The following is a 57,289-nucleotide window of genomic DNA, read 5'->3' as shown; positions in this document are numbered from 1 at the left end:
AAAGCTTGTGCCCGTGAATGCGCCTTACTTTGATAATGCAGACCTGCTTATCGCCGCCGACTGCACAGCTTATGCCTACGGAAATTTTCACAATGAATTTATCCGTGACCGTATTACCCTTATCGGCTGTCCCAAGCTTGACGAGGGAGACTATGGGGACAAGCTTGCCGCAATTCTTTCAATGAATAATATAAAAAGCGTGACCGTTGCCCGTATGGAGGTGCCCTGCTGCGGCGGGATAGAGAATGCCGCAAAGAGGGCTTTGCAGGCAAGCGGAAGGGTCATTCCCCTTGAGGTGGCGGTCATATCCGCCGACGGAAAAATTATAAAGAGAGGTAATGCGTAAATGAATAAAATGTTTTGTTATCAGTGCGAACAGACGGCAGTCGGCAACGGGTGCAGGGGCTGCACAGGTATGTCGGGAGTATGCGGCAAGAAAGCCGATACTGCCCTGCTCCAGGACGAGCTTACGGGTGCCCTTATCGGTCTTGCAAGAGCTGTGAACGGCAATGAGGACATGGTCACCGAACATACCTATGAGCTTATCATCAAGGGACTTTTTACGGCTGTCACCAATGTTAATTTCAATAACGATACCATAAAAAAGCTGACAAGTGAGATAAGGCTTGAGAAAAATCGTTTTGCTCCCATGTGCGGCGGCTGCGGTTCTCCCTGCGGAAAAAATGATGACTATGATATGTCAGAGCTGTGGACATCCGATGAGGATATCCGTTCCCTCAAGTCCCTGATACTGTTCGGTATCCGCGGAATGGCAGCATATGCATATCATGCAAATGTGCTTGGGTACCGGGATGAAGAGGTGAACAGATTTTTCTGCAAGGCACTTTTTGCAGTCGGCATGGACAGCTTCGGAATGGACGAGCTGCTGCCCATAGTTATGGAAACGGGCGAGAAAAACCTCAGATGCATGGAGCTTCTTGACAAGGCAAATACCCATACCTACGGACACCCCGTTCCCACCGAGGTGACGCTTACCGTTGAAAAGGGACCCTTTATCGTGATCTCGGGTCATGACCTGTATGACCTTAAACAGCTTCTTGAGCAGACAAAGGACATGGGCATAAACATCTGCACCCACGGCGAAATGCTCCCTGCCCACGCATATCCCGAGCTGAAAAAATATCCTCATTTAAAGGGGAATTTCGGTACGGCATGGCAGAACCAGCAGAAGGAATTCGGGGATATCCCCGCACCCGTGCTCTTTACCACAAACTGTCTTATGCCGCCGAAGGAAAGCTACTCCGACCGTGTGTTCACCACCGAGGTGGTGTCCTATCCCGAGATAGTGCATATCGGGGAGGAGAAGGATTTTTCACCCGTGATAAGAAAGGCGCTGGAGCTTGGGGGCTACTCAGAGGACAGGCACTTTACGGGCATAAACGGGGGCGGAAGGGTCATTACGGGCTTCGGGCACAATGCTGTTCTGTCTGAGGCGGACAGGATAATTTCCGCCGTCAGATCGGGCGACATCAGGCATTTCTTCCTTGTAGGCGGCTGTGACGGCGCGAAAACGGGACGAAATTACTACACCGAATTTGTAAAGCAGACCCCTGCGGACACCGTTGTGCTCACCCTTGCCTGCGGAAAATACCGCTTCAACGACCTTGACACAGGCACCATCTGCGGTCTGCCCCGAATCATGGATATGGGACAGTGCAGCGACGCATACAGCGCCATAAAGGTTGCTTCTGCCCTTGCGGAGGTCTTTGGCTGCACAGTAAACGAGCTGCCCCTTTCCATTGTGCTTTCCTGGTACGAGCAGAAGGCAGTCTGCATCCTGCTGACCCTCCTTCATCTGGGCATAAAAAATATCCTTCTGGGGCCTTCGCTGCCTGCGTTTATCTCCCCCAATGTTCTGAGATCCCTCACAGAAAAATATAACATCGCTCCCATCACCACCCCCGAGGAGGATATGAAGAAATTATTGGCATAATGCGCCTTATCCATACAAAAAAGCCGCTCCCGGCGAGCGGCTTTTTTAATGCAGTTTTTTACACATTAAAATTTAAATAAAAACGTTGAAATCCGTTGTAAAATGTGATATAATAATCTAAATTATGCGCCTGCGGAGAACGCGGGCAAAGAGGTGAGAAAATACGGAGACAGCGGTATTTGCCGTTACAGGCAGCAAAAGCTTTCATAAGCTGGAGCTTTCTAAAGCCCTGCTCAGATTTGTGGAGTTCGATTTTACATATTTCTGGGAGCAGTGCATAGAGGCAGGCAGGAACGCAAGGAAAACAGGCAGGATATCACAGAATATGGAAAATATGGCGATGAACGCTCTTGTGAAGTGTCACCCCTATGTGGAGGCGTGCGCTTCTACGGAGTTTTCTTCCGTTGTTCTCGACTGCATTATCGCTTATATATGCCACTCGGAGGGGATCGGTCTCGAGGAGCTTTGGGCGAGGTGCATATCTCCCAAGAGCCTGTACGAAAAGGCTATCTTCAACCGCGTCAGCGAGTACAAAACGGGCAGAGGCATAAACCAGTGGATAAATATCGTCCGTATGCAGGAATACGCCCGTTCAAAGATAAAATTCATCTACGAATGCGACTCGAACGTTATGCTCCGCCCCGAGGATTACCGCACGCGAATGGAATACTTTGACCTTGCCTTCAGCGTTGCGGCAAATGAAACGGGCTGCCCTATGGACAAGCTGCCCTCGGTGAAAATGTACACCCCTTCGACCCTTCCCGACTCGGTATTTATGCTGGGGCGAATGTCCAAAAACATTTTCCGCCGCCTGTCGGACGTTCTCCGCGACGCGGAGCTGTGGGACGAGAAAGCGCTTAATGACCACAACCGCGACCAGACCGCTCTTGACGCATTCAGCTATGTGAAGGATATGCCCCGACCGGCTGAAAACGATATGCGCTTTGCTCTTGAAGCGGTCTCCGAGCTGCCCGAGACGGTATATGTTCCCGACAGCTTCAAGGCGATGATAGACCTTGAGTTTACGCTGATGTCCCAAAAGGGGATATATATGTCCAAATGCCCCCGCTGCGGAAGATTTTTCGTCCGTGACCTTGAGGAAAGGTCCCCCTACTGCCACAGGGTAAATTCCAGCGGAATGACCTGCACAGAGCAGATAAACGAGGAGCTGGGCATTGCGGCAATGAAGCGGGGAGAGGTGCCTGTTACTGAGGAAATTCCCGTTTCGGAGGATATCGCTTCGGAAAATGAGACGGTGGAAAACGTTAATACGGAAGAAGCGGCAGAGCCTGCTCCCGAGGTAAAGAGCGAGCCCGAGAAAAAGCCTGTTGTATTTGATGAAAAGCCGCCTGAGCCTATGGAGATACCCAAGGAGCTTGAAAAGCGCTGTCAGCGTGTTTACAATATGCTCTACAAGCGCATAGGGACCCTTATGACCGAGAAGGAATTCAGGGAATGGTCGGGCTATCTTTCCGACACCAAGCGTGACCTGCGGGAGGGCAATGCGGAAATTTCCCAGATGGAGGAATTTCTGGATTACTGGGAGACTGCGGTAAGAAAGCAGTCGAGAAGGAGCCGCAGGCATAAGGAGGATATATACGAGACCCCGTCCTATCCCGGGACAATGCCCGCCGGGGCTGAGGATAAGCCCGGAAATGAGCTCAGCAGTATGTTTGACGAGGCTGTGAAGGCAGCGGAGGAGAAGGAGGACTCGGGCATATCCCCCGCAGGAACGGAGGCTGCTCCCGAGGAAAGGAGCTTCAAGCCCTTTGAGCCGCCGAAATACAGCACTGTTCTCGAGGCGATGATGGACGGAAAATACAAGTCCGAGGAGCTTCTGAGCGACAGCTCGGGAGACAGGGCAGCAGACGGTGACATTACCGTCAACGGCAAAAAGATAACTCTCCCCAACTGGGAAAGGATAACAAGGGAATGACCCTTTAGGAGATGATGAAGTGGATTTTATCAATGAAGCCGCCGCTGTGAACGGGCTTGCCGACGAGATAGTCAAGGGCGGCGTGTGCCTTTTCAATGCGGTGAAATACATCTACTCCATTGCCGAGGAGAGCTTTTACACCGTAAGCATAAAGGACGCATTCAAGATAGTGCTCAATAACATTACCGACACCGACTCCCTTACCGCCCTGGGACTTCGCATTGACGAGGAAAGCTGCGGCGAGATGCTGGGGGAGGAATATGAAAAGGTGCTGCCCCTGATGGTGTACAGCCTTGCGGTGCGTATCCCCGTGCTCAAAAATCTCAGAGGGGCAAGCGGTCCTATGACGGATGACCAGCTTTACAAGGTCTACAACGCCGTTATGGCAAAGGGAGCGGAAAATTACAAGGACGCCGTTACCGAGAGCTTTATGGAGATAAAGTATCTTGTGCGGAAGGGCAAAAGGCTCCCGCCCTACAACGCCGACTGGTTCAAGACCTACATATACACAAGCGTTCCCGCTCTTTCGGAGATAACCAACAAGAATATGTTCCTCTTAGGCTTTGCGGACGTGCTGTTTGCGATGTTCTACTCCTGCCTTGAGGAGGCTTTATTTGAGAAAATAAAGGAATATTCCGCCGACGATTTCGGCGAGAGCATTGAGATATGATACAAAAGGAGAGTTCTGATATGACAATTTATTTATGCGGATTTATGGGCTGCGGAAAGACTACCGTGGGCAGAGTGCTGGCGGATATGATGAGCCTTGAATATACGGATATGGACGCATACATAGAGAAAAGATCGGGTATGAGCATACCTCAGATCTTCGCCGAAAAGGGCGAGGACGCTTTCAGGAGAATGGAGACGCAGGCTGTGGCAGAGCTTGGAAAGGCGGGGGGAATAATCGCCTGCGGAGGCGGAGCGATGCTCAAGGAGATAAACGCAGAGACCGCCGCCGAGTACGGAACGGTGGTCTACATAGACGTTCCCTACGACACCTGCTACGACCGCATTTCGGGGGACACCAACCGTCCTATTGTTATGGCGAACACAAAGGAGTCTCTGGAGGAGATATATAACGAGAGAGTTCCTCTGTACATTGCCCATTCACAGATACGGGCAGACGGAAAAAAATCTCCCGAGGAGATAGCTTCCGAGATAAAAGCGGCTGTTGAAATGAAATAAATCGGATTCGGGGTTTATATAATATTATAATTATAGCTTTACAGAAAGGAAAGATCTAATGTCAAAAATATATTCGCTGGGTCTGGACATCGGTTCGACAACAGTTAAAACTGTCATTTTAGAGGACGGAAAGATAATTCACGCAAAATATCAGCGTCACTTTTCAAAGGTCCGTGAGACTGCCGCTGAGCAGGTGGCTGAAATAGGCAGGGAGTTCCCCGACGCGGAGTTTCACCTTGCCATTACAGGCTCCGCAGGTCTGGGACTTGCAAACGCCGCAGGACTGCCCTTCGTTCAGGAGGTGCACAGTGCATTCATATCCGTTAAAAAGGACTACCCCGACGCTGACTGCGTTATCGAGCTGGGCGGCGAGGACGCTAAGATAATCTTCCTCACAGGGGGCACCGAGCAGCGTATGAACGGCTCCTGCGCAGGCGGTACAGGCGCGTTTATCGACCAGATGGCGACACTTCTGGGCATTACCGTTGACGAGATGGACGAGCTTTCTTCAAAGGCTGAGAAGCTCTATCCCATTGCTTCGCGCTGCGGAGTTTTCGCAAAATCCGACATTCAGCCCCTTTTAAATCAGGGCGCAAGACGTGAGGACATTGCCGCTTCCATCTTCCAGTCGGTAGTCGATCAGACAGTTTCGGGTCTGGCACAGGGCAGGGAGATAAAGGGCAAGGTGCTTTTCCTGGGCGGCCCTCTCACATTCATCAAGGGACTTCGCAAGGCGTTTGTGAACACCCTTGAGCTTTCCGACGAGAACGCTGTATTCCCCGAGAATGCTCAGTGCTTTATGGCATACGGCAGCGCACTTTATGCCGCTGAGTCGGAGGAGGTATTCACCGCCGCCGAGATAGTGGAGAAAATGAGAGCCGCAAAGGTGAACGACGACATCATCACAGGCAGACGGCTTTTTGAAAACCAGGCGCAGTATGACGAATTCGTTGCCCGTCACGGCAGGCACGACCTCCCCACCGAGGACATAAACACCTACGAGGGCGAGGCATACCTGGGCATTGACGCAGGCTCCACCACCACAAAGCTTGTGCTTATCACTCCCGACGGAAAGCTTCTCTATCATCATTATGTTTCAAACAAGGGTCAGCCCCTTAATGTAATAACCGCTCAGCTGGGCGAAATTTACCGCACTATCGGTGACAGGATAGCTATCCGCGCTTCGGCGGTAACGGGCTACGGCGAGGACCTTATCAAGGCGGGCGTTGGCGTGGATTACGGTCTTGTCGAGACTGTTGCCCATTACAAGGCGGCTTCATATTTCTGCCCCGATGTTGATTTCATCATCGATATCGGCGGTCAGGACATCAAGTGCTTCAAGATAAAAAATCATGCTATTGACAGCATTATGCTAAACGAAGCCTGCTCCTCGGGCTGCGGCTCCTTTATCCAGACCTTTGCTCAGGCTATGGGCTATGACATTGCCGAGTTTGCACGGCTGGGTCTTTTTGCGGAGCGCCCCGTTGACCTGGGCTCGCGCTGCACCGTGTTTATGAACAGCTCCGTTAAGCAGGCGCAGAAGGACGGCGCTTCGGTGGAGGATATTTCCGCAGGTCTGTCCTCGTCTATCATCAAGAACGCTATCTACAAGGTCATACGTGCAAATTCTGCCGATGAGCTTGGAAAGAATATCGTTGTACAGGGCGGCACCTTCCTTAACGACGCCGTTCTCAGAGCCTTTGAGCAGGAAATTGGCAGAGATGTGGTAAGACCTGCCATTGCGGGACTTATGGGCGCATTCGGCGCGGCTCTTTACGCAAAGGAGACTGCCGCTGCCGAAAACAAGCTGGGCTCCGACCTTATCTCTCCCGAAAAGCTTGCGGAATTTTCCTTCAAGTCCCGTCAGCTGAACTGCGGCGGCTGTACCGCAAAATGCTCCCTCACCATGATAACCTTCTCCGACGGTCACAAGTTCATCAGCGGAAACCGCTGCGAAAAGGGTGCGGGAATTACCAAAAAGGAAGAGGCGCCCTGCCTTTATCAGTATAAATATCAGCTTATCCGGAGCCTTGCTGACAAGGGCGCTCCCGAAAAGCCCATTGCAACCATCGGTATTCCCCTTGTTCTGGGCTTTTACGACCAGCTTGCCTTCTGGACTGCGTTTTTCCACAGGCTGGGCTTCAAGACGGAGCTTTCCGCAGAGAGCACCAGAGACCTGTATTTCAAGGGTCAGCACACCATTCCCTCGGACACCGTCTGCTATCCCGCAAAGCTTGCTCACGGTCATATCGTTGACCTGCTTGAGAAAAAGGTGGACGTTATCTTCTACCCCTGCGAGACCTACAACATTGACGAGGGTCATTCGGACAACAACTACAACTGCCCCGTTGTGGCGTATTATCCCGAGCTTTTAAAGGCGAATATCCCCGAGCTTAACGAGGATAATTTCCTCTATCCCTATATGGACGTTAACCTTGAAAAGCACATCGTTCAGACGGTATGCAAGATATTCGGAAAGTATAACTTAAACAAGAAGGACGTTAAGGAAGCATGGAAGACAGGTATGCAGTCCCTTAACGAATACCACGAGGCTGTTATTGCAAAGGGTGCAGAGATAATTGCTGAGGCGAGAAAGAAGAATATGCCCATAATCGTTCTCAGCGGCAGACCCTACCACGTTGACCCCGAGATAAACCACGGCATACATAAGCTCATCACATCTCTCGGAATGGCTGTTGTCACCGAGGACGCGGTTTGTCATCTTGCGGAGACTCCCGTACTCCATGTTCTGAACCAGTGGACATACCACTCAAGGCTCTACCGTGCGGCGGAATATGTTACCACTCAGCCCGATATGCAGCTTGTACAGCTGGTTTCCTTCGGCTGCGGCATTGACGCTGTTACCACCGACGAGGTGCGCTCCATTCTCGAGCCAAAGGGCAAGTTCTATACTCAGCTCAAGATCGACGAGATAAGCAATCTGGGCGCTGTGAAGATACGTCTCAGAAGTCTTGAGGCGGCTATTAAGGCTTCAAGGAATTAAGGACATATAGAATTTGAGCCGCTCCCGATGTGTGATGCATCGGGAGCGGCTCTTCGGTTTATACGGTTGTGTGGGCAAGTCTTTGTTTAACTAATTCCAATTTAGAATTTCCTTTCTATCTCGTACCCTCGGAAAACTCTTTCCTTGGGCTTTTTTCTTGCCCTGCGCTGGGCGGCTATCTCCAGCATACGCTGTCTGAATTCCTTGCGCCTTATTTCTCTGCGCTTCTGCTTTTCGGAGCAGAAGATTATCCGCTGGGCTACTCTTTCCGCATAGAAAAAGCTGTCGGGGAAGGACGCTTTTGTGACTTCCTCGCCGCCGTATTCGTCATACCAGTGATAGTCAAATTCCGCACGTCCGTTTTCGGTGCAGGAGTAGTCAAGCCAGTTTGCAGGGGCTTCGAAATATCTTGCCTTGCCCTTTATTATGACCCTGCTGCGGGTGCAGGTCACCTCCTCCACATCTCCCAGGTCCATTACCCACAGCCTGCGGTATACGGTCAGCCCCTTTTCTCCTGCGGAGCTGCGGACGTATCGGGATATGACCATCTGCTCGCCGAGAATTTCGATATAGGTGTATTTCTTATGCCCTGCAAGCCGCAGATTGGCTATCACCGCCACTATGACCGATACGGTGAAGCTGTAGGCGCAGGTCACAAAAAAACAGGTTATGTACAGCCTGAAAAAATCATCGGGAACCCCGGTGCGGCGCAGTATCAGCAGGTATATTATGGAAAGCGCCGCCGCTGCCGTAAGTGAGGGGATATTCACCGCAAGCATCAGCTTGTCAAAGCCGCGTGAAAGTTTTTGCTTGTCGCTGTGTATCATTTTGTGCAATGAAGTACCCTCCTTCGGGAGATCATCCGACTATCCTCAAAAATGCTTCATTAAGCCGCTCCCAGCCTATTGCTTCGCTGTCGGGGAGAGCGCTGACGGTCGCTTCGATATCTGCAAGACGGCTTTCTATAAAATCATTCAGCACATCAATGCGCCTGCCTGTTCCAAGCTCGGGAGTTTTCATTTTCTTTCTGAGCAGGTCGTTTACCGCAGCTTTCAGCTCCTCGGGAAGCATTGCTTCGGTAAGCTCCGAAAAGAGCATTGGGGGCGGTGTGCCCTTTGCGATTATCCATTCACAGGCAAGGATAGGTCGGAGGACATAAAAATATTTCTTGAGCCTCACTTCCTCGCCCTGAAGAAATTCTCTGTTATTTCTCTTTGCCATACTGAGATAATGCCACGCTCCGGGGCGTGAGCAGAAGCAGTCGTTTATAAGTCCTTTAAGTGACTGCCATTCCTCGGTGGTGCGGTAGACTATGGGTGAGCTGTTCCACTCGAACATTGTGGGATTTGACTTGTGAAGCAGCTGCAGAGCCTTGCTCAGATCCCAGCCGTTTATATCCCAGACATCGTCCAGCTGCCACTCGATAACGTCCCGTGTTTTGTCGAGCCGCAGATAAAAGTCTTTGGGGCGCACGTATATGAACCGCACATCATAGTCACTGTCGGGTGACTCAAAGCCCCAGGCTCTGCTCCCCGACTCGATACAATGGAGTATGCGGATATTTTCGGCTTTTTCAAGCTCCGAAAGCTTCTTGTCAAGCTCTTCTTTAAATCCCATTTTACTTCTTCATCTCCTGCTTTACGGGCAGCACTATTACCACAGTCGTGCCCATTCCCTGCTCGCTGAATACCTCGAGGGTGCCGCTGTGCATGGTGATTATCTCGTCGGCTACCGCAAGACCTATGCCCGAGCCGCGCTTGTTGTGGTTTGCACGGAAGAATTTTGTCTTTATCTTTGGCAGGTCCTCGGGGGAGATGCCGCAGCCTGTGTCGCTTACCTCTATCTCGATCTTATTCTCGTCCGCAAGGATAGCCTGCACCGTTACAAGACCGCCCTTTTCCGAATATTTGATGGCGTTGTCTATCACGTTTATGAAAACCTGTCTCAGCCTGTTTCTGTCGCCGTAGACCGCGGGCAGATCCTCGGGCTCGGCATAGACAAGCTCGATGCCCTCTTTTTTCGCCTTCTCGGTGTAGATAAGCACCGCGTCTCCAAGCTCTGCAAGGATATCCACGTTGCCCTTGTTAAGGGTGAATTTGCCGTTTTGCATACGGGAGAAGTCAAGAAGCTCCTCCACCATTTGTGACAGACGCTCCGTTTCCGAGGTTATGACCCTCATTCCCTTGACGATAGTTTCGCTGTCATCGGGCATTGAGCCTATGGTCTCCGCCCAGCCCTTTATGGCTGTCAGGGGCGTTCTCAGCTCGTGGGATACGCCCGAGATGAACTCGTTTCGCATTGCCTCCGACTGGGAAAGCTCGTCCGCCATTTTGTTGACGATATCGCAGAGCTCGCCTATCTCGTCGTCGGACTGCACGGGTATTCTTACCGAGAAATCGCCCCGTGCATATCGTCTTGCGGTGGCGCCCAGCTGTCTTACGGGGATTACGATGGACTTTACAAAATACATTCCCGAGAACATCATCAGGGCAAGTATGGCTCCGCATATTACGGCGGCTATGATTATCAGCGCGGCGATGTGCCTGTCCACTCTTTCGGTGGAGGCTACAAGGCGGATAACACTGAATTCTCCTGCGGTATCGGGGGTCACTATGCTTATGGCTATGACCTTTTCGCCCGAGGGGAGCCTGCCCGTAAATGTGCCCGAGCTGCCGCTGTCAAGCGCGTCGTAATAATCCTGGGTGAGCACGTCAAAGGTGGGCGCGAATCCCGAGGAGGTCATTGACACCTGCCCGCCGCCGCTTACGGTCATCAGCTCCATTTTATTCTTCTCCGACCAGTTTTCCACGATGGAGCGCACCTCGGAGGTGAAGCTGGCGGGATTGTCCGCATAATACTGGGATAACATTCCCGAGATCATATTGAGCCTTGAGCTGATATACTGCTTTGCCGAATTGTAGTAGTAGAAATTTATGAACACCGAAAACGCCAGCAGCACGCTCATAAGCACGAGAAAGATCGCTCCTAAGCTGTTGACAAGCCATCTTCGGGTTATGGTGGCTCTTGACCTTTTTATTGCCGCCGCCTCCCTGCTTATTTCTTCTCGTCAGCTTTTCCGTCGCCGCACCACTTATAGCCGAAGCCCCATATTGTGGCAATATATTTGGGATTGGAGGGAACGTCCTCCAGCTTCATTCTGAGACGTCTGATATTTACGTCAACTATCTTGTCATCGCCGAAATAGCCGTCGCCCCAGATGTGATTTAAAATGCTTGTGCGGTCCAGGGCGGTGTTCTGATTGTTCATGAAGTATTCGAGGATCTGATACTCCACCTGTGTGAGCTCGATGTTTTCGCCGTTTTTCGCCACCGTTCTGCTCTTTGTGTTGAGGGAGAAGGGCCCCGAGGTGATGATGGGGGACTTTTCCTCCTTCACAAAGGACATACTTACCCTGCGGTAAACGGCGTCGATACGCGCTGTAAGCTCAGAGGGGGAGAAGGGCTTGGTTATGTAATCATCTGCGCCAAGCATAAGTCCGCTGACCTTGTCCATTTCCTGGGTCTTGGCGGAGAGCATGATTATGCCGATGGTGCTGCTCTTTTTTCTCAGCTCCTTGCAGACCTGGAAGCCGTCTATGCCCGGCATCATTATATCCAGAAGGGCAATGTCGAAATTGCCGTTTTCCTCGTTGAATACCTCCAGCGCCTTTTCGCCGCAGTTTACGTCAACCACGTCATAGCCTGCTCTTTTAAGGTTTATGACCACAAAGTCTCTGATAACGTCTTCGTCCTCGCAGACAAGTATTCTTTTCATTTTGAATTTCCGTCCTTTCTTTTTTATTCCTGTTCGCTGTGTTCGCTGTACGGTCTGCCCAGCACCATTACGGAATAGGGAGCTATATTATAATCGTTATTTACGGTGTAGAGAGGAGTATTGCCTGCTCTCCCGCCGTCAATGTACACGTTCAGCTCTCCGAAGGCGTGAAGGGTTATGGTGTCGGGCGAGGGATTGAGGAATACCACGATCTCCTCAAGCTCGCAGTCGCCGTAAAGTCCGAAGCCTACCACTCTTTTGGGGAGACGGTCAAAGAATTTCATATTCCTGCCGATATCCTCCACTGTGGACATTCTCAGGGCGGTGTGGGCTTTTCTGAACTCGATAAGTCCCTTGTAATACTCGAAAACGTCCTTGAACTCCGTCTTTCTGTCCCACTTGAGGCTGTTGACGATATCGGGGGAATGGTAGCTGTTATGGTCGTATGCGCCGCCGGGAAGGGGCTTTGAACGCAGGAACTCCTGTCCTGCCTGTATGAAGGGTATGCCCTGGGACAGGAAAACCATTGCCGCTGCCATTTTATCCATCTGCTTTCTTACCTCGATGGAGTCGGTGGGGTTTGTGTAGGCAAGCTTATCCCAGAGGGTCAGATTGTCGTGGGCTTCAACATAGTTTACGGTCTGGCAGGGGGATACTGCCCAGGAGTATTTGTCAAGATTTGGTATCTGGGGATGGGGGATCCTGCCGCACATTATTTCCTTGACGTATTCCTCTACGCCCTGTGCTCCGTTTACATAGCCCTTGCTGCGGTTTTCAAAGTTGTTGCCCTTGACTGTGTCGCGGAAATCGTCGCTGAAATAGGCGACATTGGGAGTGTGGCGGGCGTTGAGCTTCATACATCTCGCTCCGTCGGGAAGGGGTGAGCCGCCTCCTGTCCAGCCTTCGCCGTACATGATGATATCGGGGTTTATGGCGTGGAGCCGCTCGTATGCTTCGTTGATGGTCTCTATATCGTAAAGTCCCATAAGGTCAAAGCGGAAGCCGTCTATTTTATACTCCGTCGCCCAGTAGACAAGGCTGTCGATGATGAATTTTCTCACCATAAAGCGCTCGGTGGCTACCTCGTTGCCGCAGCCTGAGCCGTTGGAGAAATATTCGCCGTTTGCGCCGCAGAGACGGTAGTAATACTTGGGGAAGGTCTTATTGAAGGGGGAGTCGGCAGTGGCATAGGTATGATTATACACCACGTCCATTACCACCTTTATGCCCTGGCAATGGAGGGCGTGGACAAGCCTTTTGAACTCTGCCACTCTTGCACGTCCGTCATAAGGATCGGTGGAGTAGGAGCCCTCGGGAAGGTTGAAGTTTAGCGGGTCATATCCCCAGTTGAACTGGGGCTTATGGAGCTCGGATTCGTCTACGGTCTGGTAGTCAAAGCTGGGCATAAGGTGGACGTGGGTCACTCCCAGCTCCTTTAAGTGGTCGATGCCGATGCTGTCGCCTGCGGCATTTATCAGTCCTTTTTCCACAAAGGCGAGAAATCTTCCCTTATAGCAGAAGCTGCCGCTTTTGTCGATGGAAAAATCACGGACGTGCATTTCGTATATCACTGCGTCTGCATAGGAATCCATAGGCTGTGGGTGATAGTTATGCCAGCCTGCGGGATTGGTTTCCTCCAGATCTATGACCATTCCCATGGCGCCGTTTACTCCTGCGCTGCGGGCGTAGATGTCGATGGTCTCCTCCACTATGTCGTCGTGGCGTATCTCATAGGTGTAGTATACCCCGTTAAGGTCTCCGTGCGCCACCTTTTCCCACACGCCCTTTTTGCTCTTTTCCATTGGCATACGGCGGTAGGGCTTTTCATCGGTGCAGGTCCTGTACAGAAGTACCGCTGCGTCATTGGCAAGGGGTGACCACACCTTGAACACCGTTTTGTCCTTTGAGTAATTTGCCCCGAGATCGTCCCCTGTGTAGGCGTATTTTTTATCTACATCGCTGAACATTTGCATAACCCTTTCCTTTTTGTATTATAACAATATTACTTTTATTATATAACATTTTTCGGGTTTTGTAAAGTCCCAATTTAAGGCGGTACGGGCTGTTTGCCCTTTTTGTTCCGAAAATTATATCGGGATTTTTTGTGCAGTTATACGAAATTTTCTACTTAACGGTTTACTATAGAAATATCCGCCCTGCGGGTCCGCAGGACGGATATGTTGATTTTTATTATACGTTTATTTCTGCTGATTCGTGGGTCAGGTCCTTATACTTTTCAAGCACGGGCTTTACGCATTCCTCAAGGAACTCAGATACCTGCTCGGAGCTTCTTCCCGTATAGTTTTCGGGAACAAGCACTGCTTCGATATCCTCACGCTTGAGTCCGAAGGAGGGGTCGGCAAGGATACGCTCGATAAGGTCGTTTTCAAGACCCTCTTCCTTGACCTGCTTGCCTGCTTCCATTGCATAGGTGCGTATCTTCTCGTGAAGCTCCTGACGGTTGCCGCCCTTCTTTACGGCATCCATCATGATGTTCTCGGATGCCATAAAGGGAAGCTCTCTCATTATTCTCTGGCGTATTACCTTGGGATATACCACGGGATTTGCGGTGACGTTTATCATTATATTGAGGATAGCGTCGCAGGCGAGGAAGCCCTCGGCTACGGATATTCTCTTGTTTGCGGAGTCATCGAGAGTTCTCTCGAACCACTGGGTGCCCGAGGTGAAGGCGGGGTTCAGGGTGTCGATGATAAGGTATCTTGCAAGGGCGGTTATTCTCTCGCAGCGCATGGGATTTCTCTTATAGGGCATTGCGGAGGAGCCTATCTGGTTTTTCTCAAAGGGCTCTTCCATTTCCTTGAAGTTCTGGAGTATTCTCATATCGTTGGCGAACTTCATTGCGGACTGGGCGATATTTCCGAGAGTATTTACTATCTGGGAATCTATCTTTCTGGAATAGGTCTGTCCGGAAACGGGTACTACAGCGTCAAAGCCCATTTCCTCGGCTATCATTCTCTCAAGCTCCTTGACCTTGGAGGAATCTCCCTCGAAAAGCTCCTTGAAGGACGCCTGGGTGCCTGTGGTGCCCTTGGAGCCTAAAAGCTTCAGGTTCTTTATCCTGTACTCAAGCTCGTCAAGGTCCATGAGCAGCTCGTTTATCCAGAGGGTGGCTCTCTTGCCAACGGTGGTGAGCTGGGCGGGCTGGAGGTGGGTATAGGCAAGGGCGGGCATATCCTTATACTTCTCGGCAAAGTCGGACAGCTGGGCGATAACGGTGACGAGCTTCTTGAGTATTACCTGCATTGCGTCTCTCATGACGATGATGTCGGTATTGTCGCCCACATAGCAGGAGGTGGCACCCAGGTGGATTATTCCCGCTGCCTTGGGGCACGCCTGTCCGTAGGTATAGACGTGTGCCATTACGTCGTGGCGCACCAGCTTCTCTCGCTCGGCGGCGCACTCATAGTCGATATTGTCGATATTTGCTTCAAGCTCGTCTACCTGCTCCTGTGTTACGGGGAGCCCGAGCTTCATTTCCGCTCTTGCAAGCGCCACCCAGAGACGGCGCCAGGTGGTGAATTTCTTGTCGGCGGAGAAAATATACTGCATTTCCTTGCTTGCATATCGGGTGCAGAAGGGGGATTCGTAGGTGCTTGTATCCTTCATTGTTGATTACATCCTTTCGGGGATTGATATTATTTTATTATTATACCACATATTGCGGAGAATGTCAATTGTGGGGCTGCTGTTGTCGGATATTATAAATTTTGCATAAAATAGAACAGATGTTTTTATATAAATAGAACAAACTTTCGGAAATTTGCAAAAAAGGCTTGACATTTTGACACAGATGTGCTATTATATGATTACAGCAAACAAATGTTTTAGAAAGGAGGCTTGCGGTTGGCAAGACGTGAAAAATGCTTCTGCCCTGTTTGCGGCGATGAGGTGCCCGCCGAAGAGGTGGAGAGATTCGAGATGTGTCTCGACTGCTTCGCCGATAATATTTCGGGCAATGTTACCGACAGTATTCTCTTCGATTTCCTCAGAGAGTACGGCAGGGAGTTCAGGGATTTTATTTTTAACAATTACGAATACTGATTTGTTCGGATAAAAGGGGGTCACATTTATGAGAAAGATCACACGAAAGGCGGTGCTGGGTGAGCTGGCGGCTATTGCTTTTTCCGATTTCTCCAAGTTTGCAAAGATCGCAGAGGGTGAGAACGGGGAGCAGGTCATTATCCTCACCGACACGGGGCGGCTCTCAGCCGATTGCAGGAAGGCGCTGGCTTCAGTGAAGGCAGGCACAAAGGGCATTGAGATAAAGCTTTACGACAAGCTGAGGGCTCTGGAGATACTCTGCCGCATTTACGGGATCTACGGCGGCGAGGATATGGCGGAGAAGGACGCTGTTGCCGAGCTGAGGGGGTTATTTGAAAGGAGCGATGTGTTTGGTCCGGGAATTGTCTCTGACTCCTAAGCAGGAGGAGGTCATGCGCATTTCCACCTATGAGCCGAAAAGGTGGAACATTTCTGTGGGGGCGGTGCGGTCGGGCAAGACCTTCCTGGACTTTTACCGCATTCCCAACAGGATACTTGCTGCCGATGAGAATGGGGCTATCGCTCTGGTGGGCAACACTGAGGGCAGCGTTTCACGGAACATCATTGACCCTATGCGGCAGATGTTCGGGGAAAAGCTGGTGGGGAGGGTCAAAAGCGGCGGTATGGTCAGGCTTTTCGGCAGGGACTGCTTCATTTTCGGGGCTTTCCGCAGCGGCTGTGCGGACAAGCTTCAGGGACTGAGCCTTTCCTACTGCTACGGGGACGAGATGACCACATGGAGCGAGGACGTTTTCAGAATGATAATGTCGAGGCTTGACCGCCCTAATTCCATTTTTGACGGCAGCTGCAATCCCGCTTCTCCAAATCACTGGCTGAAAAAATTTATTGACGAGGGGGTGAAAAACGGCTCGGTGAGGGCTTCACGTTTTACCATTGACGATAACCCCAAGCTCCCCGAGAGCTTTGTTAAGGCGCTCAAAAGAGATTATGCGGGGTCGGTGTATTATGACAGGTTCATTCTCGGCAAGTGGAAATGCGCTGAGGGGGTCATTTACAGGGACTTTGCGGACGCTCCCGAGAGGTTCATTCTAAAAAGGGTCAGGGCTTCGGACATCATTATGGCGGACGTGGGGGTGGATTTCGGCGGGAACGGCTCTGCTACTGCTTTTAATCTGACGGGGTACACGGCGGGGTACAAGAGGATAATCACTCTTGACGAGTATTACAGGCAGGGGATAATTTCGCCTGCGGAGCTGGAGAGGGATTTTGTGAGGTTCATTAAAAAAGCCTTACGAAGCTATCCCTGTCTCAGGGACGTTTACTGCGACAGCGCTGAGCAGGTCCTTATAAGGGGGCTTGAGAATGCGGCGCGGAAAGAGCGTCTTCCCGTTGAGATACACAATGCCAGAAAGGGGGACATCGGGCAGCGCATCAGATTTTACTCCTCGATGATGAGCTCGGGAAGGTACCGCATTGCCGCTAAGTGCGTGAACACCATCAAGGCATTCACCGAGGCGGTATGGGAGACGGGGGGGACGGACAGGAGACTGGACGACGGCTCCGTTAATGTGGACAGTCTGGACGCTCAGGAGTATTCCACCGAGAGGAGAATGAGGGAAATTCTTGCGGCGGCAAGGTAATTTACAGGAGGTTTTATGGGTAATATCATCAGCGGGGCGGCGAGAGCCTTCCCCGATACGAAAATTCCTCTTGAGGAGGAGTTTTTCAGAAATGTTATTGAGGTGTGCGGAAGTATTTACCGCGGCGAGCCGCCCTGGGCTTATGTGAAAAGGTCGGGGCTTTACGGCAAGGGGGAAAGGAGAATCGCTCAGATGGGGTGCGCAAAGGTCCTTTGCGACAGTCTGGCGTCCCTTACCTTTTCAAGTCAAGCGGATATTTTCTGCAAGAGCCCCGCGCAGCAGGAATATGCTCTGCGCATTTTGCAGGAGAATGGCTTCTGGGAAAAGGCTCCCGCTTTTTTCAGCAGGGCTTACGCTTTAGGCGGCGGCGCTATGAAAATTTACATTGACGGGGGCAGGGTGTCTGTTGATTACATTTCCGCGGAGGATTTTATTCCCACGGGAAGCGGTCGGGGCGGCATCTGTGAGGGCATTTTCGGAAGTCGTTTTCTTCGGGGAGGCAGGGAATTTGCCTTATTCGAGCGGCACGGAATGAAGGGCGGTCATGCTGTTATTGACCGCAGGCTTTTTGAAATGAAGGGCGGTTCTCTTTCCTGCGAGATACCTGTGGAGGAGGTTTTCGGCGGGCTTTCGGAAAGGTCGGAATATCCGTCCATGGACGTGCCTATGTTTGCGTATTTTCGTCCTGCGGGGGACAACAATCTGTCGGAAGGGTCTCTTTTAGGGCTCAGCTGCTTTGCCAACTGCACAGACACCCTAAAGGCGCTGGACATTGCTTTTGACAGCTTTTCACGGGAGTTCGTGCTGGGACGAAAGAGGATAATCGTGCCAAGCTCATGCATTCGGACGGTGGTTGACCCCGATACGGGCAGGATAAGCAGGTATTTTGACGCTGACGATGAGGTCTATCAGGCGCTCAAATGCGATGAGGAGCAGGAACTGAAAATTACCGACAACACCTGCGAGCTGAGAGTTTCCGAACACGTGGAGGCGATAAATGCGCTGCTGGACATTCTTTGCTTCCAGGCGGGACTGTCCTCGGGCACGCTGTCATTTAACAGCTCCGCGGGGCTTAGGACGGCGGCTGAGGTCAAGAGCATGGAGACCCGCACCGAAATTACCATGCAGACTAACCGCTGTCTGGCGGCGGAGCTTATCGAAAATGCGGTGAGATGCATTATCCGCTGCGGTCAGATGTGCGGCGCGCTCCCCCTCGAGGAGGTGAATGTGAGGGTAGCTTTCTCGGACAGGCAGACCGTTGACAGGGACGAGATAATCGACAGGAACATAAGGCTCGTGGAAGCGGGGCTTATCAGTCGGGTCTCCGCTGTTATGGCGGCTCTGGAATGCTCCGAGGAGGACGCTGTGAGGGAGCTTGAGAAGATAGAAAAGGAAAGGAGTTTACTTAAATGAATGAGGAAATTTTGACCGAGGAGGTCGTTCCCGAGGTTTCGGAGGAAATGACTTCTAAAGAAGCGGATCCCGATGAAGCGGCTTCCGAGAAATCCGTTTCACGTGAGGCGGAGCTGGAGGCTTTGCTTGCGGCGGCAGAAAGCGAAAATGCTTATCTCAGGGCAAAATGCGTTTGCGCCGAGATGGGCGTGCCCGGGGCTATGACGGAGGACGTTATCTGTCTCGGCAGATTTTACGCCGAAAAGGACGGGGTGGATTTTGAAGAGGCGGCAAGGGCTGCTTTCGGAAGAATTTCCGCTTCGGGGGGCGGCATTACTACCGGTGTTGCTGCCGAGAAGTCAAAGGGTGACAGCTTTGCGCTGAGAAGGGCTTTCGGGCTGAAGGAGTAAGCTTTGGGCTTTTTCCCCAAATCACACATATCGATCAATTTTATTTTTAAATTTACGGAGGTATTTTATTTATGAACACTATTACACTTGCTAAGAAGTATGCATCTCTCCTTGACGAGACCTACAGAGAAAATGCCAAGACTGCTGTGCTTGAGTCTGACGCGGCTCTTGCAAGAGAGGGCGCCAACGCCAACGAGATAGTTATCCCTAAGCTCTCTATGGACGGGCTTGCGGATTATTCCAGAAACAGCGGCTATGTGGACGGCAATGTGAGCCTTACATGGCAGACTGTCAAGTTCAGCTACGAGAGAGGCAGAATGTTCTCCGTTGACGCTATGGACAACGAGGAGAGCCAGAGCATTGCTTTCGGCGCTCTGGCAGGCGAATTTGTGAGAACTAAGGCTGTTCCCGAGCTTGACGCTTTCAGATTTGCTTCCATTGCGGGCACAAGCGGCATTTCCAAGGAGTCGGGCGACCTTTCAAGCGGAGAGGCGGCTGCGGCTGCCATCAGAAAGGCGGTAAGCGCTATGGACGCTGCGGAGGTGCCTTCCGAGGACAGGATACTCTTTATCACCCCTGTTCTCAAGGGTATGATCGACGATATGGACACCACTAAGTCAAGAGCTGTTATGGCAGGCTTTGACAGTATCGTTGTGGTGCCTCAGTCAAGATTTTACTCCGCTGTCAAGCTCAATGACGGCGTTTCCAGCGGCGAAGAGGGCGGCGGCTACTCCAAGGCGACCGGCGGTAAGAACATCAACTTTATGATAGTTCACAAGCCTGCGGTAATTCAGTTTACAAAGCACGCTCTGCCAAAAATTGTAAGCCCTGCCAATAATCCCGATGCGGATTCCTGGAAGTACGGCTACAGAAGCTACGGTCTCTGCTCCGTTTACGCTAACAAGGCAGCGGGCGTTTACTGCCACACTGCCACTGTCTGATACAGAACCTGTCTTCACAAGCATATACGCACGTCTTTTCGGCAAATTTTGCCTAAGACTGCGTTAATGATCTTTGCCTTGTCTTAGACAAAATTATGCTCGAAAATCCGCACACATTTCTTGTGAAGACAGGTCCATATTTTTCGGGGAGAAGGGGGGTGACGCTTTTTGATATATCCCGATTATGAATTTTACAGGTCGGTCTTCGGCGGGGCGGAGGAGGAAGAGGTCATTATGCCCTTTATCCGCTGTGCTGCTGATATCCTTGGGGGTTATGTACTGAACGATCATTTTTCACGGGAGGAGCAGGTCGAATTTTTCAGGGCGGTATGCGCTCAGGCTGAGTTTATTTCCGAAAATGAGGGCTTTTCTTCGGTGAAGATAGGGGATATTTCCGCTGAATATGCAGATGCGGGGGCTATTTGCCCGAGAGCTGCGGCTATTCTTGAAAGGGCGGGGCATTTATTCAGAGGCGATGTGGAGGTGAGAGCCTGATGCATATCCCGTACAGGCTTCTTGACGGAAGCTGCATTTTAAGGACCTATGGCGGCGGTGATATTTTCGGCACAAGAGAGGTCATTTCCGAAATTCCGCTGCGGAGAGTACGCATTGAGATATACAGGCAGAAAAATTCGGGCAGGAACGGCGAGGCTGTTTTCTCACGGGGCAGGATCTTTTATGACTGCGGCAGGAGTATGCCCGAGGACGCTGCTTTTTCGGCGGGGTTCTGCTCGGTGATCATCCGCGGCGAGGAGTTTCGGGTGACGGAGATAAAGTATCATTATCTGGGCGGCAGGCTCAGGTTTATTGTTCTGGGACTGGGATCGGGCTGAGCCTGCAGCCTTTGTCTACAGAACGATTAAAGATTAGTATAAATCATAACGGACGGCTCAGGAAAGGAGGAAAAATGAAGAGGATAAAAAGCAGTGAGGAGCTCCTTGAGGTACTTTGCAGCGCCGCTGATATGGGGGCGTATGGCGCAGGTGATGTTACTGTTATACCGAAGGGGGACGGCGGCTTTGTAAAGCTGTATGAGGGGGGGATAGTCAGGACTAAGGCTGTTATCTCCGCTTCGGGCTTCGGCGGCAGGAGAGAGCTTCTCGGGCTGGCTGACGGGGCGGCGGAAAGTCTTTGTGCTTTTTCCGGGGAGGGCATTATTAAGATATGCTCCCCTTTTCCCGCGGTCATCACTGAGGCGAAGGAAAACGGGTTTATCCGCATTGAAAAGGAAATTGAGGTTATTTACAGGGGGTGAGGATATGACGGTCGGTGAGGCTTTGAAAAGCTTTGGCAAGGGGGAGTTTATTGACGAGTTCGGTTTTGTTCTGGGGATAGATATGTCCGAAAACGGCGACAGCGCTGCTGATGGATTTACGGCGGTGACTGAGGGGGTTTGCGGCATTTCGGCAGATATGTCCCCCAGGGTGGTCATCAGGGACTTTGTGGACGGGGACAGGGCGGTGCCTGTTTCCGCACGGGCGGAGATAAGGCTTGATTTCCTGCTCGTTTCGGGGGACGGGGTACAGGCGGCTGTTCTTTCTGCGGCTGAGAACGGCGTTCCGCTGAGATGTGTTTATATGAGCGGAGAGGGTGCGGTTTTTCTGGGAAATATGCTGGTTTCCGCTGCGCCCTGTGCTCCTTCGGATATCTACGGCACTAAGGTCAAGGCGGTTTTTTCCGCCTGCTGAATTTTTTTCAGCAAGCTGAAAGGGGTGTTTATTTATGGGCGTTTATCTTAAAATAGGCAATATCGATGTCAGCAGGTTTATTACCTCGGACAGGTATTCGGCGGTGACTGCTCCCGTTTATGACGAGGAGAGCTCCTTTGTGAATATTTACGGGGAGAAAATATGTACGAGAACGGGGCATGAGGTGACGGTGAAGGCGGTGCTTTCCGATGTGGACGATGCTTCGGCGGCCGGGCTTTCCTCGCTTTTTGAAAATGAGAGCGTAAGGGTCAGATACTCTGCTCCCGGGGAGACGGAGGCGGAGTTTAAATGGGTAAGGCTTTCTCTTTCTCTGAACAGGGTCTTCGGAGGAGAGCGGTTCTGGACGGCGGATATTGAGCTTCATGCGGCTTTTGTCCCCGAGGACTGTCTTTAGCTTGAATGATTATACCGTTACTGTTGGCGGGATCAACTTTGACGGCAGGGATATTGCTTCTATACGGCTCATAAGGCAGAGCGAGAATATGCCTGTCAAGGGCATCGTAAGCTCCGAGCTTATTATGACTCTGAGGACGGCGGAGAGCTTTTATCCCAATGCGGCGGTCTGTCTTTCGGTCTCGGGGGCGGCGGATATGAGCTTCTGTCCCCATTTTATAAGCAGCATTAAAAGGCGGGGCGGGCTTGTTACAATTCGCGCCTTCGACAGAATGAGAATGACCGAGAATGACTTCAGGGACGGGAGCTACAAGGAGGCGGACGAGCCTTTTGTCACCTCACAGGTGCTGGGGGATATTGCATCTCAGTGCGGCTTCAAGCCCTGTTCCATGAGCTTTTCGGGAGTTCCGCGGCTGTATTACAAGGACATTCACGGGAAAAAGATAAGGGAGATATTAAACCATCTTTCGGAAAACGGGGTGGGGGTATGGTACTGCTCAGATGATGAGGAGCTTAAATTTACCCCGTTCTTATCCGCTTCGGGAAGCGTGGGGGTGGACAGGGAGAAAAGCGCTCCTTTATATATCCATTCGGAAAAGGGTCCCTTTACGGCGGTATATGCCAAGAACACCGCTACGGGTCAGGTGTTTTCCGCAGGGAGCGGCTCTGATTTCAGAAATATGCTGAAGCTGTCGGGAAAGCTCTTTGACGATGAACGGACAGGCTCGGCGATGACCCTTGCCGCACAGAAGGTATGGCGCTCCTTTTACTGCGCTCATGCTCACATATCCGCTGCGCCCTGCGGTCTGACGGAGTTTATTTTCGGGGATATTTTCGGGCTCGTTTCGGTAAGGACGGAGGTCTGCTTCGGGGCGGGTATGGTTTTTGCAAAGGCGGAAACTGCCGATATCTGCGAGGACGAGTCGGATTACACAGACCTTTTGGGTTATGAGCTTCGCAGGCGAATTGAGGCGGACAGAAAATACGGCAGCACTGTGCTTACCGAAAAGGGTGTGGGATTTACCGGCGACACCGGCACCGATCTGGGTGAGGCGGATATCTCGTTTTTCTCGGCTGTTGGCGACAGGGTCACGGAATTTGACGGGGCGATGATGGACGGGGTCATGCCTGACAGCATTACCGCTGTTTCGGACACCGTTACCAGGTTCGTTTACGGAAATACGGCTTACACTTTGAGCTATGATGAAGGCGAGGACGGTGCGAAAAGCAACATCAGGCTCACAAAGGAGGAAAGCAATTGAGTTTTATTGCGGGGTATATTCTCGGGGGCGGCGGAAGGGTGAAAGAGACCGACTCGAGAGTCGGAAAGCTTGAACGGACGCCTGACCTTTGGACTTTCGATATTGCCGAGGGGTGGGAGGTCCGTGTGAAGCTTGCCTATGATGTGGATAATATGCAGTTTTTCAGCTTCGGTCCGACTCACGGGGGGATAATCGACTATGTGAGTTTCTGGTCGCTTTACTACTGTATTTATAAGGACGGGTCATTCAGATATGCAAGCTGCGATGCCAATTTCCTTCCGAAATATCATGAGAGCTATGAAAATCTTGATGTTCCCGACAGGCTTACCTGGATATATGAATACTCGGATATTGTTATTTCTTCGGGCAGTATGACCTTGAAAAACTGCTTCTCCGATTTCCTTGACCTTAGTATTGAAGGGAGCTATGTTATGAAACGCACCCCTTACAGTTGGAATGATGAGTCGGAGTGCATTGAAGGGGAGACTGAGACCCGGGTATCTTCCTTCGGTACCACAAGATGTGATTTCGGCGGAAATCAGTTTAAAGGGAACTATGTCATTAACGGCGGTGCGGAGGAGTTCAGAAATTCGGTCTATGGACTGTATGCTGTATGCAGAAGTCATGCAGGGGAGTAAAGGAGGAGGTTTTTTATGGAGGAGATACTTATGGTAAGGGGCGATACTCTGAAGCTTTGCATTGAGAGTATCATGACTTCTGACGGAGGGGAATACACCCTTTCGGACACGGACAGGATATTTATGGAGCTGAGAAAGGAGGACGACCCCGAAAGGGCGGTGATAAGCAGGACCATATCTGCTGCAGACCGCTCCGAGGCGGGGCTGCCTATTGTTATTTACCCTTCCGAGACGGAGAATATTCCGTTCGGCAATTATGTTTTTGACATAAGACTTGTGATGGACGGGGATAACATATTTACAATTATTCCTGCAACAAGGCTGAAGGTCATCGGAAATATTACTGCGATACCGAAGGGGTGATGATAAGATGGCAATTGTTGAAAAAAATCTGACGGGGTATGTTTCCGCAGGGGCGGTCACGGGTTTGCTGAAGGCTTCGGAGGGGCTTACGGGTCATCTGGATACGGGGAAGGGTGTTTCCTCAGATGATTACAACAGGCTCATCAACAAACCGAAGATCAACGGCGTCGTTCTTGCTTCGGACAGGTCCTTTGAGGAGCTGGGCGAGCACACGCTCACAAATGATGAGATACTGGAGATATTCAATAAAGCGGGGGGCTAAAGGGGGAATAGTATGGAGAAACATTCAAGGCTTGACGGAGAGGGGCTGCTCTTTCTGTTACAGCAGCTTATTGCTCGTATTGACAAAGGGGCGGTGGAGATCGACAGCGCTCTTTCCGCTGAGAGCACTAATGACTGTGCGGCGGGCAGCAGGGCGGTTTTTGAGCTGGTGAATGCTGCTGCTTCGGAATGTGTGAAGGCGGAGGAGCTGAGTGAGATAGCCGGGGAAGAGGTCAGATCTTTGCTTGATGAAGTATGGGAGGTGTGAGCGGATGAAATATGCATCGGAAAATTCTATAAGGGCAGTGGGTGAATATATCAAGGGGAAGATACCCGCCTCTCTGCCCGCTAATGGAGGCAATGCAGACAAGATAAAGGTCAGGTCAAATTCTGTCCGCACGGATACGCAGGGGCTGTCCTGCTATCATTATGAAACGTCTGCAGGTTATACCGAAAACTATGAGATACCTACGCCTTATGTTGACGTGATAAGGCTGATGTTTGACAGCAACCGCGGCATCGAGATCGCTGCCAACTGGAACACATCGGCACGCAGATTGTGGGTGCGCGGAAATCACACGGGCTGGTCGGACTGGACGCTGATAAATTATCCGTATGTTACGGGCACCGTTTCGGGGACTTCGGGCACATCAACGGATATCAACGATTTGGGATTTACGCCGTCATTTGTTGTCTGCGGTACATCATCGTCAGCGTTCATGCCGACCATAATCACGGGCGGCTTCAGATTTACGCCTACGGCATCAGCATCGTATAAATATATCGCGTTCAGATGATAGATGGGGGGATCCTTATGGTTTTGTATAACGATAAACGCTTTATCACTAATTCGGAGCACCCGAATGACGATTTTACGGGCGACGCCGATCATGTTATTCCCGACGGTTCCGGGCCGGCTGAAAAAATAATTCGGCTGTACCCGAATTTTGATTTCGTTTTTAATGATGACGGCAATATTACAGACGTTACCGAAACAATTCCCGCTCCTGTGCCGCCTGTTATCACTATTGACGATCTGGCTATGGCTGTTGCGGAAATTGCGGCGATAATAGGGGGTGAATAAGCTGGTAGTTTTATATGTTAAGCTTATCAGAGCGGGCAGGCTCGACATTGGTGATGTGCCCGAAAGATGGCGGGCAAAGGTCAAGGAAGAACTGGAGGGGTGATATGGACAGATTTACCGAGCTTATGAAAATTGCTTTCGGCGGCATTGTTGCTGCTGTATCGGGCTTTTTAGGCGGTATGGACGGGGTCATGTACGCGCTCATTTTATTCATTACCGCCGATTATTTAACGGGGGTCGCTGTGGCGGTGAAGCAGAAGAAGCTATCCTCGGAGGTGGGGTTCTGGGGGCTGGTCAGAAAAGGCTGCATTCTCCTGCTTATCGGCATATCCCACTATATTGACAAGTGCGTTTTAGGCAGCGGCGATGTTACAAGGACGGTCACTGCTATGTATTACATAGGCAATGAGGGCATTTCCATACTCGAAAACTGCACAGGTCTGGGGCTGCCCCTGCCGCCAAGGCTCATCGATGTGCTGGAGCAGATACGAAATACGGGGAAGGGTGACACGAAATGAAAATTACTGAGATGCTTTTAACGCCAAACAAGTACAGCCGTCCGCAGATACGGCTTGAGAAGGTTACGAAAATTGCGGTGCATTATGTGGGGAACCCCAAATCTACGGCGAAAAATAACAGGGATTATTTCGAAAATCTCAAGGACACTCACGAAAGATATGTTTCGGCTCATTTTGTCATAGGGCTTGAGGGGGAGATTATCCAGTGTATACCGCTGGACGAGTGGAGCTACTGCACAAATCAGGCTAACGGCTACAGCATAAGCATTGAATGCTGTCACCCCGACGGAACGGGTAAATTCAACAAGGCGACCGAGGACAGCCTTATTGAGCTTTGCGCTTACCTTTGCAGGAAATTCGGGCTTGGTGCAGATGATATTATCAGGCATTATGATGTTACGGGCAAGCGGTGTCCGCTTTGGTATGTCTCTCACCCCGAGGATTTCAAGGCGTTTAAGGAAAGGGTAAGTGTGGCGCTCTCCGATAATGCCGCAGCAGAAAAGAAGAAAATGTATTATGTTCAGGTGGGGGCTTTCGGCTCTAAGGAAAATGCAGAAAAGTTTCTTTCTGAAGTTAAAAAAGATCATCCGGGTGCGTTTATCAAGGTGATGTGACATTATTTCCCTGTGGTCTCTTTTTTGAGAGGCTGCGGGGAATTTAAATTATTTTCCGAAATTCTCTTGTAATTATCGGAATTATAATGTATAATTAAAGTATATAATTATTTTTTCAAAAAGGATATTTGCTATGAATGAAACTGTGCTTGATTATTTAATAAAGGCGCTGGTGCTGTTTACGGCTGTGCCCGTTCACGAGTGCGCTCATGCCTGGACGGCGGAGAAAATGGGCGACGATACGGGAAGGCAGCAGGGACGCATTACCCTTAATCCCTTCGCTCACCTCACCCTCTGGGGCTCTCTGATGATGATACTTGTGGGCTTTGGCTGGGGCAAGCCTGTAAGCGTTGACCCCAGAAATTTCAAAAACCCCAAAAAGGGTATGGTGCTTACCTCCCTGGCAGGCCCTGCTTCCAACTTTATTATGGCGTTTCTGGCTATGATAGTTTACAAGGTGCTGGGTATCCTGAGCATTGTTAAGGACAACACCACTATGCAGATGGTGGCTATGGTCTTTCTTTACATCACCCTTATTAACATCTCCCTTGCGGTATTCAACTTCCTGCCCATACCGCCTCTTGACGGCTCTAAGATATTTAACGCTGTTCTCCCCGAAAAATGGTATTTTACCATTATGAGGTATGAAAATATCATATTTATCGCACTTATTATCCTGCTCTATTCGGGTCTCCTTGACGCTCCTCTGAGCTTTTTGCAGGGAAAGGTCATTGACATTATGGACTTCCTTACACGCTGGGTGGACTACATTATGATCTCTGTGGCAGGCATTTCGGTATGAGCATTTCATTCAAGCTTGAGGTGTTCGAGGGGCCTCTCGACCTGCTTTTGCACCTTATCTCAAAGCACAAGCTGAACATCAACGACATTCCCATAATGACCCTTGTGGAGCAGTATCTTGCCTATATTTCCGATATGGCGGAGCAGGATATGGAGGTCGCCGGGGAATTTCTGGAAATGGCGGCAAGGCTCATTTACATCAAGACAGTTTCACTCCTTCCCCGAAAGGAAGAAGCCGAAACTCTCAAAAAAGAGCTTGAGGGCAGGCTTATCGAGTATTCCCTGTGCAAGGCGGCGGCACAGCTTATGAGGGAAAAATATCTGGGCGACGCTTACAGCGTCAAAAAGCCTATGGAGATCGAAGTTGACAGCACCTACAGCCGCAGCCATGACCCTGCAGAGCTTTTAAACGCTTATCGGGGCATGGAGATAAAGAGGGAGAAAAAGCCCCCAGAGCTTGCTCCTTCGGCTTTTTCAAAGATAGTTTCAAAGAAATTTGTTTCCGTTTCCTCAAAGATAGTAACTGTGCTGAAAATGCTTTACAAAGAGGGAAAATGCTCTCTTGAGGGGATGTTTTCCGGCATCACCGACCGCTCGGAGAGAGTGGCGGCGTTTCTGGCGGTGCTTGAGCTTACCAAAACGGGGCGGATACTTTTAAACGATGACAACACCGAGGTGACCTTCAACACTGCCTCGGATATTGACTATAACGAAAACACCGTTTCCGAGTGGGAGACGGACAGCAAGGAGGAGAGCGAAAATGAAGCTGACGGATAAGGCTGCTGCTATGGAAGCTGTGCTGTTTGCCTGCGGCGACCCTGTGGAGCCTGAAAGACTTTCCGCTGCTATCGGCGTTGAGAAGGGCGCATTGTCCCAGCTGGCGGATATGCTGAGTGACGCTTACTCCGAAAACAGAAGCTCCCTTACCGTTCTTCGCCTGGGCGGCTGCTATCAGCTTGCCGTGCGCACCGAGTATTACGACTGCGTTAAGGCGGCGGCGGAAAATAAAAAGAACGCTCCTTTGTCACCTGCGGCTATGGAGGTGCTTACTATTATCGCCTACAATCAGCCTGTTACAAAGAGCTTTGTGGAGCATATACGCGGGATAGACAGCTCAAGCGTTGTTAATTCCCTGGTGGAAAAAAATCTCCTTGAGGAGGCGGGCAGGCTGGACGTTCCCGGACGTCCTATCGCGTATAAGACCACTCCCGTTTTCCTTAGATGCTTCGGACTTCAGTCCATTGATGACCTTCCCCCTCTTCCCGGACACGTTAAGGAGGATTTTGATACTCTGCTTACGGAAAATGACGATCTGTCTGCGGAAGATATTCCCTCAGACCCGGAGGAAATTACGGAATGACCGCGCTTATCATCATAGCCGCTCTGATACTTATTATCCTGCTTGCGGTGAATATCCCCGTGGAGGCGTATATCAGATTTTACGGCGGCAAGGCTGATATTAAAGTGAAATATTTTTTTCTGAGCCTTTATCCCAAAAAGGAAAAGCCGCCTAAATCAAAAAAGAAGCGGCGTAAGGACAAGCCCCCCAAGGAAGAGGAGCTTTCTCTTGAGGAAGAAATGATCTCCGAGGATATTTCCACCGAAGAGGTTCCCGAAGATACGCCGAATGAGGACGCTGCCCCGAAGGAAGATACAGTGGGGGAGGAAGGCTCTCCCCAAAAGGGAAAGCCACAAAAAGAGAAAAAGCCCCCTCTTCTTGAGAGGATAAACGCAAAGCTTGACGAGCTTACCCGGAAGAAAAACTCGGTCATGCTCCTTATCGAGCTTGTGACCGAGCCGCTTAAACGCTTCGGCAGCAAGATACGCATTGACGATGTTATCATTGATTTTGCCGCTGCTGACGAGGACGCCGCAAAGGCTGCCATTTCCTACGGCAGGATAGGTGCGGCGGTGTATGACACCATATCCTTCCTGCGCTGCTTCGTGGGAATGTCGGTGCGGTCCATAAATATAAGCTGCCTTTACAACACACCTGCCGATAAGAGCAGATACGACGGGGAATGTAAAGTACGTCTCAGACCTGCAAGCCTATTAAATGCGGTTTTTGCCGTTGGCTTCGGATATATTTCAAACAAGAAAAAATACTCTCCTGTTATGGAGCTTTTTAAGAAAGGATAATTATAATGGACACTAAGGTAAAAGAACTCATTACCGCTTCTATGGACAAGATCCACGAAATGGCTGACGCTAACACTATTATGGGAAAGCCTGTCAAGCTTGACGGCGGCGTTACCATTATCCCCGTTTCAAAGGTTTCCTACGGCTTTGCGGGGGGCGGCTCAGACCTTCCCAGCAAGACCGACAAGGAGCTTTTCGGCGGTGCCAGCGGCGCAGGTATCACCGTTACTCCTCTGGGCTTCCTCGTGGTTTCAAACGGCGAAGTTCAGCTTATGCAGATGAATCTTGACGTTTCCACCTCTTCCGCTATCGTAAATATGGTGCCCGAGGTATTCAACAAGGTGGCTGGACTTTTCAAAAAGGACAAGGGCGGGGATAAAAAGACCGCCGATATTGCCGATTCACGTGATACCGACGATATCGAGCTGCCCGAGGAAATGATAGAGAGCGGCATGACCGACGGCGTGGATTTCGATTTCAAGGATTAACATTTTTACATTCTCCCGAGCATAATAATATATCATTATGAACTGCTATGGGGGAATGAACAAATGATATTAAAAAGGGTGTGCGCCCTGTTTTCGGCGGCGGTAATGACTGTTATCTGCTCCGCCGGGGTATTAGCAGCAGAGCCAAAGCCTGCACCGGGAGATATTTCCGCAAAGGCGGCTGTTCTTATAGAGGCTTCAACGGGGACTGTCATATGGGGCAAATGCGAAAGGGAGCGGCTCCCTATGGCAAGCACCACTAAGATAATGTCAACTATCCTCACCCTTGAAAGCGGCGACCTTGACACCGAATTTGTGGTGGACAGTGATGCTGTAAGGACGGAAGGCTCCTCTATGGGGCTGAGAGAGGGAGACATCGTTTCAAAGCGCGACCTGTGCATAGGTATGCTCCTGCCCTCGGGAAATGACGCGGCAAACTGCGCGGCGGTAAGGGTGGGCGGCTCTATGGATGGCTTTGCTCAGATGATGAACGCTAAGGCTTCTAAGCTTGGAATGACCTCCACCCATTTCGTTACCCCCTCGGGGCTTCACGATGATGACCATTACTCCACTGCGGCGGATATGGCTCTGCTTACGTCATATGCCCTCAGAAATCCCGATTTCAGAGAGATATGCTCCTCAAAGTCTTTGAAGCTGCAGTTCGGCAACCCGCCTTTTGACAGGTGGCTCACCAACACGAACAAGCTTCTGAGCAAATATGAGGGCTGTATCGGCGTTAAGACGGGATTTACCGATGAGGCGGGGCGGTGCCTTGTTTCGGCGGCGGAGAGAAACGGTGTTACACTTATCTGTGTGACCCTTAACGCTCCCGATGACTGGAACGACCATGCAAGGCTTTTTGATTACGGCTTCAGCGTTACGGAAAGCGTTAACATCGGCTCAAAAACCTATTCCTGCTGCGCTGTGGGCGGTGACAGGGACAGCATTGCGCTTATGACCCAAAGGGACATTATTCTGCCGAAAATAAACGGTAAGACCGCAGATGTCACATTCTCGGCGGCTGTTCCCCAAAGGATATACGCACCCGTTTCCGAAGGCGAGACGCTGGGGCTTCTTACGGTGAAAAGCGGCAGCAGGGTAATTGACGAGATACCGCTCATTTCGGCGGAAAGTCTGCTTCAGAAGGGCGGAGAGGGCTATGAACCGCCTCTTATCGCCCAGGCGCTTGATTTTGTAAAGGAACTTCTATTTAAATAAAAAGGAAAAATGCTATGGAAAAAATTAGACTTCAGAAAATTCTGTCCGACAGCGGCATATGCTCCCGAAGAAAAGCGGAGGAGCTTATTTCTCAGGGGCTTGTGAAGGTGAACGGAAAGGTGGCTAAGCTTGGAGACAAGGCCAATGACAGGGACGTTATCATTGTTAACGGCGAAAGGGTACGCTACTCGAAAAAGCGCAGAAAGATATACATTATGCTCAACAAGCCCCGCGGATATGTGACCACCATGTCAGACGAGCTGGACAGACGGTGCGTTACAGAGCTGCTGGAGGGCGTTGAGGACAGGGTATATCCTGTGGGCAGGCTTGACCGAAATTCCGAGGGACTGCTCCTTTTTACCAATGACGGCAAATTCGCCAACGATATCATGCACCCCAGCCGCCATATCAGCAAGACCTACCGCGTCACTGTTCACTCAAAGATCACCGATGAGCAGATAGTGAACCTCACCGAGGGTGTGGAACTTGACGGCAGAATGACCCTGCCCGCAACGGTGAATGTGGAGCTTGACACCCCCGAAAGAAGCGTTATGCGCATTACCATACGTGAGGGCAGAAACAGGCAGATACGCCGTATGTGCGAGGCTGTGGGGCTTGAGGTGGTAAGGCTCCGCAGGACTTCCATAGGCCCCGTTAAGCTTGGTATGTTAAAGCCCGGTGCTTGGCGTGAGCTTACCGCTGAGGAGCTGAGAGCGCTCAGAAATGCGGTGGGAAAGGAATAAGAAAAGCGGTTTCGGGATTTGACTTCCGAAACCGCTTGATTTTTTTATCTCTTTTTGAAATTGCCCGAGTAATATGTATTTACCGCCTCATTCTTTATGAGTATCAGAATGGATATTACATTGAGCGCAACGGCGGCAATGCCGAAGATGATATGAACAATTCCGTCGCTGATGCTGTTATTGAGCGTAAACAGGACAAGTCCCACGCCTGCGTATATCAGGGCGCAGACACCGTATATCGACACGGAAAGCATTTTTACGTGCTTTGATTTGATAAGCAGCATAAGTGAGGCAAGGAGCATAAAGGGGGCTACATATGGGAACCACTGATAATCTCCCCAATTGAGCTTGAAGAAGCATATGGCTGCGGAGGCAAGACCCATAATTATGGGGATAATGGAGATGGTAAAGCCTTTCTTTGCGATCTTGAGCCGCTTTTCCTCAAGAAGCCTGTTTGCGATGTTCTGGCTGGCGCGGGCGTTGAAATTTTCGGGGCGCTTGCCCAGGTCCTCGTTAAGGCGCTGACGGAGTATCCTCTTCTGGTCATCGTCAAGCTTGTCCTTTTCCATAAGGTCAGACGCCTGAGCCTCGGGAGCCTTGTATTCGTTGCTGAGATCGTCAAGGACGGGTCCGCTGCCTACCTCCATGGAAAGGTCATTCATCTTGATGGCTTCTCTCATATTCCGCGCGGATTCCTCACGGCCTGAGCGGATAGGTCTCACGCTGGCGGAAAGGTCCTCCAGCACAAGGCTGCTCTTGTCAGGCTCGGGAAGGTCGTAATCATCGGTAAAATCAAAGGTTTCGTCGGTGCCGTCATCTTCGGGCTCCTCTTCCTCAATGATGAAATCATCATCGGAAGGCTTTTCCTCCTTCTTTACCTCGGGAAGAGGGGGAAGCTCAAAATCATCATCTGTATCTATCCCGTCAAGCTCATCGGGAACATTCTCGGAAACTGCATCTTCAAGTGCGTCTGAGGACACCCGGTCACTGATGGCGTCAAGAGAATTATCCACAGTTTTTTCGGGAAGAGGAGGAAGCTCTGCGTCTATTTCCCCGTCCGAAGGCTCCTTCTCAAGCGTTTCCACGCCTTCCGAAAGCTTTGCGGGGCGCTTCGGCAGAGGGGGGAGCTCAAAATCGCCTATCAGGTCGGGATTTACATTAAGGATATCATTTTCGGGCATATATCAAACAGTCCTTTCAGATTATTAAGCGTCTCCCACGGTGATTGCCTCGGGGAATACGTTTGATGTGCTGTCCTGCATAAATGTTGTATTGACGTAGCCGCGGATTATGGCTCCGTCTATTACGGAAATGGTGGAAGCGGTGATGTCGCCCACGATAATGGCGTCGTTCTTGAACTCTGCCTTGCCGCCGACCTCTACATTTCCCTGGATACGTCCGTTAAGGTCAAGATACTGGGTATCGATATCGCCTAAAAGGATACTGTCGTGGTCTATCTGGACCTGACCCTTTGAGGAGATGCTTCCCTGCATCTGTGCGCCTGCCATTACAGCGTTGTTGCACTCGATGTTGCCAACCACCTTGCCCGATACGGCAATATTCTTGGTGAGCTTTATATTTCCCTGGACGCTTCCCTCTACGTTAATGTTGGCAAAGGAGCTGATATCGCCGCTTATCCGTGTGTTGCGGGAGATAACAGTGGTCTCCTCGGTCTCGTAATAGGGAGTCTCGGGGGGTCTGCCGCCTCTGAATGCCGAACCGCCGGAAGGGGTCCTGGGAGGGGGATTATATCCGCCGCCGCTGTAGCTCGGACGGCTGACAGGCGGAGGGGGAGGCGGGGGAGGAGCAAAGCTGTCCGCCGCTGTCTGATATTCAAATCTGCCGTAATTCTCGGAAGGTGTTTCGGGGGCGGGAGCAGGCTCGCTTATCACTGTATCCTCTCCGAAGGGGTCGGCGCTGTGCTGATTATGTACAGCCTGCCTGAACTCCTCGGCAGAGGGCTTGGCTGTTTCCGAAAAATCGGTGCCGTAGCTTTCGGCGGGGGTCTCCGCACCGGGTGCGAGGCTTTCACCGAAGTCGCCGGGAACGGCGGAGCCGCCCATAAATTTATCCACCTCGGTCTTTTTGCGGGAGCCTTTGGAAAGGTTATCGCCTACAAGTCCGTCCTTTTTCAGTATTTCTTTAACGGCCTGATTAAAGTTATCCTTTAAGCTCATTTTCTATCTTCCTTTCTTTGGAGTCCTGCTTTGCAGACTAAGCCTGCAGAACAAGATCCGGTCTGAAAATCAAAGATCTTCGGACAAACCGCTTTCGCAAGCGGTCATTTCTTTATATTACGGTATTTTCCGTATAAGCCTTGAATAAGTAGCCCTGAGAGGTCATATCCGAAATTATGTCCTCAACGGTGTAGACGGTGTTTTTGTCGCTGCTGCCGCCGTGGAGGAGCACCACGCTGCCCTTTTCCGCGATCTTGTTGCGGAAAACACGGGAGGTCACTCTGTCATATATCTCCTGCCAGCCGCTGTCGGGCGCTCTGTCATCGGAAATAACGTTGTGATCGCAGTAAACAAAGCCCCGCCTTTCAAGCTCGGTCATTATTTCCTGTCTTGTTCCTGCGGTCATTTCAGCAGTCTCGGGTATGCGGTAAAGAACGGGAGCTGTTCCCGATATCTGGGAAATGCCGTTATACAAAGCATAAAAATCCTCAAGATAGCTCTGAGCGTCGGCATAGGAGCTGTCCGTTCCCGCAAGCACTCCAAGGGTATTTTCTCTTGAAGCCGCAAGCCTTACCGTATCCATGTCATCGGCGCTGCAATCGACAGTGTCAAGGAAAAATGCGGCGTTTGCGTTCTGGCGGTCAAGGATTATGAGCAGGTCTGCCATATTTGAGGATGGGTCTCCCTCAAAGGTGAGGAAAACGTCTCTCGGCTCCGCCCGGACGGGAGCTCCCGAACGGGTAACGGTCATTTCGGGGTAAAGCAGGGACAGGTCAGCTGTTTCGGACGATACGGCTGTGGTTTCCGAAACTGTTTCCGAAGGTGCAGGCTCGCTTGCGGGAGAGGCTTCGGGGACGGTGACCTCGGCGTTTGCGGGGATATCGGTCTCCGCTGTAAGACTGCTTCCGCGGCGGATAACCGCTTCTATCTCCTCGAGGGTATAGCCCTCGTCTGTCATACGGGAAATATGCTCCTCGATGGTCATCGGCTCCTTTTCCTCGTTTTCAAGCTTATGGCACTTGACTCCGAAGAAAACCGCCAGCAGCGTGGCAATGCCTATCCAGCCGAATACCACCGTCAGGATAAGATGTCTGAAAAATTTAACGCTTCCGAAATACATATATTTTCTTTCGGGGTATCCCCCGCTCCTTTCGGCATATATATGACCCGAGGCTTTCCGCCTTTTCGGGACACGGGTCGTCAGCACAGATATACTCAATAATAATAATACACCTTTTTCGTCGATATGTCAACAGAATATGCGCAAAAAAAATAACCAAATTCCGTCATAAATTCCGTCATCTCCCCCATATGGTTTTTTAATCTGATTTTAATTTATTACCATTCCTGTTTTAATTCAGATATGATATAGTAATAAAGTCCTGTGCTTGTGATGTAATATATTGCTAAAATCTGAGGAGGGTTTTAAAAAACTTTGTGCATTACGGCAATTGCAAAAATAGGCTCTATGTAGTATTATTGTATTATGACAATAATACAAGCAAAGGGGGACAGTAATGCACTGGGTATTTACGCCCGACGCACCCATTTATCTGCAGGTAGTCAGGCAGCTTGAGCAGATGATCGCATCGGGAATACTCGCTCCCGGCGACAGGCTTCTGTCGGTAAGAGAATTTGCCTCTCAGGCAAACGTCAATCCCAACACCATGCAGAAGGCTCTTACCGAGCTGGAAAACCGAGGCATAGTTTATTCAAAGCGAACTTCGGGACGGTTCATCACCGATGACCCCGAGCGTATCTCAAAGCTCAGGGAGGAGCTTGCCGAAAAGGAGATAACTGCCTTCCTCGGTGCAATGAAGCGACTGGGTTATTCGGAAAGCGAAGCCGCAAGGCTCATTTCCGACAGGGAGCAATGCGAGCACATATAACGGAAAGATATGTCATTTAAGAAAGGAAACCTATTATGAGCAAAGAAAAGAAAGCGGGCAAGAAAGGCTCGAAGATCAAGATCATTATTGTTATCGCCGTTCTGGCGCTTATCGCCGCATTCATCGTTATGATGATAAGCAGCGCGTCGATGATGTCGGGAATGACCATGTCCGATACATTCTCTCTTGAGAAAAAGACCATCGAGAACAAGGTCTCCGTAAGCGGACTTGTGGAGAGCCAGAGCTTTACTCAGGTAAGCGCTAAGCTGGGCTACAACGTGGAAAGCATCAATGTTGAGGTAGGAGATAAGGTCAAGGCGGGAGACGTGCTTGCCGTTCTCGATTCAAGCGACCTGCAGGATCAGATACTCCAGCAGCAGAGCAATCTCGACAGCACCAATGCAAATACCGAATATTCTCTCAGCACCGCAGAGAAGAATTACAACGAGACCCTGGCGCAGATATCCGACGGCTCCTATCCCGAGATAAGAAACGCCAAGCTTTCTCTTGACAATGCGGAGGAGGCTCTCAGAAAGGCACAGGAAAAATATGACGAGCAGCTGGAGATACAGGGCAGCGACCGCGACAGCCAGCTTGTAAGCGCTCAGAAGGGCGTTGAGTCCGCAAAATATGAGCTTGACTGCGCAAAGGCGGATTACCTCGAAGCCAAGGACGACAAGGAAAACGAGGATTACAGCGACATCAAGGCATTAAAGGAAGCTTTTGAGGACGCTAAGAAGGAATATGACACCCGCTACAGCTCCATAAAGAACGAGGAGCTGAGAAAAGCAAGAGAAGCCTATGAAAATGCGCTTTCAAACTATACATACTTCTCCTCCATGCTTGAATATGACGCTGCATCGGTTTCTGCGGCAGTGGTACAGGACGCTCAGCAGAAGCTTAGTGAAGCAAAGGCAAACCTTGCAGAGCTTGAAGCGAAATACGATGTAAAGACCACCGAGAACACCTACGAGGACGCTCTCGAGGCATACACAAAGGCAAAGGCAGACATCGACTCCGCAAATTCCGTGGCTCTCAAGAACGCCGAGCGCACCTACGAGCGTGCAAAGGTAAGCTATGAGAACGCAAAGAACACTCTCAAGTCCATCGAGGAGGGCAACGATACCTCCATCAAGAACTATAAAGAGGCTGTGGAGGACGCACAGACCTCTGTGGACACCGCAAGAGAAAGCTATGAGCTTGCTCTCAAAAATGCCGACTCCACACTTGCCACCCTCAAGGCTCAGGCAGACAGAGAAAAGGTGCTTTCTGCCAACGATTCCCAGATCATCAGTCTCCAGATACTCAAGGATAAGCTTGACGACTGCATTATCAAGGCTCCCTGCGACGGTACTGTGACCGCTGTTAATGCGGTGGAAGGTTCTCCTGCGGCAGGCACCCTGTTTATTATCGAGGACCTTGACAATCTTCAGATGAAAGCGACTGTAAAGGAATATAACGTAAGCACCTTACAGCCCGATATGAAGGTAACTGTTACTATCCCCTCTCTGGGCAATGCAGAATTTGACGGAGTTATCAGCAAAATAGCTCCCACAGGCGTAAAGGCTGCAGACGGCAAGAGCGACGGCACCGCTTCCTTTGAGGTAGAAGTCCTCATTCATGGCACAAAGGACAAGGGCGTTCTCATCGGAATGACAGCAAAGTGCTCGGCTGTAACAGGCAGCGCAGAGAATGTTTTCGCCGTTACCTATGACGCAATAGTTGAGGACGCAGACGGTCAGAGCTATGTTTACACTGCCGATATGATAGAGGGCGGAAACGGCACTGCCACCGCAAGAAGAATAAATGTTGATACAGGCTTCGAAAGCGACGCAGAGGTGGAGATCTCCTCCGACGAGCTTACAGAGGGCATGGAGCTTATCTCCAACGCAGGCGATGTTACTGACGGCGGAATGGTCATCATCACCAGCGCTCTGGGTGAGGCTGTGCAGAGTGCGGCTGCGGCTGAGTAATGCGGGGTGACTTGCAATGAAGAAAAACAACACCCCTCCCACCTACAGCTACGGGAGCCCCGCAGTTCCCGAGGAGGCTTCGAAATATGTTATCTGCGCCAAGGATATCATTAAAAGCTTCTATGTGGGCACGCCAAACGAGCTGGAGATACTCCACGGTATGACCTTCAACGTTCCCAAGGGAGAGTTTGTCTCCATTGTGGGACAGTCCGGCTCGGGTAAATCCACTCTTATGAATATTATCGGCGCTCTTGACCGCCCTACCTCGGGAAGCTATTTTCTTGACGGCGTGGACGTTTCCAGAGCCAATGACAAGGAGCTTTCGGCTATCAGAAACAAGCAGATAGGCTTCGTGTTCCAGACCTTCAACCTTATCGCAAGGACCTCTGCCCTCAAAAACATCGAGCTGCCCATGCTCTACGGCGGCATTCCCGCTAAGCAGCGCAGAGAAAGGGCAAAGGAGCTTCTTGAGATAGTTGAGATGTCCGACCGTGCCGCTCATATGCCGAATGAGCTTTCGGGAGGTCAGAAGCAGCGTATCGCCATAGCAAGAGCAATGGCTAACGACCCTGCCATAATCCTTGCCGATGAGCCTACGGGCGCTCTCGACAGCAAAACGGGACGCCTTGTAATGGACCTTTTCCACAAGCTCCACAAGGAGCAGGGCAAGACCATTGTTCTTATCACCCATAACAACGAGCTTGCGGCGGAGACCGACCGCATTATCACCATCTCTGACGGAAATATCATCGGTGATACGGGAAACCGCAATTTACCCCGAGAGGAGGCTGACGCATAATGGGCTTTCTTGAAAATATCGCTCTGGCATTCTCGGGACTGCGCTCCAACAAAATGCGTGCATTTCTCACGATGCTGGGAATAATCATCGGTATCGGCTCGGTCATCGCCATAAGCACCCTTGGAAGCATTATGGAAAACAGCGTGCTTGATATCTTCAATTCCCAGGGCGGCGCCAATCTGGTAGCCTTTCAGCTGAATATGAGGGACGACGCTCAGCGCGACTACATTATGATAGAGGACTTCATCACTGCTGAGATGATATCGGACGTTGAGCAGAGATTTGCGGACGATATCGACGCTGTGGCATTAAACTCGGACAACACCTCGGGCAAAATGAATATCCGCCGCAAGGAATATGATATCACCCTTTACGGCGTAAACCCCGGATACATCAAACAGAGTATGACAAAGGTCATCGCAGGCCGCTACATTTCCGCAAAGGACTGCGATCAGTTCCGCAGCACCTGTGTTATCTCCGACAAGCAGGCAAGGAAGCTGTTCGGCTCGGAAAGAGGCGCCATAGGCAAGACAATTTCTGTCACGACCAACTACGGCAGTATGATAGACCTTACCATCGTAGGCGTATATCAGTATCAGCTTTCGGGAATTATGTCCGCAATGGTCAATATGATGGGCGAAGACTGGAACGGCGAGATATATATGCCCTACACCACCTTCAACCGTTTTCAGGGCGTAAATGACGACACCTTCTACTACTTCTATATCAATACCAAAACAGGCGTTGACGCGGACAGCTTCTGCACTGAGGTAACAAATTACCTTAACAACAGCTATTACCGTGACAACGACTCCATCGAGATAATGTATATGACAGCCCAGTCACAGATGGATATGATAGGACAGGTGATGGGAATGCTCCAGCTCGCGATCTCCGTTATCGCGGGAATATCCCTTCTGGTAGGCGGTATCGGCGTTATGAACATAATGCTGGTATCGGTAACGGAGAGAACAAGGGAGATAGGCGTAAGAAAGGCTATGGGCGCGCCCAACTCCGCTATCAGAATGCAGTTTATCATTGAGTCCATCATCATCTGTCTCATAGGCGGCGTGATAGGAATACTTTTCGGAATACTGCTCGGAAACATCGCAGGACTTATTGTGGGAACCATGGCTTCTCCCACTATCGGCTCCATAGTCCTGGCAGTGGGCTTCTCAATGGCGATAGGCGTGTTCTTCGGATATTACCCCGCGAACCGTGCGGCTAAGCTCGACCCCATCGAGGCGCTCAGATACGAATAAGCAGGCTGAGCCTGCAGCCGCTCGTTCTATAATTTCTTCGGACGACAGCAAACGGCTCGGTAACGATACAAATATGCATCTCTGCCAAATCACTCATACCCTTTCCCGGCTCCGCTCGTTCAAAAACGGGCGGAGTTTTTTTGACAAATCTATTGACATTTTCAACAAAATAATATATAATATAACATATAAATATGGCAGAACGCAACAAGCGTATCTTCCAAAGGAAAGGATGGTCATAAATATGGCTTCAAAATACGCAGGAACACAGACCGAAAAAAATCTTGAGGCAGCATTCGCAGGCGAGTCTCAGGCAAGAAACAAGTATACATATTTCTCCTCCGTGGCAAAGAAGGAGGGCTTTGAGCAGATAGCTGCTATCTTCCTCAAGACTGCCGACAACGAGAAGGAGCACGCAAAAATGTGGTTCAAGGAGCTTCAGGGCATCGGCAGCACTGCCGACAACCTTGCAGCTGCAGCTGACGGCGAGAATTACGAATGGACCGATATGTACGAGGGCTTTGCAAAGACTGCCGAGGAGGAGGGCTTCCCCGAGCTTGCAAAGAAGTTCCGTATGGTAGGCGAGATCGAGAAGCGCCACGAGGAGCGTTACCGTGCTCTGCTGAAAAATGTTGAGACCGCCGCTGTTTTTGAAAAGAGCGAGGTCAAGGTATGGGAATGCCGCAACTGCGGTCATATCGTTGTGGGCACAAAGGCTCCCGAGGTATGTCCCGTATGCAATCACCCTCAGAGCTACTTTGAGGTAAGCTGCGATAATTATTGATCGTTATGCTAATACTAATTTTTATATTTAGTATTATATACACAAAAATCCCGCAGGGAGCGCCCTGCGGGATTTTTTGATATCATTTTATTTTCTGAGCTTAAAGCCGCTCACCAGCTTCTTGAGGATAAGTGCCTGACCCGAAAGCTCTTCGGAAGCGGCAGCGCTTTGTTCGGCAGTAGCGGAGTTTGTCTGTACAACGCCCGAGATCTGCTCCATGCCCTGAGTGACCTGAGCGATCATATTTGCCTGAACGGTGCTTGCTTCGGCTATCTCTGCCACTATGTTTTTAACTGCTTCGGAGCGCTGTGCCACATCGGAAACCGCTCTTGCGGTCTGCTCGGTGATGCCCGTTCCGTTTTCAACGGCACTTATAGCACGTTCGATAAGAACAGTGGTCTCCTGTGCGGCGTCTGAGGATTTGGAGGCAAGGTTCCTTACCTCGTCCGCAACAACGGCAAAGCCCTTGCCTGCGTCGCCTGCTCTTGCCGCCTCAACTGCTGCATTGAGCGCCAGGATATTTGTCTGGAACGCAATATCCTCGATAGCCTTGATTATCCTGCTTATCTCGTTTGAAGCCTCGGAGATGTCTCTCATAGCCTCGGTGAGTCTGCCCATGCACTGGGAAGCCTCGTCTATGTACTCTGCCGACTCCTCTGTGAGACGTTTACCGTTGATGCAGTGGTCGGTGGTGTCCGAAACCTTGTCGGATATGGTATGAATGGTGGAGGTAAGCTCTTCGATGGAGGAAGCCTGCTCCGTTGCGCCCTGAGAAAGGCTCTGAGCGCCGCCCGAAACCTGATCCGAGCCGTTTGATACCTGATCTGCGGAGGTGTTTATCTGAGAAAGTGTATGGCTGAGCTTACGGTTTATCTCGCTTACGGACTCGATAAGCACGTGGAAATCGCCCTTGTAAACGCCGTCGCCGCAGGTGGAGCTTACATTAAAATCGCCGTTTGCCATTGAACCCAGCATTCTGCCGATATCGCCGATAATGCTGTTCATATCGCCTACGAGCCGCTCTGTAGCGTCTGCAAGGACTTTGGTCTCATCGGCAGTATCGATCACGGGTACGGGGCTTGAAAGATCGCCCTCGGAAAGAAGCTTCAGTCTGTCTGTGCAGAGGGCAATGGGATCGCCTATCTTCTTGCCCATATTTGCGGAGTTGATGGCGGAAATAACAGCTGCGACCACAACTAAAAATATAGCAATGCCCATACAGATAACAGCGTCTCTGATAAAGTCCATAGAGGGAGCGCAGATGCCTATAGACCAGCCGTCGGACTCGCCTATGGGAGCATATCCCACGATGGCTGAAAATCCGTTCATTTTTACGGTCTCGGCACCCTGTTCTCCTGCGATCATCTTCTTCTGAACAGCGGCAAGCTCCGCATATTCGGGATACTCCTCAGCCATAGCGATAAGGTTCTGCTGAGCGACCACCACCTCGGTGTCAATATCGGCAATAACTGTGCCGTCTTTTCCCAGGACATATGCAGTGCTGTTTTCGCTGACCTTCAGATCTCTTACGATATCATTGAGAAATTCCTCATGGGGAACGAAGTAAACGCAGCCCACAGCCTTTTTTCCCGCAACGCCGTTGTCCCAGATGGGAGCAGCGATGATAATAGCCATCTTGCCCGTGGACTTTGCAAGCATAGGCTCGGTAACGGTGGTCTTGCCGTTCATAGCGTTTTTGAAATATTCTCTGTCGCTGTAGTCGATGCCGTTGGTGCCGATGCCGTCCTTGTTGATGGCGCAGCCTCTGTCCATACCGTACTGGAGCACCTTCATATCGACTATTTCCTGCTTGCGCTTGTCGGAGGTATTTGCATTTGCAAGCTCAACATTGCAGCCTGTTTCCTCTGTAACGATAATGAAGCTGTCCAGCTCCCACTGCACACGCTGTGCGGCAAGATATGCCGACTGCTCAACGCTGCCTGTGGCAAGGTTCGTGGCAGAGTACTGGTTTGAAGTACAGCAGAAAATTCCAAGTATCACAAGGGGTATCATAACTATCATCAGCGTAACGATGATGATGTGCTTTTTTATAGATCTCATTTTCATTTCATTTCAGTCCTCTTTAGAAAAGTTATGATTTTGATTAAAATAATTATATCACGTTGCAGGAATTTTTACAATACTGACTTAATAATTTCTCCAAAAATGTTAATTTATACATATAAATATTGTATATGCCGTACAAAATTTATAAGCTGTTTACAATGCTTAACATATCCTCGGGCAATGGCGAAGAGAGACAAAGCTCTCTGCCGCTCACAGGGTGGACAAAACGCATTTCACCGCAGTGGAGCGCCTGACCCGAAATATCCGACATATCGCCGCCGTAAAGGCTGTCGCCCGCTAAAGGAAAGCCGCTTTGGCTCATATGCACCCGTATCTGATGAGTCCGCCCCGTTTCAAGGATTATTTTTAGCAGGGTGTAGCGGCGGTTTCCCGAAAGGGGATATACATTTGTGACAGCCCGTTTGCCGTCGCTGCGCACAGTCCGCTTCAGCGCAGAGCCGTCCTCTCTTCCGATGGGCGCGTCTATCCGCATAGGAGCGGTGATACTGCCGCAGCAGACCGCGTAGTATACCTTTGATATATTCTCGCGTGAAATATTCGCTCCTATCCTGCTTTTTGCCGCAAGGCACAGACCCGAGGTGTCCTTGTCGAGCCTGTTCACCGCACGGAAGGGAGTGTGGGGAAATTTTGCGGCAAATACGTTTGCCAGGGAGTCGCCGTAATGCCCGGGGGACTGATGAACGGGCATCCCCCGAGGCTTGTCGTAAACGATGATATCCATGTCCTCATACACGGCGGGAACGCTTATGACGGTGTTAGGCTCAAGGCGGCAGCCCTCTTTTTCGGGAATGTGCAGTATCACTCTGTCGCCCCTTTGCAGGATATCCACCGACCTGCAAAGCTCCCCGTTTCGGGTAATGCCCATGGGCGTGCGCTTGAGCATAACAAGGGTGCGCCGCGAGATACCGTTTATCCGCAGGAGCTTTTCAAGGGTGATCCCGTCATCATCACAGATAAGCTCAAATATCCGTTCCAGAAACATTCCTCCCTTCGGCTCAGATATATCTGTCCCTCGCCGTGATCCACAGCAAAGCGGCAGTAAAGGCGTTCTTGTCCTTATTTAAGATATCCATAGCCGACTGTAGAGCGTTGTATGCTTTTTCTGCTTCGGAAATATGGATACCGCCGCCGAAACGTGCCTTCATAGCGGCATTTACCACCGTTTCCGTAAGCTCCGCGGGGACCTCGCGGGCTTTGAGCCGTTCTGCCAGCTCCTCGGGGATATTTTCCTCCCCCGAAAGGGCAAGCAGCATTCTGTACATATGAGCCGCCGCCTTGTCGGGAGACTCTTTAAGCCGTCTGCGCCTTGCTGTGAACACAAGCTTTCTTGATAACAGCATTATCGCCGCAACAGCCGCCGCCGAAAGAATGAACGTTATTGTTCCCGTAAGTGCCATGGGAACTTCCTTCCTCGGCGCAAGCTCGGCAGAGCCGCTTTCCTCGGTTTCCGGAATATCGGATATTTCACTGCTTCCCATTGCCCCGTCAGAATAACCGTTATTCACATAGGAGACCGATGTGCCGACTCCCTCTGCGCTGCCGTATGCGTTCTCTGTCACGTCATCATTCCGTGTTGCTTCGGGTCTGTCGGTAAGCCCGGACTCTTCATTCGCTGCGGACATAGTTACAGTGGTCACAATCTCCATTTCGGTAACGGTGATCTCCGTTTCAATATTGCCTTCACCCGTTGTTACGGCGGGATTCTCCGTAAATATGGGAGCCTCGGTGGAAACGGAGGTTATTTCCGAAACGGGAGCGTCCTCAAAGCTGTCCTCAGTGCCGTCAAGCTCAAGCACCATATTGCCGTAGCCGGGGGTCGCCTCAAAGGAGAGCCAGCCGTAGCCGTCGATATACACCTCAGCCCAGGCGTGCGCTCTGCTGTCGGGAACGCTTACGGTGGTGTAGCCATCGGCTGCGGGGAAGCTTTTTATATCCTCCTCCTTGATAACAAAGCCCTCGCAGTATCTTGCAGGGATACCCATGGTCCTGCACAGCAGGACTGCCGCCGAAGCAAAATGGGTACAGCTGCCCTTTTTGTTATCCGTAAGGAACCACTGGGCAAAATCCGCTCCGAAGGGCTTTCTGCCCGATTCCAGAACATATTCGCATCTGTCCGCAAGCCCTTTGCGGATAAAGCTCAGTATCTCCGCCGAGGAGCCGCCCTCGAAGTCTTTGAAAAATTCCTCATGAGCGGTGAATGTTACGGGAACGTCAAGGCAGTATTTGTATGCATACTCCCGCATTGCAAGCTCGTCCGCCGCCATATCTTCATCAAGAGCAGTGTCGCCTGCACGCGATAAGACAACGCTCCGCCAGTCACCTTGCGGGAAGTAGACTCCGTACCGCCGCCTTACGCCGTCTGTTTCCAGAAGTCCTGCCGCATTAACGGGATAATATTTCACACCTGCGCTTATGCCTGTGTTTCGGATAATAACGTTTTTTGACCTGAGAGCGGAGAAATCATCTATCCGTTTGAGCACCCTTGCGCTGAAAAATTCGGGAGATGTGAGATTTGTCTGAAGCCTGGGAAGCTCATTTCCCTTTTCCCATCTTGAGCCTGTGTAGTTTACCCCCGTAAAGCCTTTGAGATAAAGTCCGCCGCAGTCGGAGGGGAGAGTTACCTCCAGCATATTCCTTCCCGAAAATTCAACGCTTTCGGTGTTGCCCAGCTTTCCGTCATGGGTCAGCTTGCCCTTGTCCTCGGGAAATACGGTCTCTTTAACATCGCGGCAGAACTTGTCCCAGGAAAAGTCCCGCATATAAAGCACAACGCTGTTTCGTATCTCTTTTACCGAGTCGGGGCGCTTGAAATCAACAGCGTCCGCGTAAAGAGAGGCGCCCATAAAGCTTATGAGCATTACCACAGCCGCCGCAAAGCTGCTCTGAGCGCTTATTTTGGTGAAGAGCTTTTCGGCGCCCTTGTCGGAAAAGAGCCCCAGCCTTGAGATATCCGCCGCCGCCGCACCGCACCAGCTTGCTGCCAGCAGCCCGAAGAAAGCGCCTTCGGGTACCATTCCGAAATAAAGGCACAGCTCGGGCAGGGGAAAGGTGGTGCAGACAAATATCAGCACATTTGGCTTTATGATAAAGCTGCAGGCGGCAAATGCCATTATCCCGATAACGCACACCGCCGTCAGACGGGCGCAGTATTCATTCTGATAATATCTGCCTTCAAGATAAAAAACATCCGACAGAAAGAAATAGGGCGTATCTTCATATTTGCTGAAAGCAGCGCCCATAAAGCCGTTTATGATATACTGAAAGCCCCTGACGATAAAACGGAATTTACAGGCGGCAAAAAAGCCCAGACCGCCTATTAAAACAGCCAGAATGCCGCGGGAGACCTTGGGGAACCGTTCCCTCAGAGCAAAAAGCAGGGCAAACACACCGTAAAAGCAGAGGACAGTCACAGCCGCAAAGCCCTTTGACAAAACATACTGTCCCTTGCTCTCGCAGGCGGTGAGGAATGTGAATACCGAGCCCATAAGACCGCACAGGGGGATAAGACTCAGCATAACAAGATATATTCCTCTTACCCTGCCTGCTCCCATGTGCATTCCGGGAGAGATCGTAATGGGGAATGTTCCGCTTTCGGGACGGAGCGTTTTTTCTGTTTTATTTTTCAAAGCTCCGCCTCCTTTGGCAATATCATTTTTCACCTGACAGGTCCTGATTTATAAATCCTCTTATACCCTCTGCGGCAGGGAAGCTTTCGCCGCAGAAAAGCCTTGCGGCTGCAAAATAATCCGAGCCGTCCTTTATCCTTACAGCCGAAAAGCCATTTTCCCCCGTCAGAATGTCAAGCCCCTCACCTCTGTGGGAAAAGGGGTCGATGTGAGAGGGGACAGCCGCAAATACCTCTGCCTTTTGCAAAGCAAGATAATATGCCACGCTCATGAGCCGCTCAAGAGCACAGTCACGCTTGTCATGCTCGTCGGAGGAGAGGTCGGCGGTAAGGAGAAATCTTGTGGCGCCGCTTACGTTCAGTATCTTCACGATATCCTTGTCAAACCTTGCGCTGAGCTTGTAGTGCATAAGGCTCAGCCTGTCTCCGGGGAGAAATTCCCTGAAGCCGCATACATCTCCGGGAATGCCGTTCCCCCGTTCTCTCACAGTCTCCGCGTCCTCGGCAGACTCTGTGCGGGGACGGCTTAAAAGCTCTTTTGCTTCCTCGGAATACTGCTCTCTAAGCTTCGGAATGATATACGCGGTGCATTTAAGCTTCCTTCTGAAACGCTTTGCGGAAAACAGCCGCAGCAGGTCATATATTTTAATGCTCTCCACCGTTACTTCCGCCCTGCAGCAATGCTCCGAGCCGAGAGTTACGGTAACGGTCTCCGTCCGAAGGGCGGGAAGGGGGATGTTTACGGTGGAAAAACTGGTCTCTCCGCCGGGATAGCACACTGTTTTTATCCGAAGTCTTGTGTTTGGCAGCGGAAAAACGGAGTTATTTGATATGAGAAACGCCGCCTCGCAGGGTTCTCCCCGAAAGGCAGTGACCATTTTCGCTTTTTCCGAGCATCTGAGGAATGCGGAGCTGATGATAAGCTCCACCAGCAGTATCACAGGCAGGATAATAAGCGATATCAGCAGCACAAAGGAAAGTGTATCGGCGAAAAGCAGGTAAAAAGCCGCTCCGCCGATAAGAATAAGGATATAAAGAAGTTTTGTCATAGCATAGTCCCTTTACAGCTTGGGAGCGGGAACTCCGCCGCAGATGCTTTCAAGTATCTGCCGCACTTCCCCGTCACCCGGAAGTCTGCCCTTCACCCTTGCGGGGATAACGCGGTGGGCGCATACATCGGCGTAAACATAGGTCACGTCCGAGGGGATAACATAGCTTCTGCCGCTGAACATTGCGGCGGATTTTGCCATAGCCGCCGCCGCAAGAGAGCCTCTGGGGCTTACACCCAGCTCAAGGCGGCTGTCCTTTCTCGTTGCCGCCGAAAGCCTTGCGATGTAGTCGAATATCTCGTCGCTGACGAAAACGCTGTCAGCGGCGTTTCTGAGCTTTATAAGGTCATCTGCAGTCATTACAGCATTTACCTCGGGCAGACTGCTTTTCTGAGACTTCGCCTTTAAGATAGCCGCCTCGTCCGCCTCCTCGGGATATCCCATAGTAAGGCGTATCATAAATCTGTCAAGCTGGCTTTCGGGAAGCATCTGAGTTCCTGCGGAGCCGCAGGGATTTTGTGTTGCAAGGACGATAAAGGGGTCGGGGAGGGACCTTGTAACGCTGTCAACGGTAACAGACCTCTCTTCCATAGCCTCAAGGAGCGCCGACTGGGTCTTGCTTGAGGTTCGGTTTATCTCGTCTGCCAGAAAGAGATTGCAGAATACCGCACCCGGTCTCCACTCAAATTCGCCCGTGGAGCGGTTTGGCATATAAAAGCCCGTCACGTCCGCAGGCATAACGTCCGAGGTGAACTGCATACGGTTGTATTTCAGGCTAAGAGCCTTTGAAAAAGCCACCGCCATTGTAGTCTTGCCCACTCCGGGGATATCCTCGAGGAGAATATGTCCCCCTGCGCAGGCGGTCATGAGTATCTTTATGATTATCTGGTCCTTGCCGATAACTGATCTTCTTATTTCGTCAGCGGCATTTTTCAGCAGAGAGATGAGCTTCTTGTCAATTTCCATTCGTATTATACCAACCTTACTTTACCGTAATTGTCCTACAGACAGCAAAGCGGCAAGAGTATAGCTCCCGCCGCCGGATATGTTTATATGTGTGGATATTATCAGCTCATAGAGAGGATAGCCATATCGCCGTTGGTGGCAAGACCTTCCTTGGCATTGGCAGCGGCAATGAGCTTAACGATGCTGCCCTTTGTTCTTCTGAGAGCCTTGTCAAATTCGGAGACAGCATTTACAAATGCCTCGTCCTTATCCTCAGCCTTGTAGGTAGCGCAGGTGAGAAGCACCTTGATAGTATTGAACAGAGTGTTGAAGAATATGAAATTATCCCACAGGTTTGAGGTGGAGTCCGCATAGGGCATACAGTATGTCCATACATAGTTTACCATTACCTGCTCGATGTAGTGCTCTCTGCCGTTTTTAAGGAAGTCCTCGTAATAAGCCTTCTTCATAGGGAGGTATACGTCCTTGTCGAACTTGAACTCCTTCATAGCCCTGTCGCAGTTCACGGAAGCGAACACGGTATCGAGGAGCTTGTCATATTCCTCGGAGGTGGGCAGCGCTCTGAGCAGAGAGAGACCGTCGCAGAGGCTGTATGCGAAATTGGGAGTGATGGACTCGAAATATTTCATAACAGCGTCCTGATTTTTGGGAATGTTCATATCCCGAAGGAATGTGGCGATATACTTGTCCTGCTCCTCGCCGCTTGTTTTGTCAAGCATACCCTGGAGGGTCTTGTAGGCATAGTTAAGGAGCAGCATACGCTTTTCAAAAACGAAGTTTCTGTTCTGGAGGATCTGCATGGTGAGGACCTTGAAATCCCAGTAGTGCTTTAACTGAGGAAACTTTTCCACAAGAGCCTCGCCCTGCTTTATAAATTCCTCTTCGTGCTCGGGCTTGAGGTTTGTCATCTTGAAGCTGAGTATATTTTCTATGCTCATGAGCTTTCTGATAAGCGGCTTCTGATAGATGGGGAAAACATACTCCACAGCGCTGGGAGAGGTCAGAATATTGTACTGTACCTTTTCCTCGAGAGTGTTGTCCTCGGCAAGCTCCTGAAAATAAGACGGTGTAATAATAGGATATGGCATTATATTTCCTCCAGTCCGAGCCGCATATGGGTTCGGTTAATTTCAAAGTTAATAATAGTTTGTCTTAAAATCGATACGTCCTTATAAGTATATCACACATTCAACAAAAAATCAATGCTTTTAGTAAAAAATACTATATTTTGCACTAAAAATCATTCTCGGAATTGGTCAGTCCGTATGATAAAAGCATAAGGCTGTCTCCTAAGTGGACATTTTCCACCACAATATCCTTGTGCTTTGCGGCAAGGTCATAGTGGGAGAAGTTCCAGAATGCCTTTATGCCGCAGCCTACCAGCATATCGGCACACTCCGCCGCCGACTCCTTGGGGATACATAAAATAGCTGCTTCGGGGCGTTCCCTGCAGATAAAGTCCTCGATGTCCGTCATAGGGAGTATCCTCATTCCCGCAACGGTAAGACCTGTTTTGTTTTCGTCCGCGTCGAAAATGCCCCGCAGCTCCATTCCGAAATTCTCAAACTTCATATGAATGGCAATGGCGCGTCCTAAGTTTCCCGCTCCTATAAGTATAGCCTTGCGGTGGCAGTCAAGTCCTAATATATGTCCTATCTCCGAATGGAGCTCGGGGAGAGAGTAGCCGCAGCCGGGCTGACCGAAGCCGCCGAAGCAGTTAAGGTCCTGCCTTATCTGAGAGGCTGTGAGGGACATCTGCGCAGCAAGGTCTGCGGAGGATATCCTTGTCTTTCCCTGATTTATAAGCTCCCCGATAAAGCGGTAATATCTGGGGAGCCTTTTTATTACCGAGGAGGATATATCCTCTTTTCTTGCCATATGACCATTCCTTTGTTATAAAAACACATTCCGAATAAACTGCGGGCAGCCCCGGCAATGCCGCAGACCCCCGCAGATAAGCTATTTTCTGAAATTATGACATCACATCATAGCTGCCAGACGCTTGTTTATTTCAATAAGGAAGTCCTCGGTGTTTACCTTCTTCTTGTTCTCAAGATGTGAGAGAACGTACAGGTCGCCTGTCATAACGCCCTCTTCAATTGTCCGGATAGTAGCCTTCTCAAGCTTCTCGGCATACTCTGAAAGCTCCTTGTTTCCGTCCAGCTCTCCTCTCTTCTTGAGAGCGCCCGACCATGCAAAGATGGTGGCAACGGAGTTTGTGGAGGTCTCCTCGCCCTTGAGGTGCTTGTAGTAGTGACGTGTAACAGTGCCGTGAGCTGCCTCGTACTCGTAAACTCCGTCGGGAGATACCAGAACGGAAGTCATCATACCGAGGCTGCCGAATGCGGTAGCCACCATATCGGACATAACGTCGCCGTCGTAGTTCTTGCACGCCCAGATGTAGCCGCCGTTTGAACGTACAACTCTTGCAACTGCGTCATCTATGAGAGTGTAGAAATACTCAATTCCCGCAGCCTCAAACTTCTCCTTGTACTCGTTCTCGTATATCTCGGCAAAAATGTCCTTGAAGCGGTGGTCGTACTTCTTGGAAATGGTGTCCTTGGTAGCGAACCACAGGTCCTGCTTTGTATCGAGAGCGAAGTTGAAGCAAGCCTTTGCAAAGCTTGCGATGGAGTTGTCCTTGTTGTGGAGACCCTGGATAACGCCTGCGCTGTCCTTGAAATCATAGATAAGGGAGCGTGTCTCGTTGCCCTCGCCATCTGTGCATACCAGCTCGCACTTGGAGCCTTCCGCTACCTGCATTTCGGTGTTCTTGTAAACATCGCCGTAAGCGTGACGGGCAATGGTGATGGGCTTTGTCCAGGTGGGGAGCAGGGGAGTGATGCCCTTAACAATGATGGGCGCTCTGAAAACGGTGCCGTCGAGGATAGCTCTGATGGTGCCGTTGGGGGACTTCCACATCTCCTTCAGGTCATATTCGGTCATTCTCTGAGCATTGGGGGTGATGGTAGCGCACTTAACGGCAACACCGTATTTCTTTGTAGCCTCTGCGGAGTCAATAGTTACCTGATCGTTTGTCTCGTTTCTGTGAACAAGACCAAGGTCGTAGTAATCGGTATTGAGGTCAACATAGGGGGTGATAAGTATATCCTTTATCATCTTCCAGATGATTCGGGTCATTTCGTCTCCGTCCATTTCAACAAGGGGGGTGGTCATTTTGATCTTCTCGGACATTTTGGTTTACCTCCAAATAAAATTTTTCCATATGCACCTGATTTATAAGACTTGCGGAAATTGTCACTTGTCTCCCTTTGAAATGCCTGCAATGAAGCCAAGACCGATACCGGCTGCAAGCCCTGCGGCTATCATCTGCGGGATATCCCCCGTGATGCAGCCTGTTATGACGCCTGTTATCAGACCCAGACAGCCTCCCGTCAGGGGAGCGGCGAGCCTGCGCCTTTTTAAGCGGAACTCCTCGTCTTTCATAGCCTTGAGCCGCATGAGCCTGTTTCCCCCGTCACCCGTTTCGGTGTCGAAGCTTACCTCTCTGAGGGCTTCGCAGGGAAATCCCGGGCATTTTCCGCAGTGCTCAAAGCCTTTTTCCTCCGCACATCTGCCCACCTCGCATTCCTCGTCCTCAAACAGCTTTTCGCGGTTTTCGGATGGTGTGCAGTAGGGGCAGCCGGGGCAGTCATTTTCAAGGGCAAAGCGGCAGGAGGTGCAGTCCATACCGCATTTTGCCAAGGTAATAGGTCTCTGTTCCATTATTTTCTGATGACAAAAAAGTACAGAAGTAAAATTATCAGCGTTGCAATGGAGGAAAGTCCTCTTCTGAGCCTGAGAGCCATATTGGGGAAGTTCTTTTTCAGCAAAGCGTCAACAGCCGTTGCTGCAGCTATGGCTATGATAAACGCTATCCATTCGCCCGCAGTTTCGGGACTTCTTCGTCTCAGCATAAAAAACTCCGTCTCCATGACCCTTCTCTCCATTCCGAACCGATATTTATGCTTACTTTAATGACTCTCTTGTGTAGTCAAGCAGTCCGCCTGCGAGAACGATATCCTTTGTTCTGCCTGTAAGCTCGCAGAGAACGGGGATCTCCTTGCCGTTTGTCTTGTTCACAACGGTAAGCTCGGATCTTCCCTCGGAAACAGCCTTTCTTACATCAGCGATAACAAGCTCGTCGCCCTGAGCGATGTTCTCGTAATCAGCCTCGTTTACGAATGTAAGAGGAAGTATGCCTGCATTGATGAGGTTTGCTCTGTGGATACGTGCAAAGCTCTTAACGAGAACAGCCTTAACGCCCAGATAAAGGGGAGCAAGGGCTGCGTGCTCACGAGAGGAGCCCTGACCGTAGTTGGAGCCGCCCACGATAATGCTCTTGCCCATGGACTTTGCTCTCTCGGGGAACTTCTCGTCGCAGACGGTGAAGCAGTAGTTGGAGATAGCGGGGATATTGGAGCGCAGGGGAAGTATCTTTGCACCTGCGGGCATAATGTGGTCGGTGGTGATGTTGTCGCCAACCTTGAGGGAGCAGCCGCACTCGATAGTCTCGGAAAGGGGAGCTGTCTCGGGGAAGGGCTTGATGTTGGGACCGCGGAGTATCTGAACGGAGTCCATCTCAGCCTCAGTCGCGGGAGGAACCACCATATTGTCGTTGATAACGAACTCCTTGGGCATAGTAAATTCAAATGTGCCCTCAAGAGTTCTGGGGTCTGTAAGGAAGCCGGTGAGAGCGGAAGCTGCAGCCATTTCGGGAGATACCAGATATATCTGACCGTCCTTTGTGCCGCTTCTGCCTTCAAAGTTACGGTTGAAGGTCCTGAGGGAAACGCCCTTTGAGTTAGGCGACTGACCCATTCCGATGCAGGGACCGCAGGCAGACTCAAGTATTCTTGCGCCTGCGTCTATCATAACAGCCAGAGCGCCGTTCTGAGCCAGCATATTAAGAACCTGCTTGGAGCCGGGGGCGATGGAAAGGGAAACGTCGGGGTGAACGGTCTTGCCCTTTAAGATGTGAGCCACCTTCATCATATCCATAAGGGAGCTGTTTGTGCAGGAACCGATGCAGACCTGATCTATCTTCAGCTCGCCGATCTCCTCAACGGTCTTGACATTGTCGGGAGAATGAGGACAAGCAGCAAGAGGAACCAGCTCGGAGAGGTTTATCTCAACTACCTCGTCGTAAACTGCGTCGGGGTCAGCAGACAGGGGAACATAAACGTCCTCACGCTTCTGAGCCTTGAGAAATTCTCTTGTAGTCTCGTCGGAGGGGAATATAGATGTGGTAGCGCCAAGCTCAGCGCCCATATTTGTAATGGTAGCTCTCTCGGGCACAGAAAGGGTCTTTACGCCCTCGCCGCAGTACTCGATGACCTTGCCCACGCCGCCCTTAACGGAGAGACGTCTGAGCACTTCAAGGATAACGTCCTTTGCGGATACCCAGGGGGAAAGCTTGCCTGTAAGCTCGACCTTAACGATCTTAGGGTATGTAATATAGTATGCGCCGCCGCCCATTGCAACAGCAACGTCCAGGCCGCCTGCGCCGATAGCGATCATACCGATGCCGCCGCCTGTGGGGGTGTGGCTGTCGGAGCCGATAAGGGTCTTGCCGGGAGCGCCGAAACGCTCAAGGTGTACCTGATGGCAGATACCGTTGCCGGGACGGGAGAAATAAATGCCGTGCTTTTTGGCAACAGAGCCGATGAAGCGGTGGTCGTCGGCATTTTCGAAGCCCGACTGGAGGGTGTTGTGGTCAATGTAAGCGACAGATCTCTCGGTCTTGACTCTGGGAACGCCCATAGCCTCAAACTCGAGATATGCCATAGTACCTGTAGCGTCCTGTGTCAGTGTCTGGTCGATCCTGATGCCGATCTCGCTGCCCTTGACGAATTCGCCGTCAACAACGTGAGCCTTGAGGATCTTTTCGGTAAGTGTGAGTCCCATTTTAAAATCAATCCTTTCAAAGTGCGGGGCTGATCCCGCCGTCCGCACTGGCGCTGTCCGCGCAGGTGCCCGACAGAGATCAAGCACCCTTGCTTTTTTATACTTATTATTATATCTTTTTTCTGCGGCTTTGTCAATGAATATTTTTAGCTAAGTGTCGGAATAAAGCGGTTTTAGGGAAAAGTTGCTTATATTGCACAAAAAAACGATACCCTTTGCAAATAATTTTTCTCAAAAAACACTTGACACAGGGGATTTTGTGTGATATAATATAAAACGTCACTTGAGGTGAATGCCTGAAACGCCTTTAGTGATACCCCTCAATGCGGGTGTAGTTCAATGGTAGAACTCCAGCCTTCCAAGCTGGTCGCGTGGGTTCGATTCCCATCACCCGCTCCACAATCCCCGGAAATCGGGGTTATATATATGCGTCTTTAACTCAGCTGGATAGAGTAACTGCCTTCTAAGCAGTAAGCCACTGGTTCGAATCCAGTAAGACGCGCCAATTTTTTCCGAAGCCGTACAGCAGCTCTGCTGTACAGTTTCATTTTCCGAAAGTTCCCTGGCTTCTGCATAAGGGAACGTATTTTATGTAACATCCTCAGATGTTACATTTTATATGGTGGGTGTAGCTTAGCTGGTTAAAGCGTCGGATTGTGGTCCCGAAGATCGTGGGTTCGAATCCCATCTCCCACCCCACAAAACAGCCTTCTTCTTGCGAAGAAGGCTAAAATTATATTTAAGCTAAGGAATAAATGATGGCGTCATTGGACACTGTGATTTATTCTTTTTTATTTACCCTTTTCTCTCCATTATGCAAAAGTACCAAAATGAAATGAAAATATTTTTGTATAAAATACTCTAACTTCACGTTGACATACTTCCTTTTTTTTGTTATAATGTTAATAATATGATGCGGCAAAACCCCTTTTTAACGGTTAGAAGGGGTCAAAACGCAAAAAAGAAAAATAAGCTCCGTTGTGCTGAGAGCAGAACGGAAGTTTACAAACGGGAGGAATCAACTGTGGAAATTTTTAGGGATTACAGCCGCTTCAAAGCTGCCTGCACAGAGTTCAGAGCCGGATTTACCGACAGATATTTCACTGCCGGACGGCTTTTCTGTCACCCCTTTCTTGACGGGGTCATCTATGTTCCCTGCTCACAGGAGGAAGCAAAGAGCAACAGCACAGACATATGCCGTATGTCCGATATGCTCCTTATGTCCGCCGACGGAGAGGAGTTTGAGCCTTTTAAAATAGCCGAGGCGAGAAAGATCGCCGCAGAAAACGGCAAGGTATATATTGCCGATCTTCTTTACAGCGGTGCATTTGAAGCCGCTGACTGGATGATCGACGGTAAGCATGATACCCTTATCATCAGCGAGGAGCATATGAAGAAAGAGGGAAAGCCCTACGCTCCCGTTACTCCCCTTACAAACGTTGTGCAGCCCTTCAAGAAGCTTACAAACCGGTTCCTTTATAAAAAAGGTACTCCCGAGGAGCCTGTTGTGCTTTCCGACAAGGATATTTCCGAAAAGATGGAAGGCTGCCTTGACGAACTGGTTTCCGAGGTCATGTCTCCCGAGATAGTCGGCGAGACCGAGTTTGAGATATTCGGCACGAAGATATCCTGCGATAAGAACGAATCCCGCTGTAAGGAGCTTGACAAGGCGGCTGAGCTTTGCGACAGGCTCAAAAAGGATATGGATCCTCATGCAGCCGCATTTAAGGCTGCCGATATCGACTTTGATCTGAATTCCTTTATCGCAAAGCTTTTTGTAAAGCTTGGAAAAAAGTGCGGTGTTACCGTTGACGAAAAGGAGTTCATTTCCGACGATACAGCCGCTCTCAAGGATAAATTCAGAAAGCTTGTTTCCGAGAAAAACGGCTACGGCTTTAAATACAGCGCTCCCGATAAGGAAAAATTTGCCGATGGCTTAAAGGCTGCGGAGCTTTCCTCCGCTTCTGCCGACGAGCTTAAAAAGGACATTGCAGCCCTGCTCAGAGTGCGCCCCGCATACCCTGCGGTGTTCAATATGGCAAGAGCCGCATCTCCTGCCGATGCCGAGGCTGTGGAGAACATTTCCCTGTTCTGGAACAGCTCTGCTCTCACCCCTGTACAGCTGGGCGAATATCTGGCAGAGTCCTACATTCCCGCAGACTGCCGCGATGCCGATGGCAAGCTCAACTGCGGAGGAGCAAAGGCAAAGCTTATCTCCGAGGATATTAAGTCTGCCGCAGCTAAGTACAAGCTGAAAAATGCCCCTGTTTTCGATGA

60 protein-coding genes and 3 tRNA genes (1 of these 63 cut by a window edge) are annotated in these 57,289 nt (G+C 50.6%); 43 read left to right on the top strand and 20 right to left on the bottom strand.

Translation table 11 applies throughout. The features are described 5' to 3' along the window. The 6 genes from ACI4J0_RS05125 to ACI4J0_RS05100 all read left to right on the top strand — a co-directional run. Window positions 1–346, top strand: partial view of an ATP-binding protein gene (locus ACI4J0_RS05125; protein ID WP_439764737.1) — the end only. Its footprint begins 359 nt before the window's first position; 346 of the gene's 705 nt are visible here — the last part of the coding sequence; its start codon lies off the left edge, out of view; it ends in the stop codon at window positions 344–346. Further along, a complete protein-coding gene (hcp, locus tag ACI4J0_RS05120) occupies window positions 347–1,954 on the top strand; it encodes a hydroxylamine reductase (RefSeq protein ID WP_439764736.1) in 1,608 nt (535 codons plus the stop codon). It abuts the gene before it with no gap. A 241-nt stretch (window positions 1,955–2,195) separates the two neighbouring features. Further along, window positions 2,196–3,890 carry a hypothetical protein gene (locus tag ACI4J0_RS05115; RefSeq protein WP_439764735.1) on the top strand — a complete coding sequence of 565 codons (1,695 nt, stop codon included), beginning with the start codon at window positions 2,196–2,198 and terminating at the stop codon, window positions 3,888–3,890. 19 nt (window positions 3,891–3,909) lie between these two features. After that, window positions 3,910–4,560: a hypothetical protein gene (locus tag ACI4J0_RS05110; protein ID WP_432650993.1), complete on the top strand. Its 651-nt coding sequence runs from the start codon at window positions 3,910–3,912 to the stop codon at window positions 4,558–4,560. A 20-nt stretch (window positions 4,561–4,580) separates the two neighbouring features. Beyond that, window positions 4,581–5,078, top strand: coding sequence for a shikimate kinase (locus ACI4J0_RS05105; RefSeq protein ID WP_439764734.1), 498 nt, complete (start codon window positions 4,581–4,583; stop codon window positions 5,076–5,078). A gap of 58 nt (window positions 5,079–5,136) precedes the next feature. Beyond that, window positions 5,137–8,082, top strand: coding sequence for an acyl-CoA dehydratase activase (locus tag ACI4J0_RS05100; protein WP_439764733.1), 2,946 nt, complete (start codon window positions 5,137–5,139; stop codon window positions 8,080–8,082). Window positions 8,083–8,183: 101 nt separating this feature from the next. Here ACI4J0_RS05100 and ACI4J0_RS05095 read toward each other — a convergent pair whose 3' ends face one another. From ACI4J0_RS05095 to purB, 6 genes are all read right to left on the bottom strand, one after another. Next, window positions 8,184–8,918 carry a hypothetical protein gene (locus ACI4J0_RS05095; RefSeq protein WP_439764732.1) on the bottom strand — a complete coding sequence of 245 codons (735 nt, stop codon included), beginning with the start codon at window positions 8,916–8,918 and terminating at the stop codon, window positions 8,184–8,186. 22 nt (window positions 8,919–8,940) lie between these two features. After that, entirely contained in the window at window positions 8,941–9,699 is a 759-nt protein-coding gene (locus ACI4J0_RS05090; protein WP_439764731.1) for a nucleotidyltransferase domain-containing protein, read from the bottom strand. 1 nt (window position 9,700) lies between these two features. Continuing rightward, a complete protein-coding gene (locus ACI4J0_RS05085) occupies window positions 9,701–11,047 on the bottom strand; it encodes a HAMP domain-containing sensor histidine kinase (RefSeq protein ID WP_439764730.1) in 1,347 nt (448 codons plus the stop codon). 89 nt (window positions 11,048–11,136) lie between these two features. Then, the gene (locus ACI4J0_RS05080; RefSeq protein ID WP_178726687.1) at window positions 11,137–11,856 is read right to left on the bottom strand and encodes a response regulator; all 720 of its coding nucleotides are present in this window, start codon (window positions 11,854–11,856) and stop codon (window positions 11,137–11,139) included. Window positions 11,857–11,879: 23 nt separating this feature from the next. Next, on the bottom strand, window positions 11,880–13,823 hold the full coding sequence (gene pulA, locus ACI4J0_RS05075) for a type I pullulanase (protein ID WP_439764729.1): 1,944 nt from the start codon (window positions 13,821–13,823) through the stop codon (window positions 11,880–11,882). 223 nt (window positions 13,824–14,046) lie between these two features. Then, a complete protein-coding gene (gene purB / locus ACI4J0_RS05070) occupies window positions 14,047–15,483 on the bottom strand; it encodes an adenylosuccinate lyase (protein ID WP_439764728.1) in 1,437 nt (478 codons plus the stop codon). Window positions 15,484–15,720: 237 nt separating this feature from the next. Here purB and ACI4J0_RS05065 point away from each other — a divergent pair, with 237 nt between their 5' ends. The 28 genes from ACI4J0_RS05065 to ACI4J0_RS04930 all read left to right on the top strand — a co-directional run bounded on the left by ACI4J0_RS05065 (window position 15,721) and on the right by ACI4J0_RS04930 (window position 32,493). Beyond that, on the top strand, window positions 15,721–15,918 hold the full coding sequence (locus ACI4J0_RS05065; protein ID WP_439764727.1) for a hypothetical protein: 198 nt from the start codon (window positions 15,721–15,723) through the stop codon (window positions 15,916–15,918). A gap of 28 nt (window positions 15,919–15,946) precedes the next feature. Then, entirely contained in the window at window positions 15,947–16,297 is a 351-nt protein-coding gene (locus ACI4J0_RS05060) for a terminase small subunit (RefSeq protein WP_439764726.1), read from the top strand. Beyond that, window positions 16,269–17,519, top strand: coding sequence for a PBSX family phage terminase large subunit (locus tag ACI4J0_RS05055; protein WP_439764725.1), 1,251 nt, complete (start codon window positions 16,269–16,271; stop codon window positions 17,517–17,519). Before ACI4J0_RS05060 ends, ACI4J0_RS05055 begins: the two co-directional genes overlap by 29 nt. Before the next feature lie 15 nt (window positions 17,520–17,534). Then, window positions 17,535–18,932: a phage portal protein gene (locus ACI4J0_RS05050; protein ID WP_439764724.1), complete on the top strand. Its 1,398-nt coding sequence runs from the start codon at window positions 17,535–17,537 to the stop codon at window positions 18,930–18,932. Next, a complete protein-coding gene (locus tag ACI4J0_RS05045; RefSeq protein WP_439764723.1) occupies window positions 18,929–19,321 on the top strand; it encodes a hypothetical protein in 393 nt (130 codons plus the stop codon). Before ACI4J0_RS05050 ends, ACI4J0_RS05045 begins: the two co-directional genes overlap by 4 nt. 71 nt (window positions 19,322–19,392) lie before the next feature. After that, window positions 19,393–20,262, top strand: coding sequence for a hypothetical protein (locus ACI4J0_RS05040; protein ID WP_439764722.1), 870 nt, complete (start codon window positions 19,393–19,395; stop codon window positions 20,260–20,262). A gap of 168 nt (window positions 20,263–20,430) precedes the next feature. After that, a complete protein-coding gene (locus tag ACI4J0_RS05035) occupies window positions 20,431–20,757 on the top strand; it encodes a hypothetical protein (RefSeq protein WP_439764721.1) in 327 nt (108 codons plus the stop codon). Then, entirely contained in the window at window positions 20,757–21,095 is a 339-nt protein-coding gene (locus ACI4J0_RS05030; RefSeq protein ID WP_439764720.1) for a putative minor capsid protein, read from the top strand. Before ACI4J0_RS05035 ends, ACI4J0_RS05030 begins: the two co-directional genes overlap by 1 nt. A gap of 74 nt (window positions 21,096–21,169) precedes the next feature. After that, window positions 21,170–21,517, top strand: coding sequence for a hypothetical protein (locus tag ACI4J0_RS05025; RefSeq protein WP_439764719.1), 348 nt, complete (start codon window positions 21,170–21,172; stop codon window positions 21,515–21,517). A 4-nt stretch (window positions 21,518–21,521) separates the two neighbouring features. Continuing rightward, window positions 21,522–21,950, top strand: a complete 429-nt coding sequence (locus tag ACI4J0_RS05020) for a hypothetical protein (RefSeq protein ID WP_439764718.1) — start codon at window positions 21,522–21,524, stop codon at window positions 21,948–21,950. Between the two features lie 34 nt (window positions 21,951–21,984). Next, window positions 21,985–22,365, top strand: a complete 381-nt coding sequence (locus ACI4J0_RS05015) for a hypothetical protein (RefSeq protein WP_439764717.1) — start codon at window positions 21,985–21,987, stop codon at window positions 22,363–22,365. A gap of 1 nt (window position 22,366) precedes the next feature. Further along, window positions 22,367–23,626 carry a hypothetical protein gene (locus ACI4J0_RS05010; RefSeq protein ID WP_439764716.1) on the top strand — a complete coding sequence of 420 codons (1,260 nt, stop codon included), beginning with the start codon at window positions 22,367–22,369 and terminating at the stop codon, window positions 23,624–23,626. Then, window positions 23,623–24,264, top strand: a complete 642-nt coding sequence (locus tag ACI4J0_RS05005) for a hypothetical protein (RefSeq protein ID WP_439764715.1) — start codon at window positions 23,623–23,625, stop codon at window positions 24,262–24,264. The genes ACI4J0_RS05010 and ACI4J0_RS05005 overlap by 4 nt, the downstream gene beginning before the upstream one ends. A 15-nt stretch (window positions 24,265–24,279) precedes the next feature. Next, window positions 24,280–24,627 (top strand): hypothetical protein, encoded by a 348-nt coding sequence (locus ACI4J0_RS05000; RefSeq protein WP_439764714.1) that lies wholly within the window; start codon window positions 24,280–24,282, stop codon window positions 24,625–24,627. A 7-nt stretch (window positions 24,628–24,634) separates the two neighbouring features. Then, window positions 24,635–24,889, top strand: coding sequence for a hypothetical protein (locus tag ACI4J0_RS04995; protein WP_439764713.1), 255 nt, complete (start codon window positions 24,635–24,637; stop codon window positions 24,887–24,889). Between the two features lie 12 nt (window positions 24,890–24,901). After that, entirely contained in the window at window positions 24,902–25,156 is a 255-nt protein-coding gene (locus tag ACI4J0_RS04990; protein ID WP_439764712.1) for a hypothetical protein, read from the top strand. Window positions 25,157–25,160: 4 nt separating this feature from the next. After that, window positions 25,161–25,685, top strand: a complete 525-nt coding sequence (locus ACI4J0_RS04985; protein ID WP_439764711.1) for a hypothetical protein — start codon at window positions 25,161–25,163, stop codon at window positions 25,683–25,685. Window positions 25,686–25,708: 23 nt separating this feature from the next. Next, entirely contained in the window at window positions 25,709–25,972 is a 264-nt protein-coding gene (locus ACI4J0_RS04980) for a hypothetical protein (protein ID WP_439764710.1), read from the top strand. Further along, the gene (locus ACI4J0_RS04975; RefSeq protein ID WP_439764709.1) at window positions 25,965–26,075 is read left to right on the top strand and encodes a CD1375 family protein; all 111 of its coding nucleotides are present in this window, start codon (window positions 25,965–25,967) and stop codon (window positions 26,073–26,075) included. Before ACI4J0_RS04980 ends, ACI4J0_RS04975 begins: the two co-directional genes overlap by 8 nt. A gap of 1 nt (window position 26,076) precedes the next feature. After that, a complete protein-coding gene (locus ACI4J0_RS04970) occupies window positions 26,077–26,490 on the top strand; it encodes a phage holin family protein (RefSeq protein ID WP_439764708.1) in 414 nt (137 codons plus the stop codon). Further along, complete coding sequence (locus ACI4J0_RS04965; protein ID WP_439764707.1) at window positions 26,487–27,104, top strand: N-acetylmuramoyl-L-alanine amidase; 618 nt, start codon at window positions 26,487–26,489, stop codon at window positions 27,102–27,104. The genes ACI4J0_RS04970 and ACI4J0_RS04965 overlap by 4 nt, the downstream gene beginning before the upstream one ends. 133 nt (window positions 27,105–27,237) lie before the next feature. Beyond that, a complete protein-coding gene (locus tag ACI4J0_RS04960; RefSeq protein ID WP_439764706.1) occupies window positions 27,238–27,906 on the top strand; it encodes a site-2 protease family protein in 669 nt (222 codons plus the stop codon). Beyond that, window positions 27,903–28,682, top strand: a complete 780-nt coding sequence (locus tag ACI4J0_RS04955; RefSeq protein WP_439764705.1) for a segregation and condensation protein A — start codon at window positions 27,903–27,905, stop codon at window positions 28,680–28,682. Before ACI4J0_RS04960 ends, ACI4J0_RS04955 begins: the two co-directional genes overlap by 4 nt. Continuing rightward, window positions 28,666–29,265 carry an SMC-Scp complex subunit ScpB gene (scpB, locus tag ACI4J0_RS04950; protein WP_439764704.1) on the top strand — a complete coding sequence of 200 codons (600 nt, stop codon included), beginning with the start codon at window positions 28,666–28,668 and terminating at the stop codon, window positions 29,263–29,265. Before ACI4J0_RS04955 ends, scpB begins: the two co-directional genes overlap by 17 nt. Then, a complete protein-coding gene (locus ACI4J0_RS04945) occupies window positions 29,262–30,044 on the top strand; it encodes a hypothetical protein (protein WP_439764703.1) in 783 nt (260 codons plus the stop codon). The genes scpB and ACI4J0_RS04945 overlap by 4 nt, the downstream gene beginning before the upstream one ends. 5 nt (window positions 30,045–30,049) lie before the next feature. After that, entirely contained in the window at window positions 30,050–30,532 is a 483-nt protein-coding gene (locus tag ACI4J0_RS04940) for a GerW family sporulation protein (RefSeq protein ID WP_439764702.1), read from the top strand. Window positions 30,533–30,595: 63 nt separating this feature from the next. Then, window positions 30,596–31,750 carry a D-alanyl-D-alanine carboxypeptidase family protein gene (locus tag ACI4J0_RS04935; RefSeq protein WP_439764701.1) on the top strand — a complete coding sequence of 385 codons (1,155 nt, stop codon included), beginning with the start codon at window positions 30,596–30,598 and terminating at the stop codon, window positions 31,748–31,750. Between the two features lie 14 nt (window positions 31,751–31,764). Then, the gene (locus ACI4J0_RS04930) at window positions 31,765–32,493 is read left to right on the top strand and encodes a pseudouridine synthase (RefSeq protein WP_432649490.1); all 729 of its coding nucleotides are present in this window, start codon (window positions 31,765–31,767) and stop codon (window positions 32,491–32,493) included. A gap of 44 nt (window positions 32,494–32,537) precedes the next feature. Here ACI4J0_RS04930 and ACI4J0_RS04925 read toward each other — a convergent pair whose 3' ends face one another. From ACI4J0_RS04925 to ACI4J0_RS04915, 3 genes are all read right to left on the bottom strand, one after another. After that, window positions 32,538–33,674, bottom strand: a complete 1,137-nt coding sequence (locus ACI4J0_RS04925; protein ID WP_439764700.1) for a hypothetical protein — start codon at window positions 33,672–33,674, stop codon at window positions 32,538–32,540. A gap of 24 nt (window positions 33,675–33,698) precedes the next feature. Beyond that, entirely contained in the window at window positions 33,699–34,670 is a 972-nt protein-coding gene (locus ACI4J0_RS04920) for a bactofilin family protein (RefSeq protein ID WP_439764699.1), read from the bottom strand. 112 nt (window positions 34,671–34,782) lie between these two features. After that, window positions 34,783–35,889, bottom strand: a complete 1,107-nt coding sequence (locus ACI4J0_RS04915; protein ID WP_439764698.1) for a hypothetical protein — start codon at window positions 35,887–35,889, stop codon at window positions 34,783–34,785. A gap of 298 nt (window positions 35,890–36,187) precedes the next feature. On the opposite strand from ACI4J0_RS04915, the gene ACI4J0_RS04910 reads away from it, so the two are divergent. The 5 genes from ACI4J0_RS04910 (at window position 36,188) to rbr (ending at window position 41,377) form a co-directional block, all read left to right on the top strand. After that, the gene (locus ACI4J0_RS04910; RefSeq protein WP_439764697.1) at window positions 36,188–36,559 is read left to right on the top strand and encodes a GntR family transcriptional regulator; all 372 of its coding nucleotides are present in this window, start codon (window positions 36,188–36,190) and stop codon (window positions 36,557–36,559) included. 35 nt (window positions 36,560–36,594) lie between these two features. Then, the gene (locus ACI4J0_RS04905; RefSeq protein WP_439764696.1) at window positions 36,595–38,532 is read left to right on the top strand and encodes an efflux RND transporter periplasmic adaptor subunit; all 1,938 of its coding nucleotides are present in this window, start codon (window positions 36,595–36,597) and stop codon (window positions 38,530–38,532) included. Between the two features lie 16 nt (window positions 38,533–38,548). Then, a complete protein-coding gene (locus tag ACI4J0_RS04900; protein ID WP_439764695.1) occupies window positions 38,549–39,331 on the top strand; it encodes an ABC transporter ATP-binding protein in 783 nt (260 codons plus the stop codon). Beyond that, window positions 39,331–40,593 (top strand): ABC transporter permease, encoded by a 1,263-nt coding sequence (locus tag ACI4J0_RS04895; RefSeq protein ID WP_439764694.1) that lies wholly within the window; start codon window positions 39,331–39,333, stop codon window positions 40,591–40,593. Before ACI4J0_RS04900 ends, ACI4J0_RS04895 begins: the two co-directional genes overlap by 1 nt. 244 nt (window positions 40,594–40,837) lie before the next feature. Then, window positions 40,838–41,377: a rubrerythrin gene (gene rbr / locus ACI4J0_RS04890; RefSeq protein ID WP_439764693.1), complete on the top strand. Its 540-nt coding sequence runs from the start codon at window positions 40,838–40,840 to the stop codon at window positions 41,375–41,377. An 87-nt stretch (window positions 41,378–41,464) separates the two neighbouring features. On the opposite strand, the gene ACI4J0_RS04885 is transcribed toward rbr, so the two are convergent. The 11 genes from ACI4J0_RS04885 to ACI4J0_RS04835 form a co-directional block, all read right to left on the bottom strand. Then, window positions 41,465–43,444 carry a methyl-accepting chemotaxis protein gene (locus tag ACI4J0_RS04885; RefSeq protein WP_439764692.1) on the bottom strand — a complete coding sequence of 660 codons (1,980 nt, stop codon included), beginning with the start codon at window positions 43,442–43,444 and terminating at the stop codon, window positions 41,465–41,467. Window positions 43,445–43,586: 142 nt separating this feature from the next. After that, window positions 43,587–44,447 carry an RluA family pseudouridine synthase gene (locus ACI4J0_RS04880; RefSeq protein WP_439764691.1) on the bottom strand — a complete coding sequence of 287 codons (861 nt, stop codon included), beginning with the start codon at window positions 44,445–44,447 and terminating at the stop codon, window positions 43,587–43,589. Window positions 44,448–44,460: 13 nt separating this feature from the next. Next, window positions 44,461–47,091: a transglutaminase-like domain-containing protein gene (locus ACI4J0_RS04875; protein ID WP_439764690.1), complete on the bottom strand. Its 2,631-nt coding sequence runs from the start codon at window positions 47,089–47,091 to the stop codon at window positions 44,461–44,463. Window positions 47,092–47,113: 22 nt separating this feature from the next. After that, entirely contained in the window at window positions 47,114–48,139 is a 1,026-nt protein-coding gene (locus ACI4J0_RS04870) for a DUF58 domain-containing protein (RefSeq protein ID WP_439764689.1), read from the bottom strand. Between the two features lie 12 nt (window positions 48,140–48,151). Next, on the bottom strand, window positions 48,152–49,105 hold the full coding sequence (locus tag ACI4J0_RS04865; RefSeq protein WP_439764688.1) for an AAA family ATPase: 954 nt from the start codon (window positions 49,103–49,105) through the stop codon (window positions 48,152–48,154). Between the two features lie 101 nt (window positions 49,106–49,206). Further along, complete coding sequence (locus tag ACI4J0_RS04860) at window positions 49,207–50,193, bottom strand: hypothetical protein (protein ID WP_439764687.1); 987 nt, start codon at window positions 50,191–50,193, stop codon at window positions 49,207–49,209. Between the two features lie 145 nt (window positions 50,194–50,338). Then, window positions 50,339–50,983, bottom strand: coding sequence for a redox-sensing transcriptional repressor Rex (locus tag ACI4J0_RS04855; RefSeq protein ID WP_439764686.1), 645 nt, complete (start codon window positions 50,981–50,983; stop codon window positions 50,339–50,341). A gap of 102 nt (window positions 50,984–51,085) precedes the next feature. Then, the gene (locus ACI4J0_RS04850) at window positions 51,086–52,300 is read right to left on the bottom strand and encodes an NADP-dependent isocitrate dehydrogenase (RefSeq protein ID WP_439764685.1); all 1,215 of its coding nucleotides are present in this window, start codon (window positions 52,298–52,300) and stop codon (window positions 51,086–51,088) included. A 63-nt stretch (window positions 52,301–52,363) separates the two neighbouring features. Beyond that, window positions 52,364–52,810, bottom strand: a complete 447-nt coding sequence (locus ACI4J0_RS04845) for a DUF3795 domain-containing protein (RefSeq protein ID WP_439764684.1) — start codon at window positions 52,808–52,810, stop codon at window positions 52,364–52,366. Window positions 52,811–52,830: 20 nt separating this feature from the next. Further along, on the bottom strand, window positions 52,831–53,022 hold the full coding sequence (locus ACI4J0_RS04840) for a hypothetical protein (RefSeq protein ID WP_439764683.1): 192 nt from the start codon (window positions 53,020–53,022) through the stop codon (window positions 52,831–52,833). A gap of 52 nt (window positions 53,023–53,074) precedes the next feature. Next, window positions 53,075–55,012 (bottom strand): aconitate hydratase, encoded by a 1,938-nt coding sequence (locus tag ACI4J0_RS04835; protein WP_439764682.1) that lies wholly within the window; start codon window positions 55,010–55,012, stop codon window positions 53,075–53,077. Between the two features lie 325 nt (window positions 55,013–55,337). Between ACI4J0_RS04835 and ACI4J0_RS04830 the strand changes: the two genes are divergently transcribed. The 4 genes from ACI4J0_RS04830 to ACI4J0_RS04815 all read left to right on the top strand — a co-directional run. Further along, window positions 55,338–55,411 (top strand) — tRNA-Gly (locus tag ACI4J0_RS04830). Between the two features lie 29 nt (window positions 55,412–55,440). Next, window positions 55,441–55,517, top strand: a tRNA-Arg gene (locus ACI4J0_RS04825). Window positions 55,518–55,634: 117 nt separating this feature from the next. After that, window positions 55,635–55,711 (top strand) — tRNA-His (locus tag ACI4J0_RS04820). A 325-nt stretch (window positions 55,712–56,036) separates the two neighbouring features. Beyond that, window positions 56,037–57,289 (top strand): hypothetical protein (locus ACI4J0_RS04815; protein WP_439764681.1); only part of this gene is annotated, 1,253 nt, incomplete at its 3' end.

This window comes from Huintestinicola sp., from assembly GCF_051882455.1.
In the GTDB taxonomy this organism is placed as follows: domain Bacteria; phylum Bacillota; class Clostridia; order Oscillospirales; family Ruminococcaceae; genus Huintestinicola.
The sequence above is the reverse complement of the archived record's forward strand: the minus strand, read 5'-3'. Positions and strand labels throughout refer to the sequence as shown.

Coding starts and splice junctions, on each gene's coding strand:
- ACI4J0_RS05020 (WP_439764718.1), top strand. CDS start 21,522: ATGACGGTCGGTGAGGCTTTGAAAAGCTTTGGCAAGGGGGAGTTTATT.
- ACI4J0_RS05050 (WP_439764724.1), top strand. CDS start 17,535: ATGGGTAATATCATCAGCGGGGCGGCGAGAGCCTTCCCCGATACGAAA.
- ACI4J0_RS05105 (WP_439764734.1), top strand. CDS start 4,581: ATGACAATTTATTTATGCGGATTTATGGGCTGCGGAAAGACTACCGTG.
- ACI4J0_RS04855 (WP_439764686.1), bottom strand. CDS start 50,983: ATGGCAAGAAAAGAGGATATATCCTCCTCGGTAATAAAAAGGCTCCCC.
- ACI4J0_RS04850 (WP_439764685.1), bottom strand. CDS start 52,300: ATGTCCGAGAAGATCAAAATGACCACCCCCCTTGTTGAAATGGACGGA.
- scpB (WP_439764704.1), top strand. CDS start 28,666: ATGAAGCTGACGGATAAGGCTGCTGCTATGGAAGCTGTGCTGTTTGCC.
- ACI4J0_RS04895 (WP_439764694.1), top strand. CDS start 39,331: ATGGGCTTTCTTGAAAATATCGCTCTGGCATTCTCGGGACTGCGCTCC.
- ACI4J0_RS04860 (WP_439764687.1), bottom strand. CDS start 50,193: ATGCCATATCCTATTATTACACCGTCTTATTTTCAGGAGCTTGCCGAG.
- ACI4J0_RS05025 (WP_439764719.1), top strand. CDS start 21,170: ATGAAGAGGATAAAAAGCAGTGAGGAGCTCCTTGAGGTACTTTGCAGC.
- ACI4J0_RS05080 (WP_178726687.1), bottom strand. CDS start 11,856: ATGAAAAGAATACTTGTCTGCGAGGACGAAGACGTTATCAGAGACTTT.
- ACI4J0_RS04870 (WP_439764689.1), bottom strand. CDS start 48,139: ATGACAAAACTTCTTTATATCCTTATTCTTATCGGCGGAGCGGCTTTT.
- pulA (WP_439764729.1), bottom strand. CDS start 13,823: ATGTTCAGCGATGTAGATAAAAAATACGCCTACACAGGGGACGATCTC.
- ACI4J0_RS05000 (WP_439764714.1), top strand. CDS start 24,280: ATGGAGGAGATACTTATGGTAAGGGGCGATACTCTGAAGCTTTGCATT.
- ACI4J0_RS04960 (WP_439764706.1), top strand. CDS start 27,238: ATGAATGAAACTGTGCTTGATTATTTAATAAAGGCGCTGGTGCTGTTT.
- ACI4J0_RS04990 (WP_439764712.1), top strand. CDS start 24,902: ATGGAGAAACATTCAAGGCTTGACGGAGAGGGGCTGCTCTTTCTGTTA.
- ACI4J0_RS04955 (WP_439764705.1), top strand. CDS start 27,903: ATGAGCATTTCATTCAAGCTTGAGGTGTTCGAGGGGCCTCTCGACCTG.
- ACI4J0_RS05085 (WP_439764730.1), bottom strand. CDS start 11,047: ATGAGCGTGCTGCTGGCGTTTTCGGTGTTCATAAATTTCTACTACTAC.
- ACI4J0_RS04920 (WP_439764699.1), bottom strand. CDS start 34,670: ATGAGCTTAAAGGATAACTTTAATCAGGCCGTTAAAGAAATACTGAAA.
- purB (WP_439764728.1), bottom strand. CDS start 15,483: ATGAAGGATACAAGCACCTACGAATCCCCCTTCTGCACCCGATATGCA.
- ACI4J0_RS04935 (WP_439764701.1), top strand. CDS start 30,596: ATGATATTAAAAAGGGTGTGCGCCCTGTTTTCGGCGGCGGTAATGACT.
- ACI4J0_RS05015 (WP_439764717.1), top strand. CDS start 21,985: ATGGGCGTTTATCTTAAAATAGGCAATATCGATGTCAGCAGGTTTATT.
- ACI4J0_RS05040 (WP_439764722.1), top strand. CDS start 19,393: ATGAACACTATTACACTTGCTAAGAAGTATGCATCTCTCCTTGACGAG.
- ACI4J0_RS04925 (WP_439764700.1), bottom strand. CDS start 33,674: ATGCCCGAAAATGATATCCTTAATGTAAATCCCGACCTGATAGGCGAT.
- ACI4J0_RS05090 (WP_439764731.1), bottom strand. CDS start 9,699: ATGGGATTTAAAGAAGAGCTTGACAAGAAGCTTTCGGAGCTTGAAAAA.
- ACI4J0_RS04900 (WP_439764695.1), top strand. CDS start 38,549: ATGAAGAAAAACAACACCCCTCCCACCTACAGCTACGGGAGCCCCGCA.
- ACI4J0_RS05045 (WP_439764723.1), top strand. CDS start 18,929: ATGAATGAGGAAATTTTGACCGAGGAGGTCGTTCCCGAGGTTTCGGAG.
- ACI4J0_RS04995 (WP_439764713.1), top strand. CDS start 24,635: ATGGCAATTGTTGAAAAAAATCTGACGGGGTATGTTTCCGCAGGGGCG.
- ACI4J0_RS04905 (WP_439764696.1), top strand. CDS start 36,595: ATGAGCAAAGAAAAGAAAGCGGGCAAGAAAGGCTCGAAGATCAAGATC.
- ACI4J0_RS05060 (WP_439764726.1), top strand. CDS start 15,947: ATGAGAAAGATCACACGAAAGGCGGTGCTGGGTGAGCTGGCGGCTATT.
- ACI4J0_RS04940 (WP_439764702.1), top strand. CDS start 30,050: ATGGACACTAAGGTAAAAGAACTCATTACCGCTTCTATGGACAAGATC.
- ACI4J0_RS04865 (WP_439764688.1), bottom strand. CDS start 49,105: ATGGAAATTGACAAGAAGCTCATCTCTCTGCTGAAAAATGCCGCTGAC.
- ACI4J0_RS04965 (WP_439764707.1), top strand. CDS start 26,487: ATGAAAATTACTGAGATGCTTTTAACGCCAAACAAGTACAGCCGTCCG.
- rbr (WP_439764693.1), top strand. CDS start 40,838: ATGGCTTCAAAATACGCAGGAACACAGACCGAAAAAAATCTTGAGGCA.
- ACI4J0_RS04835 (WP_439764682.1), bottom strand. CDS start 55,012: ATGGGACTCACACTTACCGAAAAGATCCTCAAGGCTCACGTTGTTGAC.
- ACI4J0_RS04985 (WP_439764711.1), top strand. CDS start 25,161: ATGAAATATGCATCGGAAAATTCTATAAGGGCAGTGGGTGAATATATC.
- ACI4J0_RS04945 (WP_439764703.1), top strand. CDS start 29,262: ATGACCGCGCTTATCATCATAGCCGCTCTGATACTTATTATCCTGCTT.
- ACI4J0_RS04885 (WP_439764692.1), bottom strand. CDS start 43,444: ATGAAAATGAGATCTATAAAAAAGCACATCATCATCGTTACGCTGATG.
- ACI4J0_RS04970 (WP_439764708.1), top strand. CDS start 26,077: ATGGACAGATTTACCGAGCTTATGAAAATTGCTTTCGGCGGCATTGTT.
- ACI4J0_RS05030 (WP_439764720.1), top strand. CDS start 20,757: ATGCATATCCCGTACAGGCTTCTTGACGGAAGCTGCATTTTAAGGACC.
- ACI4J0_RS05100 (WP_439764733.1), top strand. CDS start 5,137: ATGTCAAAAATATATTCGCTGGGTCTGGACATCGGTTCGACAACAGTT.
- hcp (WP_439764736.1), top strand. CDS start 347: ATGAATAAAATGTTTTGTTATCAGTGCGAACAGACGGCAGTCGGCAAC.
- ACI4J0_RS04930 (WP_432649490.1), top strand. CDS start 31,765: ATGGAAAAAATTAGACTTCAGAAAATTCTGTCCGACAGCGGCATATGC.
- ACI4J0_RS04880 (WP_439764691.1), bottom strand. CDS start 44,447: ATGTTTCTGGAACGGATATTTGAGCTTATCTGTGATGATGACGGGATC.
- ACI4J0_RS04840 (WP_439764683.1), bottom strand. CDS start 53,022: ATGCTGAGACGAAGAAGTCCCGAAACTGCGGGCGAATGGATAGCGTTT.
- ACI4J0_RS04910 (WP_439764697.1), top strand. CDS start 36,188: ATGCACTGGGTATTTACGCCCGACGCACCCATTTATCTGCAGGTAGTC.